General features: G+C 35.6%; 46 protein-coding genes and 2 pseudogenes (1 of these 48 cut by a window edge). 30 read left to right on the forward strand and 18 right to left on the reverse strand.

Annotated elements, in window-relative coordinates; genetic code table 11:
• Positions 1-135: 135 nt before the first annotated feature.
• From ACSVH7_RS05795 to ACSVH7_RS05850, 12 genes and pseudogenes are all read left to right on the forward strand, one after another.
• Positions 136-1,164 carry an HNH endonuclease gene (locus tag ACSVH7_RS05795; RefSeq protein WP_438065745.1) on the forward strand — a complete coding sequence of 343 codons (1,029 nt, stop codon included), beginning with the start codon at positions 136-138 and terminating at the stop codon, positions 1,162-1,164.
• Positions 1,164-1,529 (forward strand): HIT family protein, encoded by a 366-nt coding sequence (locus ACSVH7_RS05800; RefSeq protein WP_438065746.1) that lies wholly within the window; start codon positions 1,164-1,166, stop codon positions 1,527-1,529. Before ACSVH7_RS05795 ends, ACSVH7_RS05800 begins: the two co-directional genes overlap by 1 nt.
• Before the next feature lie 681 nt (positions 1,530-2,210).
• Positions 2,211-2,828, forward strand: coding sequence for a biosynthetic peptidoglycan transglycosylase (locus tag ACSVH7_RS05805; RefSeq protein ID WP_438065747.1), 618 nt, complete (start codon positions 2,211-2,213; stop codon positions 2,826-2,828).
• Complete coding sequence (locus ACSVH7_RS05810; protein ID WP_438065748.1) at positions 2,812-3,498, forward strand: hypothetical protein; 687 nt, start codon at positions 2,812-2,814, stop codon at positions 3,496-3,498. The genes ACSVH7_RS05805 and ACSVH7_RS05810 overlap by 17 nt, the downstream gene beginning before the upstream one ends.
• 587 nt (positions 3,499-4,085) lie before the next feature.
• A complete protein-coding gene (locus ACSVH7_RS05815; protein WP_438065749.1) occupies positions 4,086-4,721 on the forward strand; it encodes an SOS response-associated peptidase in 636 nt (211 codons plus the stop codon).
• A 1,623-nt stretch (positions 4,722-6,344) separates the two neighbouring features.
• A complete protein-coding gene (locus tag ACSVH7_RS05820) occupies positions 6,345-6,767 on the forward strand; it encodes a DUF6943 family protein (RefSeq protein WP_438065750.1) in 423 nt (140 codons plus the stop codon).
• A gap of 214 nt (positions 6,768-6,981) precedes the next feature.
• A pseudogene (locus ACSVH7_RS05825) lies at positions 6,982-7,116 on the forward strand (DUF4339 domain-containing protein); the annotation flags it as partial.
• 72 nt (positions 7,117-7,188) lie between these two features.
• Positions 7,189-7,806: a hypothetical protein gene (locus tag ACSVH7_RS05830; protein WP_438065938.1), complete on the forward strand. Its 618-nt coding sequence runs from the start codon at positions 7,189-7,191 to the stop codon at positions 7,804-7,806.
• A 661-nt stretch (positions 7,807-8,467) separates the two neighbouring features.
• Positions 8,468-9,241 (forward strand): hypothetical protein, encoded by a 774-nt coding sequence (locus tag ACSVH7_RS05835; RefSeq protein ID WP_438065751.1) that lies wholly within the window; start codon positions 8,468-8,470, stop codon positions 9,239-9,241.
• A gap of 11 nt (positions 9,242-9,252) precedes the next feature.
• Positions 9,253-9,444, forward strand: a complete 192-nt coding sequence (locus ACSVH7_RS05840) for a hypothetical protein (RefSeq protein ID WP_438065752.1) — start codon at positions 9,253-9,255, stop codon at positions 9,442-9,444.
• 658 nt (positions 9,445-10,102) lie between these two features.
• Positions 10,103-11,011 (forward strand): helix-turn-helix transcriptional regulator, encoded by a 909-nt coding sequence (locus tag ACSVH7_RS05845; RefSeq protein WP_438065753.1) that lies wholly within the window; start codon positions 10,103-10,105, stop codon positions 11,009-11,011.
• 69 nt (positions 11,012-11,080) lie between these two features.
• Complete coding sequence (locus tag ACSVH7_RS05850) at positions 11,081-13,120, forward strand: hypothetical protein (RefSeq protein WP_438065754.1); 2,040 nt, start codon at positions 11,081-11,083, stop codon at positions 13,118-13,120.
• Between the two features lie 178 nt (positions 13,121-13,298).
• On the opposite strand, the gene ACSVH7_RS05855 is transcribed toward ACSVH7_RS05850, so the two are convergent.
• Genes ACSVH7_RS05855 through ACSVH7_RS05870 form a run of 4 tightly spaced genes read right to left on the reverse strand, consistent with a single transcriptional unit; the run spans position 13,299 to position 14,910 of the window.
• Positions 13,299-13,478 (reverse strand): hypothetical protein, encoded by a 180-nt coding sequence (locus ACSVH7_RS05855; RefSeq protein ID WP_438065755.1) that lies wholly within the window; start codon positions 13,476-13,478, stop codon positions 13,299-13,301.
• Positions 13,468-13,746, reverse strand: coding sequence for a hypothetical protein (locus ACSVH7_RS05860; RefSeq protein WP_438065756.1), 279 nt, complete (start codon positions 13,744-13,746; stop codon positions 13,468-13,470). The genes ACSVH7_RS05855 and ACSVH7_RS05860 overlap by 11 nt, the downstream gene beginning before the upstream one ends.
• A gap of 8 nt (positions 13,747-13,754) precedes the next feature.
• A complete protein-coding gene (locus tag ACSVH7_RS05865; protein WP_438065757.1) occupies positions 13,755-14,153 on the reverse strand; it encodes a DUF5675 family protein in 399 nt (132 codons plus the stop codon).
• Between the two features lies 1 nt (position 14,154).
• On the reverse strand, positions 14,155-14,910 hold the full coding sequence (locus ACSVH7_RS05870) for a hypothetical protein (protein ID WP_438065758.1): 756 nt from the start codon (positions 14,908-14,910) through the stop codon (positions 14,155-14,157).
• Positions 14,911-15,194: 284 nt separating this feature from the next.
• On the opposite strand from ACSVH7_RS05870, the gene ACSVH7_RS05875 reads away from it, so the two are divergent.
• Both ACSVH7_RS05875 and ACSVH7_RS05880 read left to right on the forward strand, forming a co-directional pair.
• Complete coding sequence (locus ACSVH7_RS05875; RefSeq protein WP_438065759.1) at positions 15,195-15,398, forward strand: hypothetical protein; 204 nt, start codon at positions 15,195-15,197, stop codon at positions 15,396-15,398.
• Between the two features lie 417 nt (positions 15,399-15,815).
• Positions 15,816-16,070, forward strand: coding sequence for an Arm DNA-binding domain-containing protein (locus ACSVH7_RS05880; RefSeq protein WP_438065934.1), 255 nt, complete (start codon positions 15,816-15,818; stop codon positions 16,068-16,070).
• Positions 16,071-16,115: 45 nt separating this feature from the next.
• On the opposite strand, the pseudogene ACSVH7_RS05885 reads toward ACSVH7_RS05880, so the two are convergent.
• The 6 genes and pseudogenes from ACSVH7_RS05885 to ACSVH7_RS05910 form a co-directional block, all read right to left on the reverse strand.
• Positions 16,116-16,353, reverse strand: a pseudogene (locus tag ACSVH7_RS05885) (IS982 family transposase); the annotation flags it as partial.
• A gap of 313 nt (positions 16,354-16,666) precedes the next feature.
• Positions 16,667-17,911 carry an MFS transporter gene (locus ACSVH7_RS05890; protein WP_438065760.1) on the reverse strand — a complete coding sequence of 415 codons (1,245 nt, stop codon included), beginning with the start codon at positions 17,909-17,911 and terminating at the stop codon, positions 16,667-16,669.
• A gap of 135 nt (positions 17,912-18,046) precedes the next feature.
• Positions 18,047-18,970 (reverse strand): dihydrodipicolinate synthase family protein, encoded by a 924-nt coding sequence (locus tag ACSVH7_RS05895; protein ID WP_438065761.1) that lies wholly within the window; start codon positions 18,968-18,970, stop codon positions 18,047-18,049.
• Between the two features lie 109 nt (positions 18,971-19,079).
• Positions 19,080-20,513 (reverse strand): RagB/SusD family nutrient uptake outer membrane protein, encoded by a 1,434-nt coding sequence (locus tag ACSVH7_RS05900; RefSeq protein WP_438065762.1) that lies wholly within the window; start codon positions 20,511-20,513, stop codon positions 19,080-19,082.
• A gap of 27 nt (positions 20,514-20,540) precedes the next feature.
• On the reverse strand, positions 20,541-23,780 hold the full coding sequence (locus ACSVH7_RS05905; protein WP_438065763.1) for a SusC/RagA family TonB-linked outer membrane protein: 3,240 nt from the start codon (positions 23,778-23,780) through the stop codon (positions 20,541-20,543).
• 213 nt (positions 23,781-23,993) lie between these two features.
• On the reverse strand, positions 23,994-24,698 hold the full coding sequence (locus ACSVH7_RS05910; RefSeq protein ID WP_438065764.1) for a FadR/GntR family transcriptional regulator: 705 nt from the start codon (positions 24,696-24,698) through the stop codon (positions 23,994-23,996).
• A gap of 651 nt (positions 24,699-25,349) precedes the next feature.
• Between ACSVH7_RS05910 and ACSVH7_RS05915 the strand changes: the two genes are divergently transcribed.
• From ACSVH7_RS05915 to ACSVH7_RS05970, 12 genes are all read left to right on the forward strand, one after another.
• Positions 25,350-26,294, forward strand: a complete 945-nt coding sequence (locus tag ACSVH7_RS05915) for an endonuclease/exonuclease/phosphatase family protein (RefSeq protein ID WP_438065765.1) — start codon at positions 25,350-25,352, stop codon at positions 26,292-26,294.
• 315 nt (positions 26,295-26,609) lie between these two features.
• Positions 26,610-27,692 (forward strand): sensor histidine kinase, encoded by a 1,083-nt coding sequence (locus ACSVH7_RS05920; RefSeq protein WP_438065766.1) that lies wholly within the window; start codon positions 26,610-26,612, stop codon positions 27,690-27,692.
• Positions 27,685-28,362: a response regulator transcription factor gene (locus tag ACSVH7_RS05925; protein WP_438065767.1), complete on the forward strand. Its 678-nt coding sequence runs from the start codon at positions 27,685-27,687 to the stop codon at positions 28,360-28,362. The genes ACSVH7_RS05920 and ACSVH7_RS05925 overlap by 8 nt, the downstream gene beginning before the upstream one ends.
• Before the next feature lie 97 nt (positions 28,363-28,459).
• On the forward strand, positions 28,460-30,427 hold the full coding sequence (locus ACSVH7_RS05930; RefSeq protein ID WP_438065768.1) for a KUP/HAK/KT family potassium transporter: 1,968 nt from the start codon (positions 28,460-28,462) through the stop codon (positions 30,425-30,427).
• 328 nt (positions 30,428-30,755) lie between these two features.
• Positions 30,756-31,811 (forward strand): porin, encoded by a 1,056-nt coding sequence (locus ACSVH7_RS05935; RefSeq protein ID WP_438065769.1) that lies wholly within the window; start codon positions 30,756-30,758, stop codon positions 31,809-31,811.
• 688 nt (positions 31,812-32,499) lie between these two features.
• Positions 32,500-34,221: an ATP-binding protein gene (locus tag ACSVH7_RS05940; RefSeq protein WP_438065770.1), complete on the forward strand. Its 1,722-nt coding sequence runs from the start codon at positions 32,500-32,502 to the stop codon at positions 34,219-34,221.
• 7 nt (positions 34,222-34,228) lie between these two features.
• Positions 34,229-34,897, forward strand: a complete 669-nt coding sequence (locus ACSVH7_RS05945; RefSeq protein ID WP_438065771.1) for a response regulator transcription factor — start codon at positions 34,229-34,231, stop codon at positions 34,895-34,897.
• A gap of 821 nt (positions 34,898-35,718) precedes the next feature.
• Complete coding sequence (locus ACSVH7_RS05950) at positions 35,719-35,868, forward strand: hypothetical protein (RefSeq protein WP_438065772.1); 150 nt, start codon at positions 35,719-35,721, stop codon at positions 35,866-35,868.
• 272 nt (positions 35,869-36,140) lie between these two features.
• Positions 36,141-36,458, forward strand: coding sequence for a hypothetical protein (locus tag ACSVH7_RS05955; protein WP_438065773.1), 318 nt, complete (start codon positions 36,141-36,143; stop codon positions 36,456-36,458).
• A gap of 868 nt (positions 36,459-37,326) precedes the next feature.
• Positions 37,327-38,388 (forward strand): HNH endonuclease domain-containing protein, encoded by a 1,062-nt coding sequence (locus tag ACSVH7_RS05960; RefSeq protein ID WP_438065774.1) that lies wholly within the window; start codon positions 37,327-37,329, stop codon positions 38,386-38,388.
• Positions 38,381-39,241 carry a bifunctional class I SAM-dependent methyltransferase/HIT family protein gene (locus tag ACSVH7_RS05965; protein ID WP_438065775.1) on the forward strand — a complete coding sequence of 287 codons (861 nt, stop codon included), beginning with the start codon at positions 38,381-38,383 and terminating at the stop codon, positions 39,239-39,241. Before ACSVH7_RS05960 ends, ACSVH7_RS05965 begins: the two co-directional genes overlap by 8 nt.
• An 83-nt stretch (positions 39,242-39,324) precedes the next feature.
• Positions 39,325-40,158 (forward strand): endonuclease/exonuclease/phosphatase family protein, encoded by an 834-nt coding sequence (locus ACSVH7_RS05970; protein ID WP_438065776.1) that lies wholly within the window; start codon positions 39,325-39,327, stop codon positions 40,156-40,158.
• A gap of 333 nt (positions 40,159-40,491) precedes the next feature.
• Here ACSVH7_RS05970 and ACSVH7_RS05975 read toward each other — a convergent pair whose 3' ends face one another.
• Positions 40,492-43,140 carry a TonB-dependent receptor gene (locus tag ACSVH7_RS05975; protein WP_438065777.1) on the reverse strand — a complete coding sequence of 883 codons (2,649 nt, stop codon included), beginning with the start codon at positions 43,138-43,140 and terminating at the stop codon, positions 40,492-40,494.
• A gap of 237 nt (positions 43,141-43,377) precedes the next feature.
• On the opposite strand from ACSVH7_RS05975, the gene ACSVH7_RS05980 reads away from it, so the two are divergent.
• From ACSVH7_RS05980 to xseB, 3 genes are all read left to right on the forward strand, one after another.
• Complete coding sequence (locus tag ACSVH7_RS05980; RefSeq protein WP_438065778.1) at positions 43,378-44,265, forward strand: SAM hydrolase/SAM-dependent halogenase family protein; 888 nt, start codon at positions 43,378-43,380, stop codon at positions 44,263-44,265.
• A 528-nt stretch (positions 44,266-44,793) separates the two neighbouring features.
• Positions 44,794-46,185 carry an exodeoxyribonuclease VII large subunit gene (gene xseA, locus ACSVH7_RS05985; RefSeq protein ID WP_438065779.1) on the forward strand — a complete coding sequence of 464 codons (1,392 nt, stop codon included), beginning with the start codon at positions 44,794-44,796 and terminating at the stop codon, positions 46,183-46,185.
• Position 46,186: 1 nt separating this feature from the next.
• Positions 46,187-46,384 (forward strand): exodeoxyribonuclease VII small subunit, encoded by a 198-nt coding sequence (xseB, locus tag ACSVH7_RS05990; protein ID WP_438065780.1) that lies wholly within the window; start codon positions 46,187-46,189, stop codon positions 46,382-46,384.
• Between the two features lie 397 nt (positions 46,385-46,781).
• On the opposite strand, the gene ACSVH7_RS05995 is transcribed toward xseB, so the two are convergent.
• The 7 genes from ACSVH7_RS05995 to ACSVH7_RS06025 all read right to left on the reverse strand — a co-directional run bounded on the left by ACSVH7_RS05995 (position 46,782) and on the right by ACSVH7_RS06025 (position 57,336).
• Positions 46,782-50,048: a T9SS type B sorting domain-containing protein gene (locus tag ACSVH7_RS05995; protein ID WP_438065781.1), complete on the reverse strand. Its 3,267-nt coding sequence runs from the start codon at positions 50,046-50,048 to the stop codon at positions 46,782-46,784.
• Positions 50,049-50,288: 240 nt separating this feature from the next.
• Entirely contained in the window at positions 50,289-51,302 is a 1,014-nt protein-coding gene (locus ACSVH7_RS06000; protein ID WP_438065782.1) for a M28 family metallopeptidase, read from the reverse strand.
• Between the two features lie 411 nt (positions 51,303-51,713).
• Complete coding sequence (locus ACSVH7_RS06005) at positions 51,714-52,487, reverse strand: dienelactone hydrolase family protein (RefSeq protein ID WP_438065783.1); 774 nt, start codon at positions 52,485-52,487, stop codon at positions 51,714-51,716.
• A 183-nt stretch (positions 52,488-52,670) separates the two neighbouring features.
• Positions 52,671-54,872, reverse strand: a complete 2,202-nt coding sequence (locus ACSVH7_RS06010; RefSeq protein ID WP_438065784.1) for a penicillin acylase family protein — start codon at positions 54,870-54,872, stop codon at positions 52,671-52,673.
• Between the two features lies 1 nt (position 54,873).
• A complete protein-coding gene (locus tag ACSVH7_RS06015) occupies positions 54,874-55,728 on the reverse strand; it encodes a cyanophycinase (protein ID WP_438065785.1) in 855 nt (284 codons plus the stop codon).
• 53 nt (positions 55,729-55,781) lie between these two features.
• Positions 55,782-56,873, reverse strand: a complete 1,092-nt coding sequence (locus ACSVH7_RS06020; RefSeq protein ID WP_438065786.1) for a cyanophycinase — start codon at positions 56,871-56,873, stop codon at positions 55,782-55,784.
• Positions 56,874-56,883: 10 nt separating this feature from the next.
• A complete protein-coding gene (locus tag ACSVH7_RS06025) occupies positions 56,884-57,336 on the reverse strand; it encodes an Lrp/AsnC family transcriptional regulator (RefSeq protein WP_438065787.1) in 453 nt (150 codons plus the stop codon).
• Positions 57,337-57,579: 243 nt separating this feature from the next.
• Here ACSVH7_RS06025 and rocD point away from each other — a divergent pair, with 243 nt between their 5' ends.
• Positions 57,580-57,671 carry the beginning of an ornithine--oxo-acid transaminase gene (gene rocD, locus ACSVH7_RS06030; RefSeq protein WP_438065788.1) on the forward strand. It continues 1,192 nt past the right edge of the window, so 92 of the gene's 1,284 nt are visible here — the first part of the coding sequence; it begins with the start codon at positions 57,580-57,582; the stop codon falls past the right edge of the window.

The following is a 57,671-nucleotide window of genomic DNA, read 5'->3' on the forward strand; positions in this document are numbered from 1 at the left end:
AGGTTAAGTTCTATGTATACATTTGTAAAAGATTGATACCCTCGTTGTCTTTGTCGTTTCAAAGTAATAGTAGTACTCAAAATAGGACTTTGGGCTATTGACCATTTAAATGCAATAATTAAATTAAAACACACTATGCTAATAAATTTCCAAGAAAATGACATAAGTTTAGAGTCTCAATGGAGAGCGATTATTTTATTTGGGAAAAATTCAGCAACATACAAATTTGCATTTGGGAAAGCATTGTTACAACTAGCTTCAAAAGAAACTAACAACATAACTCTTGAACAACTCTCTCCTTTATTCGTAGACAGTATACTTCAACATATTAAACAAAACGACAAACAAGGCAATTCTATCTCAAGTTCGTTTCTTAAAGCATGTAGACAATACAATAATAACGAATTAACATACGAAAACTTACTCGGCAAAACAGAAAAGTTGGGCTTTGTGAATGTTATTGATGCATTTCAAAACGTAAATGGTGGTATGATTCCTAATAAGTTTTATGAAAAAGACTTCAATGGCAAAACAAAACAAATTGTAATTAAAGACGATTTGCTAAAGCTCAAAGAGAGTGTTCAGTTTTCAAATCTTGATAATGAAGTTGAGGCGCGTTGGAACTTGGTCGAAACGGCCTGGAATATAGACATAAATCCAAACTTATTAGAAGTAAAAATTGATGAAGATTTACAAACATTATTTTTAGAAAGCGACTTGATGAGAAGAAAAGACATAACTTCTGCAAGAGCTTCTTTAAATGGCTATCAAAAAGGTAAATGTTTTTATTCATTCCAAGACATTTCAATCCTTTCTGGCGACAACAATATTTGTGCAGTAGATCATTTTTTTCCACATGTTCACAAACTTAAACTTAATGAAATTGGCTCAAATGTAAATGGTATTTGGAATCTTGTATTAGCTGACAAATACGTTAACTTAGACAAAAGTGCAAAAATACCAGAATTAAAATATTTGGAAAGATTATACAAAAGAAATGAATTTTACATTGCAAGCAAGCATCCTTTGGGCGAAACTATAGTTAACCAAACAGGTAAAACCTCAAAAGAAAGACGTTCATTTTTACAACGCCAATATGATTTATCAGTAAATTTGTCCATCCAAAAATGGAAACCATTATTTGAACTTGATCCTTTATTTTAATGAAAGATTTTACGGCAATAGCGCATGATAGGATAATATATAAGGACGACTATTTCTTTATAATTAAAGACGGTTTCCCTGTAAACCTTGGACATTTATTAATCATTTCAAATGAAGTTAGAAAAGATTTTTTTGAATTAACCGACAATGAAAAAAGTCAGCTTCCAAAGACAATTGAAAAAGCCAAAGAATTTATTAGCCAGGAATTTAATCCAGATGGTTATAATATTGGAATGAACTGTGGTGAAACTGCAGGTCAGACGGTATTCCATTTTCATTGTCATTTAATACCTCGCTATAAAGGCGACATGGATAATCCAAGAGGCGGCGTAAGACATGTTATACCTGCTAAGGGGAATTATTAACATTAAAACCATGGGCAATATTATGTCTTTAAACGAGGATTTACTAGTTTTAATAGCTTTACTTTTACTTCCTCGAAAGTGATTTGAAAACCACCAATAAAAAATCACTTGCGTCATCCCCAAAATTAAACCTATAATTTCTTTAAAAGTATACTATTCTACAATATCTTGAATAAATTTGAGCTAACGAAATCGAAAACTACCAATCCCTGCCCCATCTACATAGCAATGATTTTAGTAATCTTAGGACGTTACATTGCTGTGGACGCTCATCATCGTTGATTTGTCTCATATGACGTTTCAGTTCGTCAGTACCGGATTTTGTCGTCTCGCTTCCTTCAATACTTCGCAGTAAACCACCTTGCGATGTACTTATGGTTCGGGATTTCACTTCGCCCATAAGGGACTTGAACCCTCTGGTAAATAACACACTGTAAGATTTGTTTTCTAATTCCGAATTTGTATTTTCGAATTTTTATCAAAGCATACAGCGTGTGTCCTGCTCATGCAGGGCAAACACAGCGGTTTTAAGAAATTGGGGATTTAGTATTTAATGGAAAGGTCTTTTTGTATATTTGGCTTTAGTCCTAATTGAATGGTTTGGGAACAATAATTCCCAACTTCTCAAATCCGGCGGGACGTTGTGCTACATAATTAAGAACTTTACGTAAATTGAAGTGTTTGAAAAAAATTTTTAAGGAATACAAAGTCGATAAGAAAAATCTTGTAAATCGACTTAATATAGAAAAAAATAACATCGATACTATTGAATTAAGCGATTCAATAGAAAAACTCATATGTTTTTTAATTTCTGCTGAAGACCATCGATTTTATTATCATTTCGGATTTGATATAATCGCAATTTTGAGAGCGGTAAAAAATAGGATAATATGGAACAAGTTTGAAGGTGCTAGCACTATTGAGCAACAATTAGTAAGAGTATTAACTAATAAATATGAACGAAATTTAAGCCGAAAAATAAATGAAATTATTTTAGCATATTCATTAAAAAAAACTCTAACTAAAAGAGAAATAGCTTTGATCTATTTAAATATTGCTTATTATGGATCTAATCTAGAAGGTTTAAATAAAATTTTGAACAAATTTGGATTAAAACCTGAAAATGAAATAAATGATCAAATTTGTGCCGAAGTTGTGGCTCGACTAAAGTATCCTGAGCCAGCAAAAAATAGTAGTCACAAATTAATTTTAATCAAAAAAAGAACTTCCCATATAAGATTTCTTTATAAAAAACATAGCTCAAATAAATATTTAAATTATTATGATAAACATAATTGATTATATTAAACTTTCACAGGAAGCAAAATCCATTACTGGATTATATACAAGTCCAGATTTATTTTTAAAGAATTACTTTGAGTTGGACGAATTGGAGCAAAAATCATATATAAATCATTTAATTATAAACAATGTTCGATTTGCATTTAGAAATAATCCATTATTATATGAAAATCTAACGCAATATTTAAGCGATAAACTTAATATTAGTAAAAACCAAATTAAATTAATTGGTAGTGCAAAAACAGGATTTTCAATAAGTCCAAATCCTGATTTCGGAAAAGTATTTAGTGAAAAAAGTGACTTGGATTTTGCTATTATAGATGAAAAACTATTTACTGAATCCGTGAATGAATATAAATTTTGGAAAAAGAATTTTGATGAAGGAAAATATCCCGAGCAACTACAAAATAAATATTGGTTGGATAATTTTGAAAATTTAAAGCATCAAAGCAAAAGAGGATTCATTGATACATACAAAATTCCAAATTATACTGATTTTAAAACCACACAAGGACTAAACAACAGCCTTTCTCTTATAGTTGCTAATTTGGAAACATTTCATAATATTAAAGTTAAAAATGCGTCTGCAAGGATTTATAAGGATTGGAATATCTTTTTTAAACAATTACGGCTCAATACCGAAACAGTTTTATCAAAAGTAAAATAAATTACGGCGCACAATCGAGTAGACGGCTCCGCCAGCATCTAACGGAGTGCGCCTCTCAATGTAGCGAAGCGGTATCATGAAAACCCGATATCGCGGATTTACAATCCGTGACCACAACGCTAGTAAAACACTAGAAATAAAACCAGTACAATCATCATCCCATTCTTTTCTAGGAGCAGCAATCATAGCGCTTAATTAGGAAACATCGTCCCGCTATCCGCTACAATCTCTAGTGCCGAACCCCGGCACTAGAGGATTTCCACTACTATCGGGGCTATAGAGAAACATAGTACAGTATTGTAAGCATTGGGGCTTAAAAAAACTGGAAGTCCTTCTATTTTGCTTTAATAGGTGCTTTTTCATTTCAAATCACATTCCAGATCGTGCGTATTTGCAATCCGTGACTTAAGAATTACAAGATAAGTTATATCATCCAAAAACATTCCTTAAATTTGATAAGCAAATAGAATAGATAGCCCCGTACGGACAGCTCGCGAGCTGTCCCCTCGTTTCCCTTCTCGCCCTCCTATAAAAACAACAGCCCAAAAAAGCCAATCACTAAGAACTATTCACTAATAACTATAAAAATGTGCTTCCATTCCAAACAATCAAAAGCAGCCACAGAAGTAGAGCATCGATTTAAAGCCAAAATCGATAAGCTCGCACTATTCCAACCCAAGGAAAACATCAATGGCTTTGATTTCGCATTGAATCCAATTATTACTGATGAAAGACCCGAAACCATTACGCATTACAATTGGGGCTTAATTCCCTCTTGGTCCAAAGACGAGGAAATAAAAAAACTAACCCTCAACGCTAGAATTGAAACCATTACAGAAAAGCCCTCTTTTAGAAACGTAGTCAACCAACGTTGTTTGGTTATCGCTAATGGCTTTTATGAATGGCAATGGCACGATACCAAAGGAAAAAACAAATCAAAATTTGAAATAGGCTTAGAAAATGAAGAATTGTTCGCTTTTGCAGGATTATATTCAATATGGCAAAATCCAACAACAGGTGAAGAAAAAAACACCTATACCATTGTAACCACAGAAGCCAATCCCTTGATGGCAGAAATTCACAACATCAAAAAAAGAATGCCAATCATACTTCGTCCAGAAGACGAACAAAAATGGCTACAACAAGAACCAATCCAAAAATTCGCCTATCCCTATGAAGTAAATTTGGTAGCAAAGAACCTAAACTTCAATACCCTCTTTTAAGCACGACTTCCCTTCAAAAAACTAAAATTACACGTTCGCCGTAAACCTTCATATTTTACCTATCACATGCCACCGCTGGCCAACGCGCAAGAAAAAAGGACTGTCAAGGTTTTTGTCCCTACCCGCATCAAGCACTTTGCCTGCTGGAAGAAGTACAGTCTATCCCTCCAATTCCCGCTAGCCAGCAGCCAAAGAGCTTGCCCACCGCGCCAACAAAAACACGTACGCTGCGCAACTCATGCCAGTCCTTTTTTCCCCCAAGCTATTTTACATAATGAGACATTATAGTTCATGAAATCAAGTCTTTACTATCATTCATCTACAGGTCATGAACTATAATATCATTATGTAAAATAGCCGCTCACCCCACGCGCTAGCCAGTGGTTCCAGGACCACTTTTTTTGCAGCTCCCATCGCACCACCCAGCTACAAAAAAAACGGTCCTTCACCACTGGCCTCAACAAGACCCCTTTTCATAAGATGTTTTGTGTTCTTCCCCTTTTTTTTCACGTTTCCGTTCCCTGTTTTTAAATACGGTGTGTTTAAATCGGTAGTGTTTGCATTGCTTTTGTGAGTGCCTTACCGTATCTAACTAGCATCCTGCTGCACTTCAAACTTTTTACTATTTGCTATTTAGGCACCCACAAAACCAAATTCCCGGCAAGAGTGTGGTTTTGTAAGGGCCACAAATACCCTGCTAATTGGTTTCCCGCTGGTTCAATGCTTTCCTTTTTCAAACAGAAACCCGTTTTCAGTCGATAAGGTCTACTTAAGCCAAAACACCATCGAACAGCATCGCCCCAGCAGAAAACCAATCACAAAATAACTACTCAGCCCTTACAAAACCACACCCTTGCCTGCGCTACTGCCCCATCACACTAGGAAGTAGTAGTGTTGCTTTTTGAAGAGGCTTCACCGTCAAGCATCACACCCCGACTGACCACTTTAACCTGCTCACTGAACACTATTCCAGCCTCCTCAAAAACCAAATTCCCAGCAAGAGTGTGGTTTTGAAGTGCCAACAACATCCTTTTTCTAATCACTTTTTCGGTCTTCCTTCTTACTCCTCCACTTCGCTGACGGCACTTCAAAACCACACCCTTGCCTGCCCTACTGCCCCACCACACTAGGAAGTAGTAGTGTCGCTTTTTGAGGAGGCTTCCCCGTATGGTATCACATCCTGACTGAACACTTTAACCTGCTCACTGAACACTATTCCAGCCTCCTCAAAAACCAAATTTCCGAACACCATTTATCTAAATCCACATAGTAGTGCATCGCATGAAAAAATAAAAAAAAAGAGAGCGAAGGTAAGTTCCAGGTATTCAAAAAAGCAAGTTCAAGCCCTCTGGGTTTCAGTAAAAATCTCCACCCTCGTTCTGTACTTTTTTCAAAACCTTTTGATTATTCCAGTTAACTGCTCCTATCAAATTCTCTTATGGATTCCCGGGTAGTATTTTTCCTGAAAAACTTGCTTTTTTGAAACCTTCCACTTCAAGAGAGTGCTTTCTTTTTTTTTCTTTTTTTTCTTTTCAAAAAATTTTATAGATGTCGAGGAAGGCGAGACGTCTTGGGAAAATAAGAAGTAAAAATGGAAAATCTAACCCTTAAAAATTTAGCACTATGTTACACTTCTTGATCAAAACCCACAAAAATGGAACGCACTACAAACAGCCTCATTTTTTTATTTTAAACAAAGGAATGAATAGCGGCAAGCCTCAAAAAGAGAGCTTCACCAACAGCTTTGTAATTATTTGCAAATCGGAAGCAGAGGTAGAAGATAGTTTCTGGATCGCTTTCTCACTTTGGAAAACAAAATTCTGGCACCAGCACCTCATCGGCTCGGTAATTCCCTTTATCCGTTTGGCCGAATTCCAAAAAGAATTCATCAGCAAATCAACGCAATTAATGCAGGAACACGAGGAACACCAAAAAAATATCGAAGCCTTAAAACTCCTAGAACAACAGGAAAAAAGGTTCAATCAAAACATCATCCTCATAAATGATTTAAGAAAAACCATTTTATACCGCTATATAAATAAATAAAATCAGAAACTCCACTCCTCTTTTATCATAGGAGTGGAAATTATCTATTCCCACAAAAATAGTTTCTACTGACTATATCAAAGTTTAATTTTTTTGTAAAATAGCTAAAATTGTAAATATTTTATTGATAATTTATTTGTTAAATTATTTACATTTGGCCCGCATAATCTAAACTAAAAAACTGACAACAATAAACAATAAAAAAATAGTACACATGAAAAAATATTTTATCCATAATGGACAAACGGAATTAGGCCCTTTTGATCTTGCTGATTTAAATAATCTAAAAATTTTTGATACAACACCTATTTGGCATGAAGGCTTAACGAATTGGACTATAGCAGGCAATTTAATAGAATTGAATTCACTTTTTCATAATTCAATGAGTCCACCACCATTTGAGGGTTTAAATAATAGTAAAATGAATGTGCCTCATTTCAACAATACAGAACATATTACTATTTCAAAATCACCAAAACCAAAATCTACCATCTGGAAAAAAGTACTCTTTGGTAGTATTATTCTATGCTGCTCAATAGGTTTATATGCATATGTCTTAAGTTTTGACACATATACACCCAATAATAATCCAGACATTTATGCTACGTCAGAAGTAACAAATTATGAGCAAGAAGAGAGAGATCGAATCAATGCTGAATTAACTATAAAAAACAGAAAATACAGAAATAATATTAATGATTATGTGGGTTCAAGTACAAATCAATATTCATATGCGTTATTAGGAGGCATTAGTAATTTAGACATTACCGTAACAAATAACACTGAGTACACGTTAGACAATGTTACTGTTGCTGTCGATTACATTAAAGATAATGGAGACACCTTCAAAACAGAATATGTGACCTTTTATAATATTCCTGCAAACCAAGATAAATCAATTTCAGCACCTGATAGTGACCGAGGAACCTCCGTAAGTACAAAAATTGAATCAGTCTATTCGAAAAAAATGCATATTTGCTACGATAGTAATGTCATTCCTAATACAGGAGACATAGATCCATATTTTTGTAAAAAATAAGATAGTTTTCAGTATAAAAATTGCCACAAAAAAAGCCTGATCCAATCGGACCAGGCTTTCCTATAAATTCAGGAAAAGGTTACCAAGCCAAACCCGAATTCTCACTGAATTTATTTCAGTGTCTCTTTCTTAATTTTGTCAACCATTTTAAAAGGAGCGAAACCACAAAACTAACTATCGCTCCTATTACTGCCAAGATAATCGTTTTAAGAATATCTTCCGAAAAAATGTTGGGTGCAATACTCAACAAAGTTCCTGAGGCAATACCCCATCAGCGAAGTCTACTGACTTTGCACTTTTTTTAACCCCGATCACACGGATTTGGAATCCGTACATCCCCAAGCCTCTTGATTGACCATAAGTGCCCTTCCCGATAAAATTAACTTTGATAGATAATTGATTTTTGGCTCCCCAATAGCTAATTGATAAAACACGCCGGATGATCAAGAGTAATTTTATCCTCTAACTAATTGTTTACAGTCGCTATTGAAAAACTTCTTGGAGAAGTTGTATAGCTAAAAATACGAAAAATCCTGTTTTAATAACTGCTTTTTGATATATTTGTTACGAACCAAAAGGAAGATTTTCACTAACTGAAGCTATGGGCAAGTTTACCACTAAAAAAGAGAATTCAAGCAAAAAAACAAAATAAATTAAATCAATGGAATATAAAGAAATTTTTGTTAATACCGTAGTAGAATGTGTAAAAACAGAAACTTACATTGGTACAGGAAATCCAAATAGTAAAATTTTAATTGTTGGAAAAGAAACAGCGACTGATATTGAAAACAAGGCAAATCTTGATGAACTTTATGTTAGATTTCAAAGAGAAAATTTACAAGATTTTAATGAAAATGCATTTAAGTGGAATTTAAATATTAAAAATAAGGTTGACGGAAATTCAATTCCTAATTGGATTGGCGGAAAAGATTCTCCTTTGAGTTCAAATCCATTATATCCCTTTAAAAGTTTACATCCAAAAATAAACAATATAAAAGAAGGTCATACCTGGAGCAAGTATCAAAAACTTCACGACTCTATTTTCATTGATAATTTATCATTGACAAAGGAAAAAGAATTTGATTTTCATAATAATTTTTTTTTGAGCGAAATGAATAGTTCACCAGCTAAATTTACAAAAGACGCTAACAAAAGCGGTATTCCAAATAGAAAACAATTTTTCAAAGAAAACGAGTTTTTTCAGAATTTCCCAGTGGTTATTTTAGCTTGTAGTAACTACATCAATGGAAATGAAATAGAAAATATTTTCAACGTAAATTTTGCTAAACAATGTGGAGTTGGGAAACAATTATTTTGGACACATTATAATTCCGATAGAACAAAATTGGTCATTCATACAAGACAATTAAGTACAAATGTTTCAAATAAACTATTAAAAGATATTGCAAACGAAGTACGCAATTTCACAAACTAAAAATTAAAATTATGGCAGTTTATAAATTAAAAGCAAAAGGCAATTACGGGAATATGGCTAAAGGATATGAATTTCAGGTAAATTCTTCTACAATTCCGACACCAGATTCAAATGACATCGAAAAAGAAATTGAAAGATTAGGTTTCAATTCTCAAGCAAAGTCATATAAAAGTGCAGGAAATTTTGAAGTAACAAAACTATAGTACTAAAAAACAAAACCTGCCCACAACAGCAAGGTTTTCGTTGCGTGCGTAGCACGAACAATGAAACCCAATGGCGAATTTATAAATTTTCAAAGTGAACTGACGAAATTATCTGTGCCAACAAAATTTTTAAAATACTCGAAATAAAACAAGCACAATCATCATCACTTTCTTTTCTCGGAGCTGCAATCATTGCGCTATATCTGGCAACAAATTCATTTGTCTCAGATTTACAATATATTAACAGAATAAAGTTTTCTGATAAGGAAGAGGATTTAATGAATGAATTGGATGAAATTTATTTTACAATAAAAATTTATAATTGGAAATTCAATAACCGCGATAGAGAAAAAATGGAGTATAGAATTATCAATGAAAACAATAAAGCATTAAATAATTGCTTAAATACTTAAAATAAAGGATACGATTTACTAAAGAAAAAATCCCTAGGCGAAAACACAATTAAAGAGTATAAAAACAAAAAAATAAATTACATATCAAAAAATATGCTAACAAATACGGATATATTTTTTTAGGGTTAACGATTTATGCTTTTATTATGTGTTACCTTTTTTTGATTTCTTAGTTAAAACTGTATAAAATGAATAAATAACGAAAATTATAAAAATAATTTAGTAATCAAAGCAATAAAAAAACTATGTCTAAACATGGAACAATAAGAAGATATACTCTAATACTAGAAAAAATTAAAAAAAGTGACTTTCCTACTTTTTCAATAATTAAGAATTATCTTTTTGATCATGGTTTTGAAGTTGGAGATAGAACTATTCAAAGAGATATTGAGCAAATCAGATTTGAATTTGGAATTGAAATTATGTACAACCGGGACAAAAAAGGATATTTTATTGATTATGACAACAGCCTTGATGTCAACTCTTTTTTTAGATTTTTAGAAATTGTCAATACTGCAGAATTACTCTCTGAAAGCTTATCAGAAAGCCGCGACACAATAAAGTTTATTTCTTTTGATTCTGGAGGTGGTTTAAAAGGAATTGAGAATCTAAAACTACTACTAAAAGCTGTAAAAGAAAATAGACAAATTGTATTTGATCATTGTAATTTTCAAACTGATAAAATCAAGAAGCATTATTTAAAACCGTATCTTCTCAAAGAATATCAAAATCGCTGGTATGTAGTTGGATTATCCGATGATTTCAAAGATTTCAGGTCTTATGGGATTGATCGAATTACTAATCTTGAATTACTAACCGAAAATTTTAAAAGAGATGATAAATTAGATCCAATTGAAAATTTTAACAATACAATTGGACTAGTTTATTCAAAAAGTACACTTCAAAAAATAGTATTGTCTTTTACAAGTTTTCAAGGAAAATACATTAATACCTTACCTTTTCATAGTTCTCAAAAAACACTTATCGATAATGAAACTGAATTTGTGGTTTCACTAAATATAATTCCAAATTATGAGTTAATACAACAAATTTTAAGACATGGCGAAACTGTAAAAGTAATAGAACCGAAATGGTTAGCTGATGAAATCAAAGGGATTTTAAAGCGTACGTTAAAAAAATATCATGATAAGTAAAATAACTATTACGTCATAATTTGGCGAAGTAGCGATATACATTTGGTTCCTAACTTAATACTATTTGAAATGGAAACAAAATGTGCAAAAACAAAAGAAAGTTTTTTAATGAAACAAAAATTACTTGATAATGCAAGAGTAATTTTAAAACAAGAATTTATTGGTATTGATACTATTATAGATGAAGTCGTTGATAATTTGAGTAGTTGGTTTTTTTTGCCAGAAATTCAAGAAAAACCAGTTGTTGTTAATTTATGGGGGCTTACAGGTGTAGGTAAAACCTCTTTAATCAATAGACTTGTACAACTAATTAATTACGAAGAATCCTATTTTAAATTTGATTTAGGTGAAAAAGAAGGAACATTTTCGTTTAGAGATTCTCTTGAAGAACTATGCCAAAACAGCGAAAATGTGCCTGTTATTATTGCTTTAGATGAAATTCAACACAGCAGGACAGTTTCTGGCCCATATCGTCAAGAACTGGAAAATGATAAAAATCGCATGATTTGGGAGTTAATTGATTCTGGAACCATTCACTATATTCAATGGCGTATGGGTTTATGGGCTTTCGAGGATTTGATTTACAAATTAGAACATTTACTTAAAAATGGTGTCAAAGTTAAAAAGGGAATAGTGACCCATAAAACCGAATTATACTGCAATGAAATGGCACTTGAAATGGAAGCAGGCAAAAAAATACATTTTGTTCCTGAAGAGCAATTTGAACGTATAATTGATTTTGCAGGTTCAAAATTAAATCTTCATTTAAAACATGATGTAAAAAAAATCCTGATGGAGTTTTCTGGTGAAGAATCTTTATACTTTCTTAAAAAAGTATTCAAAATTGGAAAGAGGCCAGCGATAAAGAATTTTACAAAATCACTAATTTTTGTATTAGGCAATTTAGATGAAGCCTATTCAATGAGTGATAATTTTAGTGCTGATATTGATGCGGATGAATTTAATAAACTATCTCAAAAAATAACAATACCAGCCATAAAAAAAGCGCTCCAATGTCGCTTTAGGAATGAACAAATTGCTAGATTAGGAAATATCCATATTATATATCCGGCACTTAACAGGGCTTCCTATCAAAAAATTATAGAAAACGAACTTCAAAAATATGCCGCACATTTAACCAAACTGTTTCAATGTGAGGTGTTTTTTGATACAACTGTAAACGAATTAATTTACACCGAAGGTGTTTACCCAACTCAAGGGGTTAGACCAATTTTTACTTCAATTCATCAAGTGTTGAAAAGCAAAATAAGTCTATTCTATAAGGAACTTTTAATAACTGATTTAAAAGTGAACCAGATGTGCTTTTCAATTCGAAATAAAAAACTATGTTGTAATTTTCACAATAATGAGGAAACAATCCTTAGTATAGAAACCGATATTATCACTACTCTCGAAAATGCACGACAAAACAAAAATGATGATCTTCAAGCTATTGTTGCTGTTCACGAAAGTGGACATACTGTCTTGTCTATTGCATTATTAAATACAATTCCTGATGTAGTTTATTCAATTACTTCAGATGCTGATAATAATGGTTTTGTATATTCAAGTTTACCTTGGAAGTATGTATCTAGAAAAGAAATTATTCCTAGAGTAGCTATGATGTTAGGGGGATATGTAGCCGAGGAATTAATCTTTGGAAAAGACAATTTAACGACAGGAGCTGCTAGTGATATAGAAAAAGCAACGGAATTTTTATCTGTAATGTTTAAAAATAACGGAATGGGGAATAATCCTATTAAGTATAGCATCCCCCAAAAAGAAGAAACATTTTCATATCACAATTACGTAGATGTGGAATTGGAAATCAAAGATACATTATTAGAAGCAAAAATATTAGCTGAAAAAACATTAGCCTCCGAAAAAAGTCTACTTCTTGCTCTATCTGATTTCTTGAGTGATAATCGAATGTTAAGAAAAAAGGAGATTATTTCCTTTGCAGATTCTTTTATGACAAAGAAAATCAATGTAATTGAGAATGGTGATCTTCTATTTTATCGAAATCACCTAAAATCTCTAATTAGTACAAATATGATACAAAGTAAAATTTTCTGTGTTGAAAATGTAATTTCACTCAACAAAGAATAAAACTTGTTAATGTATGAAAGAACATAAACTACATAATTATTACTGAATTATGGATTATTAGTGAAAATTTTGATATTTATGCAATAGCATAAAAAAAGCCTGATTCATTCGGACCAGGCTTTTGTATAAATTCGGGAAAAGGTTACCAAGCCAAACCCGAATTTACGCTGAACTTGTTTCAGCGTCTTTTCTTAATTTTTGTCAACCATTTTAAAAGGAGCGAAACCACAAAACTAACTATCGCTCCTATTACTGCCAAGATAATCGTTTTAAGAATATCTTCCGAAAAAATGTTGGGTGCAATACTCAACAAAGTTCCTGAGGCAGTACCCATTTTGGTGGTCACGCTAGTCTCCATCTCGAATATTTTTTTGCCCTTCTTCAGAGTCTAATTCAGTTCCCCCTTCGGAGATTTGGGTTACTGGGCTCTCTGTAGTCAACTGACTCACCGCAGAAATTACCCCACCCGCAACGGCCAAATACCCTGCTGTAGTAGTAATCGCCAAGGGCAACGCTACCGGAGCCGCTAAAAGCGTCCCTCCAACAGCCGCCAAGGCCAATCCTATGGTACGCAACACTCTGAAAAATTTCGGTACGGGAGCTTTCGCTCTTTTGATTAGGTTCATATACTTAGTTATTTACTTTCAACAATCAACAACACACTTTCGTTTTGATCCAAAGCTTTAAAAACTAACGTTTTTAGCTTGGTAAATGCTTTTCGAGATAGCAATCCCAATCCGGGACCAGAAATCTTCGTTACCGGCGCAATACATCCATGCAATTCTTGCAGGGCATTATTAGCAGGATGAAACAAAATCAAACTTCTGTTTTGGACATCCAATACCTCCAAATGCCACTTAAATTTTGGACTGTAACGCTTGCTTAAAAAATATTCCCCCTCCGGAATACAGGAAACCCTCGTTTCATTATTCTTCCAAGGCAATTCAATCGTATGGCAAATGAATTTACCCTCACATGCGAGTTTACCATTGGTTCCTTCGGGGAAATACTGTCTTTTTAAGACCAAAACCATCCTACAATCCGACTACTTGCACCAAAGAAAGCGGGTTATACGCTCCATTTTTCAACGGATACATTTGCCCGTTCACCTCTTGGTAAAACTCCACGCCCAAAGCCAAAAACAACGGATGCGTGCTATTCGCACTTACCGAATTGTCATGATCAATGGCTACAGTTGGATTAATCCCCCATGGCAAAATCGCAGTTTCTGAGTTCGCCACCTCAAAGGTTTCAGCCTCAAAATCAATAGCTGCACCGGCCGAAATGATTTTAAAATGCGTAGTCCCTGAAGGTGCTGCAATCATAGTGGTCGGAACAAACGGAGCCAAACTCAATCCAATAGTTCCTGATACACGATCAATCGTGCCAACAAACGGTGCAAACAATGTCGTGCCCAACTTCCCACCAATATTGAACTCAAAACCAGCCAATAATTCCGCCTCGCCGTCAATCACATTACGCAACCCTCTCGGATTCGTCGCATCTGCTTGAATGACTTTGGTCATGGCTTGCGTCAAACGGCTCACCATTCGCCCGTCTGCCGAATTAATCAACACCTGACGCAAGGCAGTTCTGAGTACTTTTCCAGCCTTCCCAGCCCTTCCAAACTCCGAACCATTCTCTCGCGTTCTTTGGAAAGCAGGGTCATTGGCGATTCTACTAGCGTCGATGCCGCCTTTTTCTCTCGCCAAATGCCCGTCTTTCGTTTTGTAAAAAGTAATATCTCCGATAGTACCTTTCAATTTAATTATGCCTTTCTGTCTTGCCATAATTCCTAAAATTTTAAAATGAATAATCTATCAAACTCCCTCAATCATCTTCCGTTGCAACATCTCATCGATTGATTATGATGCAAATTTTAACCAAATAAACCACATAAAAAAATGCCACCGTACCATATGTCACTTTTTGACATAAATGTCCAAAAATGACATAAATGGCAATAATCCAGTGCTTAAAAAAAAGAAAAAATTCACTAATTTTAGACCCATTAAGGAATTACATTGCAGTAATTTAATGTAAATCAAAGCCTAATCAAAGCAATAGATAAAGTATGAAAACAGAGAGTAACAGGTTATGTGTCTACCCAAAAGACATACAACGCATCACCGGCAAAAGTTACCGACAAAGCACCAGAGTAATGCAAAAAATCAGAACGAAGTTTAACAAGGTAGAAAATGAGTACGTTTCCATCGAAGAGTTTTGCCAATACACTAGCCTAAAATATGAACAAGTAGCACCTTTAATTTTGGGGTAAGTCTTTACTAACTAATTCATTTTATGAACCACTATGTCAAATATTATTCTTAAATTTATCTCATAAGATTTGTCTAAAAAAGACATTATTTTTGAGGTTCAAAATCGAGACCCTTAAGGATTTTATTTCGCTAAAACTCTATATAACATAGGATTAAAGAGGTAAAACAAATCCCTCTTTCTCCGCGAGCTGAAAAGCAAAACGAAGCAAACCCTTCTAAATCTTATGATTTAGGAGGGTTTTTTCATTTGCGGCATATCAAATTATTCATTAAATCTCAAAACTTAGGTGTCTTTTAAGGTGTCACTAAATTATAAATTATTAAGTGACACCTGTCTCAAAAGTAACCTGTTCAACAACATGCTCAATATTTGAACATCTTGTTTGTATTTATTTTAAAGTTTAAATTTAATAATAATCAAAAGGCTACCAACTAGGAATACTACTGTATCCGTTCTCTTTTACAGTAAGAGATCAAAAGTCAATTCCAATGGCATCTGTCCAATTTATGCAAGAGTAACTGTCTTAACTAAACGATTTGAATTTAGTAGCAATAAATTCATTGATCCCGAAAGATGGCCCAGTGAAGGAACAAAAGTCAAGGGTACAAATGAAGAAACCCGTTTAATTAATAACTATCTTGAAAACATAAAAGCAAGGTTTTTGGCATAAACAACAAGTTTTGGCAAAAATACTCATTGGTAAAAGAACACCTTACTTGAGTTCTAAAAAACGGTTATAGAAACTGTATTTGGAAACCCATCTTGTAGGTGCTTTTGAACATAAAAAAGTAATAATACTTGAAACAACGAAAACTACCCAAAGGAAAAAATAAATAAATTATAATTACTTCGGATTTTGACATAATTGAAGGGCATTTGAAACCTTTCCTAGTAGAAAAGGTTGTGTAGTTTTGTCAAAAATCGCTACAAAATTCATCTACAATAGAAAAAATATCATATCAGTAATTATATCGAAGTAAATCATAATATATAATTTAGTTAAAAATCTAATTGTTAAAAATTTAAACCTACTAAATTTTACCGTTTATATGATATTTCCAACCCAAATTATTAATCGAATTCAGATTACTACATACTTAGCAATAAATATAGTTACCAAAAGTACAATTGCTATTTTTCAAAACTAATAGAATTTTGAATAAAGCGCTAGTACTTTACCCTTAAATCATCAAAAATCGCAACAGGAAACTAACAATTAAAGAAGCAACCTATTTATTACATAAAACCAATTACACAATATACTGCTTACAAGATACCATAGTTGTTCACCTTAGGGCGCAAAAAGGCTAGTTGAATAGTCAAAGTAAGCAACACGATTCCTGCCATAAAGGCAAAACTACTTCCTAACATCCCTTCGTCAGAGAACTTACCCAATAAGGTAGTTACTACTGCTCCACACGCAATTCCTCCTAAATTTAAAATGCCATAGGCTGTGGCTCGGTGTTCCGAAGCTACAAACTGACAAAGGATTGGCATATTATTGGCATCAAACATACCAAATCCAAATCCAAAACAAAAAGTAGCCAATACAATATGTAGCAACGAAGAACCATAAGTAATAAGCAATAGAGCGGGAATGGTTAAACAAAGACCAATAGCACTAGTATACACTCTTCCTTTTATGTTTTTTTGTACCCATTTATCAGATAAAACACCTCCAAATAACACCCCCATTAGAGAAGAAAACGAAATAGCAATTGTGGCTAATGGACCCGCTTGTTCCATTGGAATTCCCAATTTTTCCGAGAATAAAGTAGGTAGCCAATTTTTTGTTGCCCAACCGGGTAAACTGATCGTAGCAAAGAAAAAAAGGATCACCCAAAAAGAAACATTTGACAATAACAAACTCAATCCTTTGAAAACCGAGAATTGACTTGTGGTAGCAGCAGTTGTTATTTGATCAATTGGTGTTGCAATGGCTTTTTTCTCTTCCAAACATACCAACAACAATAACGCATAGACAATACCAATCAAACCAAAGTAATGAAAGGTGGTTTGCCAAGAAAACAAAGCGGCAATGGTGGCGCCAAATCCGCCCAATGCCGACCCCAAATAAATGCCCGTCATATGAACACCAATGGCAAGCGACCTTGATTTTTGTTGGTGATAATCCGCAATTAAAGCAAGTCCTGCTGGAATATACAACGCTTCGCTCACCCCCATTAGAGCTCTTAACCAATACACTTGTTGGTAAGTAGTACAATACCCCATGGCATAAGTCACTACTGACCAAACAAAAAGACTACCAATAATTAACCATTTTCTATTGACCCGATCAGCAACCACCCCAGCTACAGGACTCATTAAAGCATAAATCCATAAAAAAATAGCCATGAGTCTACCGAAGTTTTCTCCTGAAACAATCTCGGGTATATCGATTTGCATGGACGGCCGCATAGTGGCCAACATCTGACGGTCTAAATAATTTAACAATGCCACGCCCCATAAGAGCCCCACCACAATCCAAGGATAGTATTTTGAATTTTTCATTTGTTTCTTTTTGGGTTAATTTGGTTGCTTTCTCAAAGAAAACCAGAGTCGCTATGAATCCTAAAAAACGGATCCGTAATGACGCTTTAATTTGTAGTCGAAAATAAACTAAGACAAAAACAACCTTAAATAAGATTAGAGGTTGGATTTAAATTGGTCAAAATCTAGTGATGCCACGTCTTCTTGAAAAGAAATAAAATCCTTCGCATTCATATTTTTTACCGGAAGTCTAAATTGGCCCATATCCATCCCAACCAACTTCATATACGACTTTCCTACAGCTATACCACCATATTTCCCTAATAAACGAATCATGTCTATGGATTGCTGCTGTAGTTTTCTCGCTTGTGTCAAATCATGGTTATAAAAAGCCGCCATCAGTTCATTGTAAAGTGGAGCTGCATAATTGAATGTACTCCCAACCGCACCTTTTGCACCAAGTACTAAGGCAGACAGCATATTTTCATCTCTACCCCAAAGCATGTCCAATTTTCCATTTTTATAAGACAAACAACTTTGAAAATCCATAAAATCTTCGTGGGTGTATTTTACACCTACAAAATTGGGTAATTGCTGATCTAATAGTTTAACCAATTCGAACATAGGCAAATTCACTCCCGTCAATACCGGAATATGATAATAATAAAAAGGCAGATCTGGTACGCTTTCGGCTACTGCGATACAAGATTGTGCTAACATATGTACATCCGAGGGTTTGAAATAAAAGGGAGCGGTCATAGAAACAGCGTATACTTTCATTTCATTAGCATGCTGAGCCAATTCGATACATTCACTCAAACAGGTTCCCCCTAAAAAAACCATAATTTTAAATTCGGAATCTCCTTGAGTGCATTCGGCCCATGCAGCTGTTATGGCTTTTTTCTCTTGAAGGGTCAAGGAAGCACCTTCTCCTGTTGAACCATTAATAAAGGCACCTTTAACCTTGTTCTTCTTTAAAAAAGCATAGTAACTTGGAATTTTCGAGAGATCGAGTATACCCTTATCATCTAAGGGTGCAAAAGGCGCCGCAATAAGCCCTTCTAAATGTTGTATTTTCATTTTGAATAGTGTTAATAGTTGAGAAACCCAAATCCTATAATCAGGAAGGGATAGTGAAGTAGGTAAGGCAAATGAAGTATCAACATACTCCACTTGCCTTAATCCAGACCTAATTGTATGCCTTATTTTGAGTTAAATTTTCATTTTGCCTTAAAGTAGCTTCAGCTAATGGCCAGAGAAGTTTAGAATTTTCATCATACACATTGGTTTGAATCGTTGCAACTTCTTGCGCTATTCTTCCACTGCGAATCAAGGTGAACCAACGACTTCCTTCAAAGGGAAGTTCAACTAAATTTTCATCTAAAATAGCTTGGCGCAATTCTGCTTGGGTAGTAGCTACAGTAACGGGTAGTCCTGCTCTATTTCGAACATCGTTCAACTGTATTTTAGCTTCGGCAGTTTTGCCTAATTCATTCAATGTCTCGGCATACATCAATTTAATTCCACCCAATCGGTACACCATGATATTACTATCAAAAACGCGTTGTGTACCTTGCCCAGCTGATCCAATGTATTTGATACACATATTGGTAGCCCCCAAAGCGTTGAATTTTACAAATGTGGCCGCGGCTCTTAAATCGGTTGCAGGCGCATTAGCATAGGCGTTCATAATTTTATCCGACAATTGATAATACATTTTACCTCCTGTAAAAGGGCCTTGAGCCAATGGAGTCAAATCGGCACCTAAGTTACCTATTTCTTGTGCCCCCATATTGTATTGAATAGCCCAGATGGTTTCGTTATTGTTCTTTACTTTAAAGATATCGCCAAAATTACTCAACAAAGAATACATAGGGTTGGCAACAATAGAAGCTGCAGTATTGGCCGCTTCTTGCAAATCTTGATTACCAGTTTTTTCTACTCGTGCCATCCATAGTAAAAAGTCTACTTTTAAAGCATTTACAACTCCCTTTGTAGCTCTACCTCTATCAGATACAGCATTACCATAAGCCGTCGGAACTCTAGACAATGCATCTTCTATATCCTTACGCACTTGAGCAAGTACTGTAGCTCTGGGCGTTCTTTTAGGTTTTAAATCGAGTTTAGCATCATCAATGGCTTCTATAAGCAAAGGTACATCGCCCCAAATTCTGGTTGCCATAAAATATGAGTAGGCTCGTATAAAATAAGCCTCTCCCATTAATTTATCTTTTGTAGCAGCATCCATATTGATATTGGGTATGTTCTTCAAAGCAAGATTGGCCATGTTTATGGCTTGATAAAGAGTACTCCAATCAGTACCAATAGTGGTAGGCGTAAGATTATTAGCCCAAACGCCTTGTGCGGTTATACCCGCATCGGTTTGACCTTGTTTGGCCACATCTGATCGTCCGTCGGTCCAGTGAATATAGCCACCAAATTCACTTCGGTAGATTTGCTGAAGTTTATCATAACAACCTATAATTCCTGCTTGTGCATCGGCAGAAGTTTTCCAAAAAGAACTTGAGGTGATAACACTTATGGGTTCTTCTTCAATAAAACTATCACAATTTACAAACATCATTGTGACAATGATAAACCAAAAATATTTTACTGTTTTCATAAATTGATTTTTAAATGTTAAAAAAAACTAGAAGTCTAAACTCAATCCAATAGTGACTGCCTTACTCAAAGGATACAATCCACGATCGATACCAAATTGGAATCCTCCATTTTGATTGGCGTTATTGTTTTGAGCAATACTCACTTCTGGATCAAAACCAGTGTATTTGGTTAAAGTCCAAAGATTGGTACCTCTAGCATAAACTTTTAAACTACTTATTTTTAGTTTTTGTAAAAGAGACTCTGGAAACGCATAAGTTAATGTTACTGTTTTTAATCGAAGAAACGAACCATCTTCCAAGAATCGTGTGGAAGGTCTGTTTACAACTGCATCAGAGTTGTTAGAAGGGTCGTTTAGTACATTCCTAGGAATATCTGTAATATCTCCTTCTTTTTTCCAAGCTCTTAAGTTGTCTTTTAAATAGTTAGTTCTATACCCTCTGGATAAATCCGCTCGGAATAAATTAAAAATCTCATTGCCTTCAGAGAATTGAAAAAATGTTTCAAGCGTAAAATTTTGGTATTTAAAGGTATTGTTAAACCCTCCGGTAAAATTTGGAATGGGGCTTCCTGCAATTTTCTTATCTTTAGTATTGATGATACCATCACCATTTTGATCCACCCATCTTACATCACCTGCTTGAGGTACTCCACCATTAACGGTAGATATTTTATCGATGTATCCTGCCGCTTGCGCTTCAGCTGTGGTAGCAAATACACCATTGGACTCATACAAATAAAAAGACCCTAGCGCTTCTCCTTCTCTTAATATACCAATTACCCCTCCAAATAAATAACGCTCCGTTTGCTGAATATCATTCCCGCCAGGTAGTTTTTTTACGCGGTTATTTAAAAAAGAGATATTAAAATCTGAATTCCATGAGAAATCCCCTTTTTTGAGTATCAATCCTCCCAACTGAACATCCACCCCTTTGTTAACCACCTCGCCAATATTGGTTACTAACGATTCAAAACCTGAAGTATTAGGAAGGGCAACTTGAAAAAGCAAATCTTTTGTGTCTTTGATCCAATAATCCGCAGAAAGTGTAAAACGTCCGCCAAAAATAGATACATCGGCACCAATATTAGTTTGTGTAGTGGTTTCCCAAGACAAATCAGAATTCGGAAGTCCATTTGATGCTGTAGCAATACCAGCAGAACCGGCATAATTATACCCTGGTAAATACGTACCTTGTGCAACGAAATTATCAATGTTTTGATTTCCTGTTTGTCCCCAGCTGCTTCTTATTTTTAAATTATCAAACCATGATGACTTCCAAAAATCTTCTTGTGCAATATTCCATGCGGCAGAAACCGAAGGAAAAGTACCATACTTTCTTCCAGAACCAAATCTTGACGATCCATCTGTTCTAACCGTAGCAGCTAAAAGATACTTTCCTTTGTAATCATACTTGGCTTTTCCAAAATAAGAGGCTAACGAATTGGAAGTAATACTAGAAGTAGCTTGCAACAAATTGGCCCCTGCATTAACCGTGTAAACTGCATCCGAAGCTGCATTATTGGAACGAGCTATTAATTGCTCTGTTCGATTACGTTGAAACGAAACCCCTCCTAAAACGCTAATCGTATGATCAGAATTTATCGTTAACTTATAATTTAAAACATTTTCATTAATCCAGCCTAAATCTTGAGTATAAGCCGCAGCAGATTCTCTGTTGTTGGAAAAAGCCAATACACCAGGGAAAAAATTGTCTTGTCTTAAACTTAACAAATCAGCCGCAAGGTTGGTTCTAAACGTTAAATTGTTTGCGATTTGATATTGAGCAAAAACATTCACATTGGTACGATTGGTTCGCGTATCAAACTTACTCAACTCGGCCACTTGTTTAACATTAGGATAAAAAGGAATACCGGGTGCATAATTGCCTTGACTGTCATAAACTTCTTGTGTAGGAACATTTCTCAATCCTCTGTAAATCACTCCGTTTTGTCTTGGACCTTCATCGGTGCCTTTACGATAAGCAAAAGAATAGGCAATATTGGCACCAAAATTCAACTTATCATTAGCTTTGAAATCCAAATTGAATCTTGAACTTACTCTTTTGTAACCTGTGTTAATGATAATACCATCTTGATCAAAATAGCCTAAACTTGCTGCATAAGTAACATTATCGCTTCCTCCTTTAGCAGAAAGATTCATGCTTTTTAAAAAAGCTTGTCTAAAAATTTGATCTTGCCAGTTGGTGTTTCCATCTTGAAATTGTGGATTGGTTGTATATACCAAATCCGATCGGTTAGCGAAAGGCAATCCAGCATTTCGCAACATTTCTTCTGACACCTTCAAAAACTCTTCTTTATTTAACAAAGGCAATGTGTTTGTAATACTTTGATTGCCTCCATAAAAATCGACATTGAATTTTGTTGGACCACTTTTCCCTCTTTTGGTAGTAATAAGTACCACACCATTAGAAGCCCTTGCTCCATAAATAGCAGCCTCAGAGGCATCTTTTAAAACCTCAATAGATTGTATATCGTTTGGATTTAAATCTGCTAATGCATTGGTTCCTACATTACCATCATAGCGATCAGGACCAATGGCTAACGACCCAAAACTTCCAGATTTAGAAGGTACACCATCAATTACATACAAAGGGTCGCTTCCCGCCCCAATTGATGAAAAACCTCGAACTCGTACTTGAATAGCCGAACCAGGTTGTCCTGAATTTTGTTGCACTTGAACACCTGCTAATTTTCCTTGAAAAGCCGATTCTACAGAAGCTGCAGGGCTATTTTTCACTTCGCTCCCACTTATTCTTGATACCGCTCCGGTCACTTCTTTTTTGCGAACCGATTCATATCCTACCACTACTACTTCATTTAATTTGGTAGTATCTTCTACCAAAACAATATCAATCGAATTGGCACCGTTTAAAGCAATTTCTTGTTTCAAATAGCCCACATAAGTCACTACAAGAATAGCATTCTCAGGAGCTGCAATTGAAAAATTTCCATTTTCATCTGTCTTAGCACTGATACGTTTCCCTTTTACGGAGACGTTTACCCCTACTAATGCCTCTCCACTTTCATTAGTAATTTTTCCTGTTACTTGTTGTTGTATAACGAAGGACGCAGCAATTGAGGGATGATTTTTGGATTCAATTTCTAAGGCATGAGTACTTTTTGCTATTGCTGATGCCGAAATTTGCAAAGACAAAGTGATCATCATCAAACTAGACACACCTTTTATCTTTTTTGCATGACAAATCCTTCCAAAATTTAACGTATTTTTTTGGGTTAAAAAATTCATAATTTCACATTGGTTTGTTAATAAAATATTCCTTGCTTGATTAAATATATTGAATACTAAACCACCCTTGTAACAAGGTTTCCAAGATTGAGTATCAATATGGATTAAAGTGTTTGTTTACTTCACAACTCACCTTAACCGTAAATTCCATTGAATGTATAAGTACACTATACCATAGGCTATAAAATAAAAAGGTTAAAACTAATAGAAGACCTAGGAGTCTATAAAATTCAAGTATATTTCAAGATGTTTTTTCATCAGCAATTGAAAACCTTGAACATCCTTTCTCTTTATTGCGTCCAATAAATCTTTGTGGCTCACCAGATTTTCTTTGGGAATTTCTTTATTATATTTTTCAAAATAAGTAGTATAGTTTTCATCTACAAAAAGAAACACCTTATGAAAAATCTCTTGGTATCTTGAAATTAACTTGTTTTTTGTAATACGATATAATTTACTATGAAAATCATAATCAGCAGCCACAGTAAATTTATTGTATTCGCTCGCAGAAGTGGTTTTAACTAAGTTTTCTAATTCTTGTAGGTCAGTCTCAGTTATATTTTTAAAAATTAAATCAGCACTCCCTATTTCCAACACAAATCGTAGTCCAAGAATTTCTTTAATACTTTCCAAACTCATCAAAGTCGGCTCGATCACCTTACTCATACCTCCTAACATATCAGGCTCTGATAAAATCATCCCTCGACGAGTTCTACTTTGAATCAACCCCAACATACGAAATCGACTCAATGCTTCGCGCAAAACAGAGCGCCCCACACCCAAAGCTTCTGTTAACTCCAATTCCGTAGGTATAGACTCCCCAGGTTTGATTTTTCTTTCCTTAAAGTAACTAAGCAATCGTTCTTCTACCAAATCTACCAATGTAGATGTTGGCTCGTTAATTTTAAGATTATCCATTTTGTTTTATTTGTATGACAAATATAACTAATTATATATAACACAAAAATATTTCATTAAAAAAATGTTTATTATTTTTTTTATATTAATTATTTAAACATATCATAAATATAATAACAATTCTTAATAAACACCACGCTAACTTACTTCCCACCCTTTTCGGCATTAAAAGTCCCAGCTGGCCAACCTGCAAAAAAAAAGTCCTGTCGTATTTTTGTCCCCACCCGCTTCAAGCACTTTACTTGCTGGTTGAGGTTAAAACACCAAACACAACATTGCAGATAGCCAGCAGCCAAAGAGCTTACCCAAGGCGCCAACAAAAACACATACGCTCCACTTCTCATGCCTGTCCAGATATCACGGATTTGAAATCCGTGCCCACAGCATTATTCAAAAACAAGCAATAAAACCAGCACAATCATCACCCCGATAGCGGATTTGTAATCCGTGCCCACCAATGTATAAAAACGCATTATCCCATTCAAACTAACTTAGCAAAATCGTATACATACTCCCCGTACGGACAGCTCGCGAGCTGTCCCATCCCCACCCCCCATCCCCTCTCCAAACCACAACACTTATTTAACACACAAACATTCAGCTAATTAAACAAAATCCCTATCTTTAATTTCAAACCCAAAGCACAAAACGATGGATACAATTGAAGATAAATTACCAGTAGATGTAGCAGCCAATCTCAAAGAACTAAAAGAAGATTTAGACCTAAAAATACCACCCAAAAAACTAGAAAAAAACCTACTCATTGCCACTTGGAACATTAGAGGATTTGGAGATATTACCCGCAAGTGGACATCGGCTCCTACAGACAGTCCCAAAAGAGATTTACATTCTTTGGTGTGCATCGCCGAGATCATCAAACGATTTGATGTGATAGCAGTTCAAGAAGTAAAAGCCAACCTCAAAGGACTACGCGATGTGCTGAAAGTCTTAGGTTCAGATTGGTCCCTAATCCTAACAGACGTCAATCAAGGCGATGTCGGCAATGGCGAACGTATGGCCTATCTCTTTGATACCCGTCGAGTAAACCTTTCCGGCCTAGCCTGCGAATTAGTCGTTCCAGACGAATGGACCAAAACCATCAACAAAGGAATGCTCGACAAACAATTTGTGCGTTCCCCTTATGCAGTGAGTTTTAGAGCACAAAACCAAACCTTTATTTTAGTCACCTTACACATCCTTTTCGGAAATACGTCCAGCGACCGCATCACCGAGCTCAAAGGCATAGCAAAATGGTTGGCCAGTTGGGCAGACGACGTCAACGCCTACCACCAAAACCTAATCGCCTTAGGAGATTTCAACATCGACAAACGCGGCGACTTACTAAACCAAACCTTTATCTCCGAAGGATTATATATTCCACCAGCACTACAAAACGACAAAGTAACCCGTTCCATCTTCGATGAAACCAAGTACTATGACCAAATCGCTTGGTTCCAAAACAGCAACAAGAAAAACAACCTATCATTAGAATTCATAACAGGCGGCAATTACGACTTCATCAAAACCGCACTATCCAACCGTGGCCTCACCAAACAAGCCCTATCCTTCATGCTATCCGACCACTACCCCCTCTAGGCAGAATTCAAACTATAACCCCGTACGGACAGGTCGCGACCTGTCCCTTTCCCCCCCCTAGATATTCCTCTGCTCCATTCGGGATCAAAGCAAAAACCTCTGTGGGAAAGCAAAAATTAAGCATCAATAGTAGTTAGTCTAAAAAGGAAGGGATCATCCTTTTAAAATCCGTATCACGTAATTTAGGCGAATAGTTGTATTCTTTTGATAAACAAAGCCAAACCAATTACGAGTAAGCTTTCTTGGTACTCCACAAATTTGTAGTATTTTTGTTTTGGATAAAAAGTCCCATAAAGTCATCTCAAAAATTGCAATTTGTACAATCTAAGTCTAAAAAGCCACTCCCTTTTCAAACAATGTAGCTACAGCATTTCTTTGGTAGTAACGATTGCGTCGTTTTGTTTTTTGTCCTCTAATTACCTCGATTATCGCATCACAGCCTTGTTGCTCTTGATGACCGTATCAATAATAGCCATGTTTTTTGATATTATTCCCGTAGTAATAACGGCAGTAGTAAGCGGCTTACTCCTAAATTTCTTTTTCATCCATCCCTTGTATACATTTCATATCAAAACCTCTGAGGATGTTTTGCTTTTTTTTGTTTACCTTTTTATTGCCCTTGTCAATGCGGTCTTAACTTTCAATATCCGAGAAGCAGAACAAAAAGCTAGGGACAAAGAGGAAAAAGAAAAAACCATTCAGTTATACACTACATTATTAAATTCACTTTCTCACGAGTTAAGAACACCAATTGCCACCATCATTAGTGCCATTGATACACTCAAAGAGGGTAACCACAAACTCACCCCTGTGAAACAATCCGTGCTTTTAGAAGAAATTGACAAAGCCAGCATTCGTTTAAACAAACAGGTAGAAAACTTATTAAACATGAGTCGTCTAGAAACGGGTATGCTGCAACTTAACAGAGATTGGTGCGATATCAACGAACTGATCTTTACGGTCATTCAAAAAACGAATGTTCTTGCAGCACAGCACACCATTGTTTTTAATCCCGATGAACAATTACCATTTGTTAAACTAGATAGTGGGATCATGCAACAAGTACTCCAAAACCTGATCCATAATGCTATTTTGTATACACCTGAAAACACAAGTATTACCCTAGAAGCCAAAATAGAACAAGACACCTGCCTAATCACCGTTGCGGATAACGGAAATGGCTTCCCCACAGATCAAATGGAGTTGGTTTTTGACAAATTTTACCGAATTCCAAATTCCAAAGCAGGCGGAAGTGGTCTGGGCTTGTCTATTGTGAAAGGATTCATAGAAGCACACAATGGCACGATCCTTTTGAAGAATCTTCCCAATGCTGGAGCTGCTTTTACCTTGGCAATACCAACCTCAACCTCTTATATAAATCATCTTAAGAATGAATAAGCCAGAAATTCTCGTCATAGACGATGAAGCACCCATTCGAAAATTATTAGAAATCACCTTAGATAGCCATGACTACAAAGTGCATCTTGCCGCTACTGCTAAGGAAGGGGTATTATTGGCAATTAACCACCCTCCTGATCTCATTTTATTAGACATCAATCTACCCGATAAAAGCGGACACGATATACTAAAAGAGTTGCGCACTTGGTACAACAAAGGCATTATAATGCTTTCGGTTCAAAATAGCGAGGAAGACATTGTGAAAGCCCTAGACAATGGAGCCACTGATTATCTTTCCAAACCGTTTCGCAATGCCGAACTCTTAGCCCGTATCAGAGCTGTATTACGCAGAAATGAGTTGGTAAACGACGCAACCATTCAATCCTGTGGCGATTTAAAAATTGACTTTGGTGCACGATCCGTTTTCAGGAATGATGCAATCATTAAACTTACCGCTACCGAGTTCAACTTAATGGCTTTGTTCATGAAAAATGTGGGACGAGTATTAACCCATCAATATATTTTAAAGGAAATATGGGGACTACCCTACCAAACCGAAACGCAATATCTGAGAGTTTTCGTAGGCACCCTTCGCAAAAAAATCGAAGAACACCCTAATCAACCCCAACACATTATCACCGAAAGTGGCGTTGGATATCGCTTTACCTAAATCTTTATAAAATCTTTATATCCCACTAGGTATTCTTTATAACTTACTAATGCCTTTCTCCTGAAATTTGTATCATTAATTTAAAGCAATAAAAATAATGAATACAACAAAAAACGGGGTAGCCAATAAAGTGACTGTGGCTTCACTTCTAGTAGCACTCGGAATAATTTATGGAGATATCGGCACCAGCCCCTTATACGCTTTAAGAGCCGTTATTGGGGATCGCCCCATTAGTGAAACGCTGGTATATGGAGGCGTTTCTTGTGTCTTTTGGACCTTAGTTTTTCAAACCACCATCAAATACATTTGGATTACACTGCAAGCAGATAATCATGGAGAAGGGGGTGTTTTTTCACTGTATGCCTTAGTAAGACGTTATGGCAAAAAATTAGTAATTCCTACTATTTTAGGAGCTACTACATTGCTAGCCGACGGAATTATTACCCCTCCAATTTCTGTAGCAACAGCCATTGAAGGTTTAGGATTGGTGAAAGGACTAGAAAAAATCATTGTTCCAGGCAATACACTAACAATAAGTATTGTAGTAGCAATCCTATCCTTGTTGTTTTTCTTTCAACGCTTTGGAACTCAAATTGTAGGGAAAGCCTTTGGCCCTATTATGGCCGTATGGTTTAGCATGTTATTCGTGGTTGGACTACATCAAATCAGCTTGCATCCCGACATCATTCAAGCCTTAAACCCCTATTATGCCTATGATTTATTAGCTAATTATCCCCATGGATTTTGGTTGCTGGGGGCGGTTTTTCTTTGTACCACCGGCGCCGAAGCCTTGTACTCCGACTTAGGGCATTGCGGTATAAAAAACATTCGTTTGACTTGGATTTTTGTAAAAACAAGTTTAATTACTTGCTATTTAGGACAAGCGGCGTGGTTAATGCACCAAGGACTCCCCTTTTTAAACGGTAGAAACCCGTTCTTCGAAACCGTCCCACATTGGTTTTTATTGCCCAGCATTTTGATAGCAACGGCAGCCACTATTATCGCCTCTCAAGCCTTAATTAGCGGAAGTTACACCTTAATTAGTGAAGGAATGAGCCTTAATTTTTGGCCTAGAGTTACCGTCAAACAACCAAGTGAAAGCAAAGGACAAGTATATATCCCAAGTATCAACACCATTCTTTGGTTTGGTTGTATCCTAATGATGGTCTATTTTAAAGAAAGTACACATATGGAAGCCGCTTATGGATTTTCAATTACCATCACCATGATGATGACCACATTTTTATTGAGCTATTTTATTTATTATCGCTTAAAATGGAAAAAAGCGTATGTCTTCTTATTTTTATCCATTTTTGGAGCTATTGAAATCGCTTTCTTTATTGCCAATGTCGCTAAAATCAAAGAAAGATGGATGTTCTTGTTCTTTGAACTCTTTATTTTTGCCACCATGTATGTTTGGTATTACGCCCGAAAAATCAATAATCGCTTTACGAAATTCATTGAACTAGGCAAACACAGCGCGCAATTAACCGAATTAAGTCAAGATGACGAGATACCAAAATTTGCTACTCATTTGATCTATCTTACAAAAGCAAATAGAAGACATGAAATTGAAGAAAAAATCATCAAGTCTATTTTTGCAAAAAAACCAAAAAGAGCCGATGTCTATTGGTTTGTACACCTCAATCGAACCGAAGATCCTTTCACTTTATCGTATGATGTTACAGAACTAGTAGATGATAAAGTAATTAAAATAAACATCAATGTAGGGTTTCGTATCCAACCTAAAACCGAACTCTATTTTAAAAATATTGTAAAAGAATTAGTGGCCAACAAAGAACTTAATTTGCATATTCGTCCTGATGGTTCCAGTAAATACAATACCGAACCCGACTTTAAATTTGTGGTGATAGAAAAATTTCTTTCCATAGAAAATGAATTTGCGCTAAGAGAAGGCATCCTATTAAACTCGTATTTCTTATTGAAACGTCTCGGAGTGAGCGATGAAAAAGCTTTTGGCCTCGAAAAATCAGATGTCGAGGTAGAACAAATTCCACTAGTATATCAACCCATTACGAATATTGTATTGAAAAGAGAAAAATAAGCAAACTAGAATAATAGCGTTTCGCATTTCATTCTTAGTATAGGCACCAGGGCGTTCGCTTTTAAAAGTTTTGCCACGAATTACACGAACAAACACTAATTATGACTATTTTATTTCACTAATTTTTAAAAACAAATTGAATTAGTGTAATTCAAATTTAAGTTCGGTAAAAAATTAGTGACAATTGGTGTAATTCGTGGCTAGCTTTTTTAAATGCGATCGCCCTGTATAGGCACCCTACTTGAAAGGAATTTCAAATAGAAAAATTACTTTTGTGATGGGCCCTTCTCTAAAGTAAAAACCTTAATCAACTCGTACTATTCCAACAATGAAGCATTTACCATTACTCCTACTAAGTGGCCTTTTTTCTACGATCGTTCATGGTCAAAATAGACCTAAACCTATTCAATTTCAAGGATACGGGGAGTTGTACTATAGCTATGACTTTTCCGAGCCCCAAAATCATGAAAAACCAAATTTTATCTACAATCACAAACGACATAACGAACTCAATCTCAATTTAGGATTACTAAAAGCTACCTATGCACAAGAAAAACTCAGAGCGAATGCCGCTTTGATGGTGGGTACCTACGCTCAATACAATCTGGCAGCAGAGCCTAATTGGGCACAGTTGATTTATGAAGCCAATGTGGGAATTAAAATTGCGAAACAACATAATCTCTGGATAGATGCTGGGATTATGCCTTCTCATATTGGATTCGAAAGTGCTATCGGCGCCGATTGTTGGACCCTCACCAGAAGCATCCTCGCAGAGAACAGTCCCTACTATGAAACAGGAATCAAAATAGCGTACACCACTCCTTCCGAAAAACTAAATCTGTCCTTTTTAGTAGTGAATGGTTGGCAAAAAATCAGAAAACCAGATAACATTCAAAATCCTTCCTTTGGATTCCAAATCAACTATAAACCTTCAAAAAGATGGCTCTTAAATTACAGCAACTTCATAGGTTCCGATAAAGCAGATAGCCTAAAAGCAGTACGCACCTATCATAATTTTTATGCCATATTCGAACCCTCTCAAAAGTGGGGCATTATGGCAGGAGTAGATTTGGGTTCAGACCGCAATCCTAATTCCAATTATAGCATCCTATTCGCACCAATTGTAATGCTTCGATACAAACCTAGAGAAAAATACAGCCTAGCAACTAGAGTAGAATACTATAATGATAAAAACCAACTATTTATCGCTACAAATACGCTTAATGGATTGCAAGTTTTTGGCTGTTCTACTAATTTTGATCTCCAAGTGCTAGATAACGTTTGGTGGCGATTTGAAATCAAAAAATACCTGGCAAAAGACAACATATTCACTGCAAAAAACAACAATATTTCTGCTACTTCAGCTTTAACAATTAAATGGTAGACAACACTGGTTTCCGTGATTTTCAGGCAAACCGGAATCCGCAGTAGTTTTCGTAGCGAAAAGGAGTTGTTCGAGAAAAGCATGAGTTCATGAACTATTATGGAAGAAGGAAACAACCTTCAGTGAATGCCCGTAAAAAATACTGGCTTTTAAAGAAAACATCAAAATTACCTTGACCGAAACAATAAGAGTAAAACACCTGTTAGGTAACATTCAAATACTATAAATCGGAACCGCACTACGATGCCTCAGTGGAAACTAAAACAGCAGCAATACCAAATCAAGGAGCCAAAAGCTTTACTGCTACTACCCCAATGGCATTAAGCTATGGAAAATCCATAATTTGATTGCTGATTTTTGAGTACCGATTTTTAATTTCCAATAGATAAACCACTGAAAAAAAAGTAATTTTTAATTTACTAGCACAGAAATCTAAAATCAAGAATCTTTACGCTTAAAGCTAAAATCTCACAACTTAATTACATGACCCTAAGCCCTATAAGGTTAGTAAGAACTCCTCCTGCCAACGACAAGCAAAAGCATAAAAAAAATCCTGACTTTAACTTACATGAGCGTAGGATCTAGGAATCATACTGATAGGTCTTGGCGCAAAGACTAGGCTAGTTATTCCCTATAAAAATAATTGGGGAGCTGCTCCTATTTGAAATAAATTTGATATTTTCGAAAAATGATGATTCCAAAAATACCTTTCCCGTTTTGTATTGCCGTGCTCTTGTTTGGTAGTTTGTTTTTTTCTTGTAAGCAACCTAAAAAGACCACCACAGGCGCCCCACTGGTCTCTGCTTATCACAAGTATATTGCAAGAGCTGAAGATTTTTACACCAAGAGCGTCTACGACAGTGCCTACTTTTACTATAATAAAATTCGAAACGAAAGCAATCCCAAAACAGCGTCCGACAAAATAGTCTATGCCTTGCTCAAAATGGCAGCGATCCAACAAACGCAAGGTGACTTTATGGGAAGTGAAGCTACGGCAACAGCCGCGGTTGCTTTTTTTCAAAAAAACACCGAAGCCCAATACAAAGTAGCCATTTTCAACACTTTAGCAATCAATTACAACAGCCTTTTTGATTACACTAATGCCATTCGCTATTATCAAAAAGCAAGTGCCTTAGCCGATACACCACTTCAAAAAGCAGTGATTCAAAATAACATAGCGGTGGTTTACATGGACCAACAACGGTATGACAAGGCCATTCCGCTATTGACCACACTTTCGCAATCCCCTGCCACCCTGAATAACCCCGAACATCTAGGGAGAGTTTTAGACAATTTAGGTCTTAGTTATTTAAAAATACAAGATCCTAAAAGTAGTGTCTATTTAAAAAAAGCAGTAGCCATTCACCACCAATTAAAGTATGACTATGGCCTAATTACCAGTTATAGTAATTGGGCAAAATACTATAAAAAAAGCCATCCCCAACTAGCCTATACCTATGCACTCCAATCCTATGAAAAAGCCACTGCATTGCAAAGTACCGACGATCGCTTGTTGGCCTTGTCACTCTTGATGGAAGTCAGCCCTCCTTCTCAAATTCGCAACTACACTAAACAATACCTGCAGCTCAACGATAGTCTCAAAAAAATCAAACAAATCGCTAAAAATCAGTTTGCCAAAATCAAATATGATGCAACGCAAGAGCGCAATGAAAATTTACAATTAAAAGCAGAAAAAGCAGAGAATGATTTAGCCTTAGAACAACAAAAACTCAGCAATTATATGTTATTTTTCATCCTATTGCTACTGCTAATCTCCCTACTACTTCTGTATGTCTATTTAAAAAACAAAAACAAAAAGGAAAAACAAGCCGCTATTTATGAAAGTGAAACCCGCATTGCAAAAAAATTGCATGATGAATTAGCCAATGATGTCTATCAGACGATTGCTTTTGCCGAAACCCAAGACTTGCAGCATCCCATTCAAAAAGAAACCTTGTTAGATAATTTGGATAAAATTTATGCTCGAACACGAAATATTTCCAAGGAAAACAGCGCCATAAGTACTGGAAATTCCTATGAAATGGATTTGAAAGAAATGCTTTCCGGTTTTTCGGCCCCCCAAGTCCAAATCATTTTAAAAGACCTCCATGCAATTCCTTGGAACAAAGTGTCAACAGAAAAAAAAATCGCACTATACCGCGTGTTACAAGAACTTATGGTCAACATGAAAAAGCACAGTCAATGTACCCTTGTAGCCCTACGATTTGAGGCGGATGACAAACAATTCCATATTCAGTATTCAGACAATGGAATCGGCATGTCCAAACCCATAACTTCAAAAAATGGACTCCACAATGTGGAAAACCGTATTCATGCTATTGATGGAAGTATTATTTTTGACCCTACAAGTACCAAAGGGCTGAAAATTAAAATAACATTTCCTAAATAAACCAATCATGTTTCAAAAAGTATTGATCGTAGATGATATTGATTTTAATGATATCGCGGCACTGAAAGTAGTAGAAGAATTGGGTATTCCCATAATTGAGGATGCCAAATACTGTGACGATGCCTTACTCAAAATTAAAAAAGGATATTTAGACCATGCGCCTTATGATTTGTTGATTACCGACTTGTCTTTCAAAGCAGACCACCGTACTAACCTACTTTCTTCGGGAGAAGCCTTAATCGAAGCGGTGAAAGGATTATTTCCAGAAATCAAAATCATTGCCTTCTCAATTGAAGACAAATCCTATCGTATCAAATCGTTGTTTACTCATTTTGGCATCAACGGCTTTGTTATGAAAGGACGCAATACCATGATCGAGCTACGCAAAGCGATAGAAGCGGTGGCAAGTACTGATGCACCCTACTTACCCGTGGATTTAGGCTACATTTTACAAGATAAAATCGTCAATGAAATTGATGATTATGACATCCAATTGTTAGAATACCTCTCACAAGGCGTCTCGCAAGAAGCCATGGAATCCGTTTTGAAACAAGCCGGCATCTCTCCAAATAGCAAAAGCACTATCGAAAAACGCATCAGTAAACTCAAGATCTACTTCAAAGCACTCAATACAACCCACTTAGTGGCTATTACCAAAGATTTAGGGTTGATTTAGAAAAGGCTCCTCATCCTCCAATAAGAGTGACCGTACTAAAAAAACACCCCCCTTACGGTTTCCCGTAAGGAAGCCTCGGTAGCGGGCATTACTTTTGATTCCTTAAAAAAGTAATCCCCATGTCTACAAAATCCCTACTTATTGCTACTATTTTTTATGGGATAGCCTTCGTTTTCCTACAGCTCCCTTTAGATAAAAAAATCCCTTCATACTGCACATCAGAGGACAAACAAACCGTCTCCATCCCCATCCAAAAAAAAGCGCAGCAGGCTTTCCCTTCCCCTACCCTTTTACCCATAACCAAATCCTTCCAAAAACACGACCAATTCCCCGCGAAAAAAACTTCCCGTGCCAGAAAAAGAAAAGGAAAAATAGCAGTCTTTCTATCAATGTCGTAATTTTTTTTACTAAATACGGGAAACCGTAAGGAAATGTTTTTTTGGAGGATTATGTTTGGGATGTTATTAACCTTACAAAAAAGCAACCAGGGAAGTACGAGCAGCTCTAAAATACTTAGCATTCAAAATTAATTTTGCAAAAAAAAGAGATATTAAAAGGATTTTTTTTAAAAAGAAACCCTTTAAAAAGTAAAAAATCACTAAAAGTAGGGATTAAGTTAAAATGAAAAATTTTAGTTTCTAAGTGAAAACAAAATCCAAACGACAGCATACTTACTTGAAAATCAGTTTTTTTTAAAGATGTAGAGGTCACTTTTTTGTCTAAAATTCATTAGACAGACTAATAATTGTAACAATACAAAATTGTGATAAAGAACTGAAAAACAGAAGACTTTAGAAGAAAAAACAAATAAAACAACAAAGATGAGATTTAATAAGAATTTAGTCAGCATATTCATTTTCATTATACTCCTTTCACTATCGGCTATCGCAGTGTATGTAGTCTTAGATGAATTTGACGTTATTACTCACGAAATTAAAAATGAACCCTTTGAATATCCCAAACAAGAATAGTTACAGAAAATAGGTAAAAGAGGATACGTTTGCAGCAGAATTCAATGAATACAAGCAGCCTGCAACAAAGGATAGTAACGGATAGTCGTACTTCATAACGTTTCGCAGCTACAAGAGGTAGGACATTAAACAAGCAGTTTAACTGCCGAGTTGCCGAATAAAAACTTAAACAAAACAAGGTAAAAATTAATACCCAATACCCGTCAAGCTTGTAACTGCTGTTATGCGTTCGGCTTTTTAGCACACAATTTTAATGGTTAAAAACATAAAAAATGAATACTGAAAAACAAAAAAAAAAATTAGAGTTAAAAACCAAACTACTAAATGAAATTGAATACCGAGAAGGTCTTTTGAATCAATTAACTTACGATTCAAATAGAGAAAAAGGATTTGTTTGTAATTTTCTAAGTGGATTTTTAAAGTACAAAAAGAAGGCTCCAATTTTATTTTGGAAAAATGGAGAAACGTATAGTAGGTACTTAATTGACGCTGATAAAGAATTACACAAAGATATTGCATTGGCTTTTGAAAAATCAATTGAAAAACTAAAATGTGATTATAACGATTCGGTTCACGAAGCTGACGCATAACAACTGGATTTGAATAGAACCTATCCGTTTCGAACAAATAAAGAATTATTGACATCATTATCAACAGTAAGGGGAAGAGTGAGGGATCTTGATACTCTTTATTCATTGGCATTTACTCAAGATAACGAAAGATTTTCTTTGGATGCCGTTAAAGAGCAATGCCACGCTATAGCATGCCCTTAGGAATAATATCACAAGTAAATCTGTTGTTTTCCGTTCGATATGCTCCGCTTGTCTCGGATTTGCAAAAGAAAAAATCCCCAAATCTGCTGCAATTGGGATGACAGACAAAATGCCTCCACCCCTATTTAAAAGCTAAACCAAATTGCACATTTTCAATAATCCATCTTTCCAGAAAAACTTCCTATTCCCCGCGAAAAAAACTTCCTATGAAAGAAATCGAAAAATAGCAGGCTATATAATGAAAACGATATAGTATCATTTCTATTGATTTCTCGCAAAGTCGTAATAGAAACGCTATGAATACTGCGCCTTAGCGTCTTTGCGAGAATATTGCCTCGTAAAGTACTAGCAAATATCATAAATCAAAATTGGAAGTACATAGGACAATTTATAGGGCCAGTAACTTATATAAGCAAGACCTATTTTTTTTCTAAATAAGGGAAACCGTAAGGAAATGAGATTTAGAATTCTTTATCTTGCAATAATAAAAACAAACTGTGCGTTTACAGTTCTCCGCATTTTCTTTTCAATTGATTTTTTGTATTATTGTAGTTCAACTATTTTTATGCCTATTAATTATTTCGATACCGCCAGCACCACACAAGTTGATTCAAAGGTTCTTGAAGCTATGTTGCCTTATTTTGATGATAGTTTCAGCTACGTATAGAAAGCAACATTTTTAACCATGAATCTACCCTTTTCTCCACATTTACCAATAAATAAATTAGCTTCCGTATTTGGCAGTACCTCTGCAACATATAAATTTTATTGGTTGATAGCTTTGATTGAATTAGTTGAAGAAGATGTTATTGAAATTCCAAAAAGAAAAATATTTTCAAGAATGATCAGTAATTCTTGGTATACCATAAACTATTTTCATATTTCTTTTGGCAAACAAGACAATTTACAAATGGCAGTTGAGAAAATTTTAAATGAAGAGAATTTAACAATTGACGAAAAGAAAGGCAAAATTGAATTTAGTTTAGAGCATTCAAACAATAAGGAAACTATTAATCAACTGCTTCATTTTGATAAAAACGTTCCGCATTGGTTTTTGTCTCCTTGGTTTCCTAAAATTAAAAATGAAACTGATAACCAACAAAAAAGCAGAATATATTCAGATTCGCAATCGTTTATGAATGGAAGTCTATATAGTTTGCACAAAGATTTTATTACTATTAATCCAATTTGGATTGCTTATCTAAAATCCAATGCCAAAGTACTAAAAGATTACTGCTATTGGAATTTGGCTTTATTTCTTCAAACTCGAAATCCCAACGTTCCGGATATACCAAATAAATTAATTAAACCAGCAACTAGAAATGGTTTAACCAAACAAACTAATAATTATTGGAAATTAGTTTTCAAAGAATTAGGTTTCATAAATTGCATTTTTACAGATACTAAATTGGTTTTTGACGAAAAGAATTATGCCTTAGACCATTTTGTACCTCACGCTTTTGTGTCACATGATTTGATTTGGAATTTGCTGCCTATTGAAAAGAAATTTAATTCTTCAAAAAGTGATAAACTTCCTATATTTAATAAGCATTTTGATAAATTTTATGATCTACAAAAGGTAGCTTTCGATATCAATAAACACCATAACTCTAAAAGTAAATATATGGATGAGTTTCTAACTATTTTTCCAAATATTGAAGCGTTTGAAAAAGACAAGTTTTCAAATACCATACAGCCTTTACTTACCATTGCAAGTAATAACGGATTTTTGTTTATGAATGATTAACCAAAATCCACATAGTCATCTAACTGCCATAGAAAGAACCTCCCTTTCCTATCCTGCTCGTATACTACTTAATGAAAAGAAAATCACAGGAAGAGTTCTTGATTTTGGTTGCGGAATTGGAAAAGATGTTCAATTATTAAAACATAAAGGGATTAATATTGTTGGCCATGATCCTTTTTATTTTCCAGAATTTCCAATAGAAAAATTTGATACAATTTTATGTTTTTATGTATTGAACGTTTTACTTCCAGAAGAACAAGCTGCAGTGTTGATGAATGTTTCAAATCTTTTAAAACCAAATGGGAAAGCCTATTTTGCGGTTCGCAGAGACATCCAATATGAAGGATTTAGAATTCATAAAGTTCATAAAAAGGAAACTTATCAATGTGTAATCAAACTTCCCTTCAAATCCATTTTCAAGAATGAAAATTGTGAAATATATGAATATGAACATTACACCACTTTAAATAGAGGAAACAAAGATTTAAGTCCGTTTTTGAGTGGAGAAGAAACAAGAGAATTACTAGTTGAAACAGCTACCGTCTTTTCATTTTATGACAAATTTCCTGTTTCAGAAGGTCATGCTTTAATTGTTCCAAAAAGAAAAGTTTCTAACTATTTCGAATTAACCTTAAAAGAACAGACAGCTTGTTGGATTATGGTTAACAAAGTAAAACATATTCTTCAAGAAAAATACAATCCCGAAGGCTTTACTATAGGAATAAACGTTAATGAAGCCGCTGGACAAACCGTTTGGCATTGTCATATACACATTATTCCAAGATATAATGGAGATGTTCCTAATCCAAAAGGTGGGATTCGAGGAGTCATTCCAAATAAAAAGGAGTATTAAATTATAGATTGTTATTTTTACTTCCTACTTGAGTGCACTATTCAAATTTCAGACCAATCTTTGGTAATTAAAATACCTTTTTTATGCTAAGACTTTCTTACATCTGCTTCCTCCTGCTCACCTCTCTCTCCTTTTCCCAAATCAAACTCCTTTCTTGGAATATCGAAAATTTTGGGAAATCCAAGACGGAGAAAGAGCTGGAGTTGATAGCCCAAACACTCCAAGGTTTTGATCTCGTGGCGGTGCAAGAAGTAGTGGCGGGGTATGGTGGTGCGCAAGCCGTAGCTCAATTAGCCGATGTCTTGAACCGCAAAGGGAGTCCATGGGACTATGTGGTTAGTGACCCTACGAGCAGCAGTGCCTACAAAACCGAACGCTATGCCTTCCTTTGGAAAACCTCAAAAATAAAAAAAATCGGTAGGGCTTGGTTAGAAAAAAAATACCATTTAGCCATAGACCGCGAACCCTTTTATGCCACTTTTGAATACCAAAAGAAAACGTTTACTGTGGTGAATTTCCACGCTATAACCAAAAACAAACAACCGGAAACCGAAATCAAATATTTTAAAGAGTTGCCCGCGCAATATCCAAATTTACACCTGATTTTCTTAGGCGATTTCAACTGTCCGCAATCGCATAGTGTTTTTAATCCTTTGAAAAAAATGGGCTATACACCCCTGCTAATCCACCAAAAAACATCCTTGAAAAAGCAAACCAAAAACGGAGAAAGTCTAGCCTCAGCATTCGACAACATTTGGTATGCCAAACCCGTCCAAAAGAAAAACGGAGGCGTCATTCCTTTTTACAAAAGTTTCCCCTCCCTACAAGAAGCCAGAAAAATCTCGGATCACATTCCAATTTGGATGGAATTCGTTGTAACTATTGCATCACAAAAATCTTCACGCGACAACCGCTAGTAAGGACAGGTTGCGACCTTTCGTTGTCCTATACCAAGCGCTCTACTATTCCTGGAGCTATCGTCACACGCCCCTATACAATAACTTTAAATTTGTAAACCCTTTTAACCAAAAAACTCTTCACACCACCTTATAACAAACTGTCCTATTCAACAAAGGATACTTACCACTCCAAAACGGCATTGATTGCTGCAGTACTAATGGCTAGACATACCAAAAAAAGGAGTAGAAATCTTAAACTTTCTACTCCTTTTATTTTTTATTAATTTATTCGAAAAAAAACTTCTCAGTGCCCTCCTATTTTAGACGGCTTCTGTATCTGATAAGCTTTTTTTATAATCTAAAACTAAGTCTTCCAAAATAATAAGCACCCGTAGTACCCATTTGAACTGGAGCATATTTAAACACGCCAAAATAACTGTTCTCATATATTTGCTTGTCTGGAAAAATATCAAATAGATTATTTGCTCCCAATATAAACTGGATTTTTGGAGTTATTTTATAGGCTACCGTTAAATCCGTGACTACTTTATCACCATGTTTTTGAATCGTTCCAAATGGAAATCCATCACGTGTCACTGCACCAAAATAGGTGTTTCTAATTAAAAAATTCCATTTGTTTAGAGCATAATTGACAGCAAAAGTTGCTTTGCTTCTTGGAGTATTACTTTCTATTAAACTTCTTTCTTGAGGACCATAATACACATCCTCTTGACCCTTAAACAAACTAGGTACATTGTTTAATCGATCATCAACCACATTTTTATTGTAGTTATATAACAAGGAAAGATTTAAATTGCCTTCTCCTATATTCAAATCATAATCTACAACGAAATCTAATCCGTTGGTGGTAGTGTTTATGGCATTCGTAAAAAAGCGTCCTGTTTCTGCACCATAAGCTGCGAAAATAGTTCGAAGTTCAGGTACAGGCTCGCCATAAGCATCATTTCCTAAATTTCCCGTGATAATGATTCGATTGTCAATGTCAATTTTATAAAAATCTACGGTGAAATTCAATTTTTTTATGGGTGAATAAACAAATCCCAAACTATAATTTTTGGAGGTTTCTTCTTTTAGTTTCGGAATTCCAAGTTGTTTGGCAACCTCGCTATCATTTCTAAAAATTCCTGAATTCAAAATTTTTCCATCAACGATGTCAGTCGCAATATTGTTGAAATATTGTTGGTGTAAAGAAGGGGCTCTAAATCCGGTGCTAAGGGCTCCACGAACAAAAAAGGTATCAGTAATTTTATACCTAACTGATAATTTCCCATTTAAAGTAGTACCAAAATCAGAATAGTCTTCATAACGAGCCGCAACTCCTACAAGGAATTTTTCAGTAATATCAGCTTCAACATCAGCATAAACACCAATACTATTTCTATTCTTATTTACTACATTCAAAGGAGAGAATCCCGGAAATGATTGTGCGCCACCATTACTATACGAAGCTTCTTCTCCAGCATTAATTTGATAATTTTCCAAACGATATTCCGCTCCAAAAGCCACATTAAGCCCTTTAAAAATAGTGCTGTATAATTTAGAAACATCAGCATTTATCGTGTTTTGTGAAAAAGCATGATTTCCAGCTTTAAATTCGGTTGGACTATTGGCTCCTAAAGAAAAGTTGTTCGTATTGGATACATCGTATATGAATTTATTTTTGCCATAAGTATTACTCAAATCTAATTTCCATTCTCCTAATTTGAATTTCAATCCTGAGATTAAAGAATAATCATTTACTACAGAGTTTAATTCGGGTTGAAATCCATAAGGAAATAGTGAAGGCACAACGTTTTCAGTTTCACTAGGTAAACGTCTAAAACCATAACCTGTGCCATTTCTTGTACTCATGCCTCCTGAGGCATAAAACTCAATGTTGTCATTCAACGGAATGGAGGTATTCACAAATCCTTGTATGTTTCTAATTTTAGCATCGCCAATTTGAAAATTAAAATCATCACGCGTAAGCCCTGCCAAAGCTAAAGCATCATCATCTAGCTGACGGGCATTGTCATTACTAAAATCATAGGCAAAATAGTTATCATACGCCGATTGATCAAAAATGATTAGATTGTGGTTTTGAGAGCGATTGGTCTTTTCACGATTATTAAATTCAGCCGTTACATTGATGAAACCACCCTCTTTTCCAATCTTGGCGCCATAGTTGGCATTGATATTCGTGGTTTGCCCATCGTTACGCGAGGTCTGACCATAAGTAGCATTAATTTCTAATCCGGTATTATCTTTCAAAATCAAGTTGATAACACCCGCAATAGCATCAGAACCATATTGTGCTGCTGCACCATCACGCAACACTTCGATGCGTTTGATTGCGGTAGCTGGTATGGCACTCAAATCGGTTCCTACAGAACCGTTTCCTACCGTATTTTGATAGTTGACTAATGAGGTAGTATGGCGTCTTTTTCCGTTAACCAAAACCAAAACTTGGTCGGGCCCTAAACCTCTTAAGGATGCGGGATCAACATGCTCTGTCCCATCTGCCGAGGATTGTCTGTTCGAATTAAAAGACGGAATTAAAGCAGCCAAGATATCATTCGTGGTAGTTTGCGGGGTTACATTTTTTAATTTTACTAAATTAACCACATCTACCGGTACTGTCGTTTCTAATTTGCTTTTTTTAGGATTACGGCTACCAACGATTACAATTTCATCCAAGTTATTATTCTCTAACACTAACTGAATGTGCATTGGATTTTCAGTGGCCTTAATCTCTTTTGTGGCATATCCAAATAGTGAAACCACTAAAGTTGGATGGTTTGATGGCGACACAATTAAAAATTCACCGCGACTGTCGCTTGTCACTTTGATTTTTGTTCCCTTGATGGCAACAGCTGCCTGATCTAAAGGAAGGCCACTTTCGTTGGTAATTGTTCCTTTTATTTCTTGGTTTTGCCCAAAAAACAAAGCGGACGTAAAAATAAAAAAGAGGGTAAGAATAATTTTTAGCGTTTTTTTCATAAGTGTGTTGGAGTGTATAAGAGGGTTTTTAGTTGGATGCATTCAATAAGTAATTTACTGATAAATTAAATTTAAAATTTGGTGCAAATATATTTAATTAAAACACACAGACGTTTTAGATTATTTTTTTTTACTATGACTAAGGTCCATTTTTATGGTAAATTATTTTAAACAGAAAAAAGGAATCCATTACAGTTTATTTAAATATATTTGTCGCATTTTTAAAAATATATACAAATGAAAATTCGATTTTTACTCTTCTTCTTCGCTCTAAGTTTTTATAGTTATTCCCAAAATAACGTATTGGTTTTTCAATCTGATTTCGGAATCAAAGATGGTGCGGTATCGGCAATGAAAGGAGTCGCGATGGGCGTTTCCACCGATATTAAAATATTTGATTTGACCCATGAAATCCCTTCTTATAACATTTGGGAAGCCGCTTATCGTTTATCACAAACGGCACAATATTATCCAGCAGGAACGGTTTTCGTTTCGGTTTGCGATCCTGGTGTAGGGACTTCCCGTCATTCAGTAGTGTTGCTCACTAAGTCTGGACACTATTTTGTAACACCCGATAACGGAACCTTAACATTGATAGCGGAACAATTAGGAATTCAGGAAATTCGCGAAATAGATGAGGTAAAAAACCGTAGAGCAAATTCGAATGAATCCTATACTTTCCATGGTCGTGATGTTTATGCTTATACTGGGGCACGTTTGGCTTCTAAAACCATCACTTTTGAAGAAATCGGGGCTAAATTACCCAATGAAGTAGTTAAAATTGAATATCAAAAGCCCCTATACAACAATGGAGTTGTCAAAGGAGGTATTCCAATCTTGGACATCCAATATGGAAATATTTGGACAAATATAGATAAGAAAACTTTCAGTAATTTGAATTTAAAAGTAGGAGATTTTGTTTCGGTACAAATATTCAATGGTACTAAAAAAGTATACCACAAAAAAGTACAGTTAGTGAACACTTTTGGACAAGTGGCTGTAGGTACTGAAGTATGTTATTTCAACAGCCTTTTGAATTTTGCACTCGCCGTCAATCAAGGTAATTTCTCAGAAAAAAATAAAATTTACAGTGGTGCCTCTTGGAGTATTACAATAAGTAAATAATACTAGTGTAAGGAGCAGGAAAAAAAGTTCACAATAAGTGAGCGTACTGAAAAAACGCACTCAATTTTGACATTAAAAAAAACGCTTGTAACAGGATTTTCAAACATCCGTTATAAGCGTTTTTATTTTGTAACAGCTTGTAAGCGCCAATTGACTATGCCCTTTTTAGATAAGATAGATACTTTGATGAAATTCCCAATTCTATGAATGGAAGCGTTACAAATGATTAAATCAGCACCCTCAAATTGGATTAATAGCAGACAAAAGAACTAAGAGCTGTATAACAGGCATTCTTTTCTTTTTTAGAAGCAGCAATCAGAGCGTTTGATCAGTAATCATTGCCCCGGTGTCAGCTCAAATTTCAAGTGCGGATTGGTCGCAACCTGTTAGCAGCAACCAACGATACTTACAATCCTCTCCAATATGCCCTACCTCTCTTTTAATAAATTCTAAAAACAATAAAAAAAGTACTGTATCTTTGAAATAAAGGAAACAACACCTGTAACATAGGATGCAACACACCAAAAGATGCCTGAAATTAGCAATACTAAAACCATATTTTCACTCTTAGAGGTCACCAACAGTATAAAAAAAACGTTGGAAAAAAGATATTCCAATACCTACTGGATTAAGGCTGAAATGAACAAACTCAATTATTACAGCCATTCGGGACACTGTTATCCTGAGTTAGTTGAAAAAATTGACGGCAAAGTGATTGCACAAATTAAAGCCACTTTATGGCGGGAAGAGTATCAAAATAGCAATCGCAACTTTATTCGAATTTTAAAAGAACCACTAAAAGAGGGCATTAAGATTTTATTCTTAGCAAAAATAGCCTTTGATCCCGCTTTTGGCTTGTCCCTTCAAATACTTGAAATTGACCCGCAATATACCTTAGGAGATCTGGAAAACGAAAAGCGAGAAACCATAAGAAAACTGCAGTCGGAAGGTATTTATGATCAAAATAAAAAAAAACTCTTTCCCTTATTACCCCAACGAATTGCCATTATTTCTGTGGAAACTAGCAAAGGATATGGCGATTTCATGGACGTGATTGAAAAAAATCCATGGCAGTACAAATTCTTTTTTCTCCTGTTCCCTTCTATACTGCAAGGGGAAAAAGCAGTTACGGGAATTATAGCCCAATTAAATCGCATCCAAAAAGTCGTGCATCATTTTGATGCCGTGGCCATAATACGAGGCGGCGGTGGTGATGTAGGTTTGTCTTGTTACAACAACTATGAGCTAGCCAAAGCCATAGCCTTATTTCCAATCCCCGTCATTACTGGAATTGGACATGTAACGAATGAAACCGTTTGCGAAATGATTGCACATACCAATGCCATTACACCCACAAAACTTTCTGAATTTCTAATTCAAAAATTCCATAATCTTTCCGTACCCCTTCAAAAAGCGAAAGAGAAAATAGCGGATAAATCCAAACGATTAGTAAGTGAAGAATATGCAAGATTGGAATCAGAATGGAAACTATTTCGCACGACAACATCTAGCATGATTAATACCCATGAAAACCATATTAAAAATGCCAGTTATGCCATACAACAACAAGCCAACTTTATGGTAAAAAGCAATCGTGACCAAGTCAATGTGTTGCAATCCAAAATCCATATCGCCACAAAATTCAATAGGAATCAATGGAAAGCAGCACTTACACAATGGCAAGAAAAAATACAGACACAACCGCTAGTGAGGCTCAAAACGGCAGCATTAGCATTGCAAAACATAGAGAAAAACATCCAAATCATGGATCCCATCAATGTCTTAAAAAGAGGATTTAGCATTACCTATGCCAAAGGTAAATCGGTCAAAGACTTCACAGAAGTGGAGGAAGGCACCACCATAAAAACTGTGTTATTTAAGGGTACCCTTGAAAGTATCATCACCAAAAAAGCAAAATAAAATGGAAGAAAAAATCAATTACACTGAAGCTTTTGAAGAATTAAAAACAATTGTTGCCGAAATTGAGCAAGGAGAAATCTCCGTAGACGAGTTATCGGAAAAAGTAAAAAGAGCCACACTATTAATCAAACACTGCAAATTAAAATTAACCACCACCGAAGAAGATGTAAATACCATCTTAAAAGAACTCGAGAATTAAGCCGTACGGACAGCTCGCGAGCTGTCCCCTCGTTTGCTTCATCCATTTATAATAAAGCCACTACTCTTCAAGAGCCAAAGCACTAAAGACTATTCACCAATCACTTTAAAAATCTGCTTCCATTCCAAACAATCCAAAACCAGACAATCACATTCCGCCGCCCGCCCCTGACCACCATTAACGGGCAACCACCACAGAAACCGATACCTCAGTAAATTCATATAAAAAATAAAAAAATGGGGAAGTAATTCAGTGGAAGTAGATTTCTAATACGTACTTCTGGAGAAACGTACGTCAAAGCCCAATCAAAGGTATAGATAGTGTATGAAATAGGCCCTAGAAAACGACCCGATGGCAAGAATGTACCATCCCCAGTATCGGACTAACACTAATCGTTTTATCTTTTCAATGAAAAATGACCTTTAAAATTCCTGCCATTTCCTAGGATAACGGTGAACCAATAATCTGAGGCCAATACTGCTTCTCCATTTAAAGTTCCGTCCCATCCTACATCTTTAATCGTTAACCTCTTCAGGAATTTCCCATAACGATCATAAATAGTAGTCACCGATTCAGGAAATTTTTCAATCCCTTGTAGGTGCCAATAATCATGATATCCATCATTATTAGGCGTAAAAAACTTAGGATAATCTACCAGTACAATTTCTCTTTGATCAAAGCCACAGCCTTTTTTATCTCTGACTTGAATCACATAAATTCCTCCTGGAATGTTGTTAAAAGTATTGTTACTTTGAAAATTAACGCCGTCAATAGTATATTCAAAATCTCCATCACCTGAGGTTTTGATTGCAATAAAATTGTTATCTGAAACATCTTGAATTTTGACATCGACAATTTTAGGCAAAGTGGAGCGCACTAAAACAAAAGAGAAGGAGCTTTCACAAGCTATTCCATTATTTATTTTAGAAACGCTGAGCGTATATTTTCCTGCATTGACTAACGTTGCTTCAAAGGAATTAGAGATTACAGCATTATCTTCATAGGTCCATTTCCAAGAATCAAAAGCCAAATCAGTTGCAATTTTTAAAGAGGGCTCTAAATCACACAAAAAGTATTCTTTTTCTAACCTAATTTCAGGCAACTTATTGACGACTAATTTACAAGTCGTTTCAGAAAAACATAAAGGATTAGCTTGGTTCTCAACGCTAATACTAATGGTTTGAGACCACGCAGTCGTGTTTTTAAATTGCAGTGGTAATGGACTTGGTAATTTGTTTCCGTTTTCGTCAGTATAAACAATGCGGTACCCTGACTTATTTGCTAACAATTGACTTTCAATAGTCGAGGTATCAAAATAAGAAAACCCGTTCCCCTGATCGCAAGCGTACACTGTTTTTGGCTGATTTATGAGCGGTTTCGCTGAAGTTACTAGATTTAAAGTTGTTTCAGCATAACACTTTGTTTGAGGATTTGTAACTCTTACCGTGATCATTTCCTTGTTTGCGACCGTGTTTGTAAATGGATTGGGTAAAGGATTTGGAAGTAGATTTCCATAAATATCATAGTAACTCACCTCCATTCCTATTTGATTTCCTACCACCTTGGATGCTACAGTTGAAGTATCAAAATATTCAGAGATTCCATCATTATTATCATCACAACCAATTATTTCTTGCAAAGGGTTTGCTTTTGGTAAAGCACTTACAATTAAGTTAAAACTTGATTCACTATAACAATTGGTGTTTGTGTTTAAAGTCTTTACCGTGATTTTTTCCTTATTTGTAACTAAATTAGAAATGGCATTGAATGGTGTCTCAATTTTCTGTCCGTTTTCATGATAGAATGCTACTTTTATATCTGTAGCACTTCCAATAATTAAAGTTGCTACGGGCTGTAAATCAAATTCTCCAAAACCATCTGTATCGTTATCACAAACAATTAGGTCAGCCACAGCTGGTATTTGAGGCAAGGGATTCACAATTAAATCGAAAGTTATTTCTGAGTAGCAGCAAAGATTATCTTTATGACTTACTCGTACAGTTATTGTCTCTTTGTCCTTAACAGTATTGGTAAACGGACTTGGCAACGAAGCATATTTATTGCCCTTTCCATCAATGAAGGTTACGACTTTATCTATTTGCCCACTTAAAACCTGTTGTGTTACCGAAGAAACATCAAAAGATTTTGAAATGCCGGTGTTAACCTCACTTTCGCAAGCATAAATAGTATTGATACCGTACGCTTTTGGTGGTTCTTTCACATCGATTATTTCGGATACTACCTCTACTGTACCCTCTTTTGAAGTAACCGTGGCGGTAATTGTGAATTTTCCATCTATTGAAAAATCGTGAAAAGGAGATAAATCTGTAGATGTATTATTTACTCCTGAAGCCGGATCCCCAAAATTCCAGACAATTGACGCCACTTTTGACGCATCATCAATACTAAATTCTTTTAAAAATTCAGAGCAGATATTGGTGAAATTCATTTCGAAATGATTCGAAACATTTTTCACATTGCCAGTTACATTGATGTAGAAATTGGCGTTTGTAATTCCATCATCGACTGTAGAGAAATATTGATTGTATCCAATATTAGGTGAGCGATTACAACCTTTAAACCAAGAAATGCCATTGTCTTGTGTAGATCCAGCTATGAAAACACCTAATGATCCACCTCCAACTTCTACTTCAACTAATATTTTTTCAATACCAGCAGGTATTTTTATAGGTGTTGAAAAGTCCATTTGCATAATCTGAGAGTCCCTACCGATAACTCGAGGAAGGTCAACAACTTGACTACTTCCAATTAGATTAGTTTCAGAAAAAGATGTTGGAAAATTAGCGTCGATTTTGTAAATATTAAATTTGGCATTAGCTCCCCATGCAGTTCCATTTACAGCAACCTGCCCAGAAGTAATTGTGAATTCTTCTTTGGGTGATATGCCAAAATCTTTTAAGTCAAAATCTCTAGCCCAATAAAAATTTTGCTGAGAACAAGCATACATATCTGTTTTTACCAAATCGTCGCATACATTGTGAGATAATCGGGTAACAGATCCCTGACTTTTTGAATTAAAAACATCCCCTTTTACAGTTATATAAAAATTCGCATTGGGTACAGGTATATTTAAATCTGTCGTTGGCACTAAACGTTGGTTATCATTACAACCTTTATACCATGACACTCCTTTGTCCTCTGTTGTGCCAGCTACAAAAACTTTAGCAATTGTATTATAATCTCTTGTTTTATCGACTACTACCAAAATTTTTTGAACACCTGCGGGAACAATGATCGGTTGCTCAAAATCGAAATGCATTATTTCTGGATTTCCATTTATGGCTTTGGTAGCTTTACCGCCCGTTGACCCTAATATAGGCTTATCCCAGTTGGAATTATATATGGCAGGAAATCTTTCATCAACAATGTATACTGAAAAATATAATTGTGAACCGATATCTGATTGAGCAATTCCTATCTGGCCTGATTTGATAACAAATTGTTCATTGGGAGCAATGCCAAAATCAGATAATTTAAAAACTTTACCCCAAGTTTCTTCTTCAAGACAAGAATACATATCCGTCTTAATTAATGTGGTCCCAACATTATTGGTAAGGGTTATTTGGGCTTTTGAAAATTGAAAAGTAAAGGCCAGTAGCAAGAGCGCTATGATTTTAACTATTTTTTTTTGAGTACTTGTCATTCTTGCTGATGTTGTTATACAAGTGATTGTCAATTTTAGTCTATACACACCGAACGTAGTAGACTTTCTTGATGATTGTTCAAAAATATAACTTTTTCTTACAAATCAACAAAAATGTTTCCTTTTAGCCCCGACAGCAGCGGCATCCTTTGCTTTTCTTCTTTAGAAAAGCAAAGATATAGCGGATGGCGGGACCTATGCTGGCCAAAAAGCCTATTTTCCCTGCTCCTTAGAAGGCAACTATTGTAAAGGTTTGTCTACTACGGGACGTTCGGGTCTATTGGCCAATTCCCAAGCCATAGCAAAGGCCAATTGGGTTCTTTTGGCTAGGGCATCAAACTCGATTTTGCTGACTTCATCGGTTTTTTTATGGTAGTCTTCGTGTACGCCATTGAACAAAAACACCGATGGGATGCCATTTTTGGCGAAGTTGTAATGGTCGGAACGCTCATAAAAATGATTGGGATCCTTTTTGTCGTTGTATTTGAAATCCAAATCCAATTGGGTGTATTTTTCGTTGGCCGCCACAGTGATGTCGTGCAGTTGACTCGACAATCTATCGGCACCAATGACATATACATAATTATTGGTTTTGGGATGGTCAAAATCGCGACGTCCAATCATGTCAATATTGATGTCGGCGATGGTATTTTTTAAGGGAAATAATGGATTTTTAGCATAAAAACGAGAACCGTGCAAGCCGTGTTCTTCGCCTGTTACATGCAAAATTAAAATGGAACGTTTTGGCCCGTGACCTTGTTTTTTTGCCAGTTGAAAGGCTTGCGCGATTTCTAAAAGTGCTACGGTTCCTGAACCATCGTCGTCGGCGCCGTTGTAGACATCACCATTTGTAACCCCTACATGGTCGTAATGGGCAGAAATGACCAAGATTTCGTTCGGTTTTTCAGTTCCTTTGATGAAGGCCCAAATATTCTCGGAGTCGTTGAGTTTGGGGCCATAATTGGATTTCATGAACTCGGCGGGTACTTTTTGGTAATAGTCGGAGGCACCATCGGGAAACGAAATGCCATTTATTTTGTATTGTTCGATGAGATAGCGACCGGCTTTTTTTTGGCCTTCGGTTCCTGTGTCGCGTCCTTCCATTTCGTCAGAAGCTACGATAGTCAGGTGTTTTTTTAGATCGGTTTGGGTAATGGTAGCCAGGTATTTTTGTATGGGTGCTGTTTTGGTTTTGTTTTGTGCCGTGCAGGAAAGGCTAACAAGTACAGCACATACGAATGCTTTTTGAATCATTTTTTAAGGATTTTATTTACCGCAAATTTGTAAATTATTTTAGATGATGCAGTGGGTTAGCATGGCCACGAATGCACTAATTTAATTTACCGCAAATTCACAAGTTATTTTTTTATGTGTTGTGGTTATTATGGCCACGAATGCACTAATTTATTTTTGATAATCGTTGCTGGTTTTATTTACCGCAAATTTGCAAATTATTTTAGATGATGCAGTGGGTTAGCATGGCCACGAATGCACTAATTTTTTTATCGTTGCGGGTGTTTTATTTACCGCAAATTAGCAAATTATTTTATGAGAAGTAGTGAGTGGGTTAGTATGGCCACTAATGCATTAATTTAATTAACCGCAGATTCGCAAATTATTTTTTCGTTGGTATAGTTTCAATTTGCGAATTTGCGGTTATTTTTTTTATTTTTTTAAAATTTCGTTTAAGAAAAGTTGCATGTGTTCGAAGGAACGTTTTGCTGCTTTTTCATTGTAAGCGGCTCCTTTGGAGTTGTCGTTTCCTGCGTTTGGATCGGTAAAGGAGTGCACTGCATTGGCATAATAAATCATTTCCCAATCGGCTTTGGTATCGCGCATTTCTTGTTGAAAGGCTGCAATTTCTTCTTTGGATACAAAAGGATCATCAGCACCGTGACAAGCCAAAACTTTTGCTTGAATTGGAGTAGTGGCACGGGTCGCATCTTTGCCTAAACCGCCGTGAAAGGATACCACTCCTTTGATGTTCATAGTGCCTCGTGCGGCTTCTAAAGCACCTGTTCCTCCGAAGCAAAAACCAATAACGGCAATATTATCAGCATTAGCGCCTGATTGAATGAGTTGTGCCAAGGCTAGGCTAATTCTTTTTTGATACAAATCGGTGTTCTTTTTGTAATAACCGGCATTTTTTCCAGCTTCGGCATTGTCTTTTGGGTAGTTTCCTTCGCCATAAATATCAGCAATAAAGGCGTGATACCCTAGATTTGACAATTCGATTGCGGTTTGTTTGGAATGGTCATCGATACCTTTCCACGCGGGAAGAATCAGAATTCCTGGTTTTTGGCTGCTTTTTTTCTTGGGTTGAATCGCAAAGCCGTTTAGTTTTTGATTGCCATCTTGATAGGAAATGGCTTTTAGTTGAGCATTACTTGATAGACTACAAAATAGTAGCGTCACGAATAGGACAGTTATATTTCTCATATATGTAAAAGTTATTTGTTAGCGGTCATATATGGAATCGCTTTTTCTTATTGGTGTTTGTTTGCAACAAACTTTTGTTAATGACGATTTCATAGGGTTAGTTTTTAACAAATATCAGTAATATTACTCAAAAAAAATACCCTCGTGAAAAATTTACGAGGGCATTTAAATTATAGATTGAGATTACTCACCAGGATGATAGGTTTTCTCAGCATTTTTTTGCACATCTTCTTTGTAGAATAAAACGTCTTTGAATTGGGCATTTTGATACATTTTGGCTTGGTCAAAAAAGTGTTTCGAGTTGGGGTCTCCCGAATTTCCTCCAGCCAATAAAGACTTGGCTTTTATTTTTGGACCAAATTCAACCGCACAAATAAAGCTGTTGCCGTTGTAACCATAGCGTTTTTTGCTGTTGTTTTGATACGAACTTTTGAAAGCAGGCAAACTTCCCCACAATACCGATGCGGTTCCCATTGCTAAACTTTCTTGGTTGTCGTCATAGGTTAAATCTATGTCTCCAGAAGGACGTTGAAAACGGTTGATGTCGCCCCACGGAATTTCCCATTTTCCAAATTTGGCTTGCAATTCCTGAACAACTTCTCTTAATTGCGGTAACATAGCATCAATGCCAGCTGTTTTGGCAAAGTCGGTCATGTTTTCTACTTGGTCTTTTTCACCTTCGTCGATGTAGACTTTTTGCAAAATTGGATTCAATTTGAACGCCCATTCATTGGCCAAGGTAGTCGCCACAGAATTTACATTCGAATAATAATTCCAATTTTTCAACACTTGAATTGGAGCTTCCAAATCTTTGAATTTGGGTTCTTGAGCTTGAGCATCTTTTTGAAAATTAGCAATCAAAGCAGGAAGTAACACTTCAAAAGCTGATAATTTGGTGTCGTAACCATCCGTAATCAAGTTATCTAAGGTGTATTTTTTGTCTTGACTGAATATACGAACGGCATTAACTCCTCTAAAGTTTTCTCCATCAGGCGCCATATATGGCAAATAGTTGGATTCTTTTGGGCTGTTGTTACCTGCTACAGAATAGGGCGTGGAGTTGCAATTTTGTAACCAACCATTACTTGGATTGTACAAATGCACGGTTTCAGATACAGGATGCAAACCTTTCCATTGGGTTTTGGAGGTAGTGCCATCGACTACTTTGGCCCAATTGAGGCTTTTGTCGCGCATCGGAATAAAGTTCCCGTGCCAATAGGCAATGTTTCCTTTGTTGTCGGCATACACAGTATTGTTGGAGGTGTTGGCTTTTAAATCCATCGCTTTTTGGTAGTCCTTGAAATCCTTTGATTTGGTTCTAACCCAACTTTGTACCAAACTTTCCATATTGCGGTTTTTGGATTTCAAACTAATCCATTTTCCGTCTCGTTTAGCCATAATCGGACCGTGAATCGTAAAATACGTCTTGATGGTTTTGGAAGTCATTTGTCCTTTATCCAAATACTTTAGAACGATATTTTTTTCTTTTACAGGTAATAATTTACCATCGTATTCATAAAAAAGTTTCCCTTTTTGCTCGACTATTTTTTCTGCATACATATCGGCTACGTCTACATTAGAAGACGTATGCATCCAACCACAGTTTTCATTAAATCCTTGGTAAATAAAAATTTGTCCCCAAGTCACGGCTCCGTAGGCATTTAATCCTTCTTGACTACTGATCTGGATTTCGGGTCTGAAATAAAAAGTAGTGTGTGGATTGATGTACAAAAGTGCATTTCCCGAAATTGATTTTGAAGGCGCAATGGCAAATCCATTCGACCCCGTTTGTACATTCACGTCTCGTTCTACATAAGCTACTTTGTCATTGTTACCAGAGTAAAAAGCTTTCAATTCACCAGTTGTTAAATCGGCGGTGCTAATCGCGCCAATACTGCCGTCGGTCCAAAGCAAAGGAAACCAAGGTTCAAAACGAGTCAGCAATAATGGTTTTACTTCAGGATGTTTGTACAAGTAATAGTTGATAGCATCGGCATAACTGTTCATTAGTTTTTTGAGCCAAGGTGCCGCTTTTTTGTAATCGGCTTTGGCTTCTTCGGCGTCTATGAGCAAACGGGTTTCTAAATCATTGTACAAAACGCCTTCGCCTTTTACTTCGGCCAAACGTCCTAACTTATCGATATAGTTCATTTCGACACGTTTAAAGTCGTCTTCGCATTGCGCATACAACATACCAAAAACCGCATCAGCATCAGTCTTTCCGTAGACGTGAGCAATGCCCCAATTGTCTCTGATGATGTTGACTTGTTTGGCTTGTCGCTCCATTCGTTTTACTTCCGAAGCAGTTACTTGTTGTGCCCAAATTGATGTCAGTGGACTCAATAGCAGCATCCAAACAATTGCCCAATAGTGTTGTGTCTTCATTTTATTGGATATTAAATTTTTGACCTTCAATCAAAACGCTCATTTCTAAAGATTTGATACTAACGAGATGATTTTTGGGTGCTTTCTTGATTTCTTTAGGATTTTTAACCACGATGACTTCGCTTTCGCCAACTACTTCGACAGTTTTGTCTCTCACAACGATGGCGGTACTTTCGTCAATTCCGATTCCAATATGATTAGGAAAATCTACTAAGCCTGTCAGTAAGCGATTGTAACGACTTCTTTTTAGAAAATGCTGGTCAATAATTACGTTTTTTACTAAGCCCAAACCTGAGTTGATTTCTAGGTTGTCATAACGGATATTATCAAAAGTTTCAGTGTATTTGGTTTCTAATTTTTGGTTCCCCGTAATCATATTTTCACACATAACCGCTGCACCTGCGCTAGTTCCTGCAATAGTGCTCCCGTTTTGATGGGCTTTGTGAATGGCATTATAAATCGGAGTACCACGAACGACTCCCATAAATCGGGTCTGATCTCCACCGCTGATGAATATGAGTTTGGCTTTTTGCAACGAATCCGCAAGAACTTTATTTTGACTGGTGGTTTTGTCAAAATTGAGCATCACGATAGGGTGAGGTGTAAGTTTACTTAACTGTTTTTTGAAATAAATATAAGCACTATCAGGTTCTTCACTCGACATCGGAAGCACCACAATAAAATCTTTGGTTTTTAAGTCAGCTACTTTTAGCATCTGATTCATCAATAAGTCGGAGCGTTTTCCGCCACCAATGATGAATAATCTTCCTTTGTTTTTTTGAGCTTCAACTATAGTGGTTGATAGTAAAAGAATTGTAATGAAAAGTTGTGATAATCTTACTTTTGGCAATTGCATAATAAATGGTATTAATAGTGAAAACGTATTCAGATGAGATTATGTTATCTGATTTATTCTATAGAAAGAACACCATCAGTAACATACATATTTTTCGAAGTTCCTCCAGAAAAAGTGGTCCAATTGGTCAAATCAAAAGAACCATTTCCAGTTTCTTTACCTGTTATTAAGTAGGCTTGAATGGCTTTTTTATTGTTTACCCAATTGAGTTTATTGTTTGGACTACATTTTTCAGGTTTTTCACTACTGCCTTTCAAGAAATAAGCAGTTCCAGTTCCGTAAACTACTGCTTTTCCATTTTCGTCAATACACACCGCAGTTTCTTCTTCTACACCGATTCCCTTGGGTTCTTGCCAGTTAAAATCAGTGGCTAAGCGAGCTAGAAAAGTGATGTGTCTTCCTTTTCTGTTAGGATTATTGTAATGGGTGTCGGTAATAGTATTTTTAAGAAAAGGATTGTTGATGAAATCGCTTTTTGCTAAAGTAATTTTTGAATTGAAAGGATTTACGAGCGCTTCCTCGGAAGTTATGGTATTGTTTTCGGCGGTGAAGACCGCTTCACCAAGAATAGCACAACCTGCACTGGTTCCTCCAACGGGTACTTTTTTTATATTAATTAGGTAATTCAGTGCCTCTTCTACGGGAGTATTTCTCCAAAAGCGAATATAATTGGCTTGGTCTCCGCCAGCAATAAATAGCATTTCAGCCTCTTTGATGCGTTCCCCTACTTTTGGATTGTTGGCAAGTTCGGCACTGTTTATAAGTAAGGTTTCTACAGAATTTACTTGTCGGATACCATTTACTTGTACTAAATCGTATAAGTATTGATTGTAACCTGTTGCCCCTGATGCTCTAATGATTACTACATCTCCTCCGATGCTTTTGTTGATCATCCATTTCATTGCACTGTCTACATCAGTAGCACCTCCCATTAAAACAGTTCCAGCACTAGTTGTTACTGTAACATCTTTCGGGTCTCCCACGATTCCTATTGACGAAGGGATAGCAGTATATTCGAGGGTTGGAGTTGGTTTCTCGGATTCGTTAGCATCACCACTACAAGCCAGTAAACTGAATGATAAAAGAAAAGAAGAAGTTAGTAAAATGCCATTTTTGGTTGGTTTGGTTAGAAAATCAGAAAACATATTTAGTTATTTATAAGGTTACATTGCGTTTAAAGGCACAACCTAGCTCGATGATGGAATCGGTTTTGGCAATACCAGGGATATTATCTATTTTTTCGTACAATAATCTTCTCATATGCTCATGATCTTTGGCAATCATTTTGATATATAGCGTGTAAGAACCCGTAATAAAATAACATTCCGTTATTTCTGGTATTCCTTTCAATTCCTCAATTACTCTAGCTGAATCGGCATCTTTATTTAAAGTAATCCCTGTAAAAGCGCCCCAATCATAACCTATTTTCTTTTCATTAATTACTGGTTTTATTCCCGTAAGCACACCATGCTCTATCAATCTGTTAATTCTTTGATGAACCATAGTGTTAGAAATTTTAAGATTTGATGCTATTGCAGAGAAAGCCATTCGCCCATCTTTTTCTAATTCTTTAATGATGTTAATGTCAAATTCGTCTAATACTTCCATTTTTAAAGCCTGTTTTAAAGTTAAAATCACTTTTTATTTTATTTATAAAAGTAATTATTTTTAATTCATTTCAAAGTTTAAGCACAAATTCGATTTCAAAAATAACAAAATGACTCTATTTTTTTATAAAAAACGAAATAAATTTTTTTAATATTTATATTTTGAGTCAAATTTTCTTTTTAAATCTGTTTTTTAAAATAAATTAATTACTTTTGATTCTAAAATTTATAAAAGACCTATGTAATGATACAATCAGAACAATCACTTTCTGCAAAATCTCAAATTTTGATAGAAAAAGAGGATCAATATGGTGCTCATAATTACCATCCACTACC

The sequence above is a fragment of the Flavobacterium sp. TSSA_36 genome (assembly GCF_051547165.1).
In the GTDB taxonomy this organism is placed as follows: Bacteria; Bacteroidota; Bacteroidia; order Flavobacteriales; family Flavobacteriaceae; genus Flavobacterium.

What these genes read in the sequence shown, in the direction of transcription:
- ACSVH7_RS05925 (WP_438065767.1), top strand. Translation starts at nt 27,685, where the DNA reads ATGAATAAGCCAGAAATTCTCGTCATAGACGATGAAGCACCCATTCGA.
- xseA (WP_438065779.1), top strand. Translation starts at nt 44,794, where the DNA reads ATGCCTGAAATTAGCAATACTAAAACCATATTTTCACTCTTAGAGGTC.
- ACSVH7_RS05995 (WP_438065781.1), bottom strand. Translation starts at nt 50,048, where the DNA reads ATGACAAGTACTCAAAAAAAAATAGTTAAAATCATAGCGCTCTTGCTA.
- ACSVH7_RS05910 (WP_438065764.1), bottom strand. Translation starts at nt 24,698, where the DNA reads ATGGATAATCTTAAAATTAACGAGCCAACATCTACATTGGTAGATTTG.
- ACSVH7_RS05970 (WP_438065776.1), top strand. Translation starts at nt 39,325, where the DNA reads ATGCTAAGACTTTCTTACATCTGCTTCCTCCTGCTCACCTCTCTCTCC.
- ACSVH7_RS05835 (WP_438065751.1), top strand. Translation starts at nt 8,468, where the DNA reads ATGGAATATAAAGAAATTTTTGTTAATACCGTAGTAGAATGTGTAAAA.
- ACSVH7_RS06000 (WP_438065782.1), bottom strand. Translation starts at nt 51,302, where the DNA reads ATGATTCAAAAAGCATTCGTATGTGCTGTACTTGTTAGCCTTTCCTGC.
- ACSVH7_RS05915 (WP_438065765.1), top strand. Translation starts at nt 25,350, where the DNA reads ATGGATACAATTGAAGATAAATTACCAGTAGATGTAGCAGCCAATCTC.
- ACSVH7_RS05935 (WP_438065769.1), top strand. Translation starts at nt 30,756, where the DNA reads ATGAAGCATTTACCATTACTCCTACTAAGTGGCCTTTTTTCTACGATC.
- ACSVH7_RS05930 (WP_438065768.1), top strand. Translation starts at nt 28,460, where the DNA reads ATGAATACAACAAAAAACGGGGTAGCCAATAAAGTGACTGTGGCTTCA.
- ACSVH7_RS06015 (WP_438065785.1), bottom strand. Translation starts at nt 55,728, where the DNA reads ATGCAATTGCCAAAAGTAAGATTATCACAACTTTTCATTACAATTCTT.
- xseB (WP_438065780.1), top strand. Translation starts at nt 46,187, where the DNA reads ATGGAAGAAAAAATCAATTACACTGAAGCTTTTGAAGAATTAAAAACA.
- ACSVH7_RS05965 (WP_438065775.1), top strand. Translation starts at nt 38,381, where the DNA reads ATGATTAACCAAAATCCACATAGTCATCTAACTGCCATAGAAAGAACC.
- ACSVH7_RS05840 (WP_438065752.1), top strand. Translation starts at nt 9,253, where the DNA reads ATGGCAGTTTATAAATTAAAAGCAAAAGGCAATTACGGGAATATGGCT.
- ACSVH7_RS05830 (WP_438065938.1), top strand. Translation starts at nt 7,189, where the DNA reads ATGAATGTGCCTCATTTCAACAATACAGAACATATTACTATTTCAAAA.
- ACSVH7_RS05860 (WP_438065756.1), bottom strand. Translation starts at nt 13,746, where the DNA reads ATGAACCTAATCAAAAGAGCGAAAGCTCCCGTACCGAAATTTTTCAGA.
- ACSVH7_RS05900 (WP_438065762.1), bottom strand. Translation starts at nt 20,513, where the DNA reads ATGAAAACAGTAAAATATTTTTGGTTTATCATTGTCACAATGATGTTT.
- ACSVH7_RS05870 (WP_438065758.1), bottom strand. Translation starts at nt 14,910, where the DNA reads ATGGCAAGACAGAAAGGCATAATTAAATTGAAAGGTACTATCGGAGAT.
- ACSVH7_RS05980 (WP_438065778.1), top strand. Translation starts at nt 43,378, where the DNA reads ATGAAAATTCGATTTTTACTCTTCTTCTTCGCTCTAAGTTTTTATAGT.
- ACSVH7_RS06025 (WP_438065787.1), bottom strand. Translation starts at nt 57,336, where the DNA reads ATGGAAGTATTAGACGAATTTGACATTAACATCATTAAAGAATTAGAA.
- ACSVH7_RS05950 (WP_438065772.1), top strand. Translation starts at nt 35,719, where the DNA reads ATGAGATTTAATAAGAATTTAGTCAGCATATTCATTTTCATTATACTC.
- ACSVH7_RS05845 (WP_438065753.1), top strand. Translation starts at nt 10,103, where the DNA reads ATGTCTAAACATGGAACAATAAGAAGATATACTCTAATACTAGAAAAA.
- ACSVH7_RS05795 (WP_438065745.1), top strand. Translation starts at nt 136, where the DNA reads ATGCTAATAAATTTCCAAGAAAATGACATAAGTTTAGAGTCTCAATGG.
- ACSVH7_RS05800 (WP_438065746.1), top strand. Translation starts at nt 1,164, where the DNA reads ATGAAAGATTTTACGGCAATAGCGCATGATAGGATAATATATAAGGAC.
- ACSVH7_RS06020 (WP_438065786.1), bottom strand. Translation starts at nt 56,873, where the DNA reads ATGTTTTCTGATTTTCTAACCAAACCAACCAAAAATGGCATTTTACTA.
- ACSVH7_RS06010 (WP_438065784.1), bottom strand. Translation starts at nt 54,872, where the DNA reads ATGAAGACACAACACTATTGGGCAATTGTTTGGATGCTGCTATTGAGT.
- ACSVH7_RS05945 (WP_438065771.1), top strand. Translation starts at nt 34,229, where the DNA reads ATGTTTCAAAAAGTATTGATCGTAGATGATATTGATTTTAATGATATC.
- ACSVH7_RS05975 (WP_438065777.1), bottom strand. Translation starts at nt 43,140, where the DNA reads ATGAAAAAAACGCTAAAAATTATTCTTACCCTCTTTTTTATTTTTACG.
- ACSVH7_RS05905 (WP_438065763.1), bottom strand. Translation starts at nt 23,780, where the DNA reads ATGAATTTTTTAACCCAAAAAAATACGTTAAATTTTGGAAGGATTTGT.
- ACSVH7_RS05855 (WP_438065755.1), bottom strand. Translation starts at nt 13,478, where the DNA reads ATGGAGACTAGCGTGACCACCAAAATGGGTACTGCCTCAGGAACTTTG.
- ACSVH7_RS05960 (WP_438065774.1), top strand. Translation starts at nt 37,327, where the DNA reads ATGAATCTACCCTTTTCTCCACATTTACCAATAAATAAATTAGCTTCC.
- ACSVH7_RS05810 (WP_438065748.1), top strand. Translation starts at nt 2,812, where the DNA reads ATGATAAACATAATTGATTATATTAAACTTTCACAGGAAGCAAAATCC.
- ACSVH7_RS05940 (WP_438065770.1), top strand. Translation starts at nt 32,500, where the DNA reads ATGATGATTCCAAAAATACCTTTCCCGTTTTGTATTGCCGTGCTCTTG.
- ACSVH7_RS05820 (WP_438065750.1), top strand. Translation starts at nt 6,345, where the DNA reads ATGTTACACTTCTTGATCAAAACCCACAAAAATGGAACGCACTACAAA.
- ACSVH7_RS05895 (WP_438065761.1), bottom strand. Translation starts at nt 18,970, where the DNA reads ATGAAAATACAACATTTAGAAGGGCTTATTGCGGCGCCTTTTGCACCC.
- ACSVH7_RS05875 (WP_438065759.1), top strand. Translation starts at nt 15,195, where the DNA reads ATGAAAACAGAGAGTAACAGGTTATGTGTCTACCCAAAAGACATACAA.
- ACSVH7_RS05890 (WP_438065760.1), bottom strand. Translation starts at nt 17,911, where the DNA reads ATGAAAAATTCAAAATACTATCCTTGGATTGTGGTGGGGCTCTTATGG.
- ACSVH7_RS05815 (WP_438065749.1), top strand. Translation starts at nt 4,086, where the DNA reads ATGTGCTTCCATTCCAAACAATCAAAAGCAGCCACAGAAGTAGAGCAT.
- ACSVH7_RS05955 (WP_438065773.1), top strand. Translation starts at nt 36,141, where the DNA reads ATGAATACTGAAAAACAAAAAAAAAAATTAGAGTTAAAAACCAAACTA.
- ACSVH7_RS05850 (WP_438065754.1), top strand. Translation starts at nt 11,081, where the DNA reads ATGGAAACAAAATGTGCAAAAACAAAAGAAAGTTTTTTAATGAAACAA.
- ACSVH7_RS06005 (WP_438065783.1), bottom strand. Translation starts at nt 52,487, where the DNA reads ATGAGAAATATAACTGTCCTATTCGTGACGCTACTATTTTGTAGTCTA.
- ACSVH7_RS05865 (WP_438065757.1), bottom strand. Translation starts at nt 14,153, where the DNA reads ATGGTTTTGGTCTTAAAAAGACAGTATTTCCCCGAAGGAACCAATGGT.